The organism is Pseudomonas sp. zfem004, from assembly GCF_032621715.1.
Lineage (GTDB): Bacteria > Pseudomonadota > Gammaproteobacteria > Pseudomonadales > Pseudomonadaceae > Aquipseudomonas > Aquipseudomonas sichuanensis.
The window spans coordinates 1-55,532 of record NZ_JAVYJF010000028.1 but is presented as its reverse complement, the minus strand read 5'-3'; the positions used below and the strand labels follow the sequence as shown (position 1 = coordinate 55,532).

The following is a 55,532-nucleotide window of genomic DNA, read 5'->3' as shown; positions in this document are numbered from 1 at the left end:
CTGGTCATACTGCTGGCCCGGAATCGGCTTCAGGTTGACCTCAACCCGACGGTTCTGCGCACGGCCATTGGCATCGGCATTGCTGGCGATCGGCTGGTCAGGGCCCATGCCACGCACCGTCACCCGCGATGCATCGACACCTTGCGAGGTCAGGTAGCTGCTGACGGCCTGGGCGCGGCGCTGCGACAGGTCCATGTTGTGCTGACGGCTGCCGGTGCTGTCGGTGAAACCGACCACTTCGATGGTGTTCTGGTTGAACTGCTTGAACGAACCGGCGAGGTTGTTCAGCGGCGAGTAGAAACTTGGGGCGATGTTCGCCGAATCGGTGGCGAAGGTGATGTTGCCCGGCATGATCAGCTTGATCTGGTCACCCTGACGCTGCACTTCGACGCCCGTGTTGGCCATTTGCGCACGCAGCGCGGCCTCTTGCTTGTCGGCGTAGTAACCGTAGCCAGCGGCGGCGGCGCCCACTGCGGCGGCGCCGATCAGCGCACCCTTGCCGCGGTTGTTGTGATCGATGGCGGCACCGGCAATGGCGCCGGCCAGCGCGCCCAGGCCACCGTACTTGGCAGTTTTGCTCATCCCTGTTGAGCCTTGCGCCTGGCCTTGGTTGTCATACGGGTTGGGGCTGGCACAACCGGACATCAGGGCAGCGGCGGTAGCGACGATAATCAGACGACGCATGGTGAACATGGACAAGCTCCTACTGAAATTCAAAAGTGCAGCGGATCACTCGCGGATCTGTGCCAGCCTTGGATTGCAGCAAAGCGGAAAAATTCCATGCAACCTCAGGCACGCACGAACGGGTTTTCGCGCATTTCGTCGCCGAGTCGGGTTTCCGGGCCATGGCCAGTCACCACGATGGCATCTTCATCGAGGCGGTACAGTCGTTCCTTGATGGAACGAACGATAGTCCGCTGGTCACCACCCCACAAATCGGTGCGGCCGACACCACGGCGGAACAGGGTGTCGCCGGCAATCAGCAGTTTCTGCTCGGCGAACCAGAAGCTCATCGAGCCCGGGCTATGCCCTGGCGTGTGCAGGGCCACGCCACAACCACAGGCCAGTTCCTCGTCGTCGCTCAGCCAGCGGTCCGGTGCAGGCACGGGCGTGTAGGGCATGCCGAACATCTGGCATTGCATCTCGAGGTTGTCCCACAACGGCTGGTCATCCTTGTGCAGGTGCAAGGTGGCGCCGGTCAGTTCCTTGAGCCTGCCCGAGGCAAGGAAGTGATCGAAGTGGGCGTGGGTGTGGATGATGCTCACCAGGGTCAGGCCATGGTGCTGCAGACGGGCGAGGATCTTCTGCTCGTCACCGCCCGGGTCGACGACGATGGCCTTCTTGCTGAGCGGGTCGCCGATCAGCGTGCAGTTGCACTGCAAGGGGCCGACGGGGAAGGTTTCGCGGATGAGCGCTACGGATGGTTTTTCCATGACAGGACACTGCACACAATTAATCGAAGAGGGTTTGAACACGCGCCAGGGCGTCCAGGATCACGGCCTCGGGAACGGATTCGATGCGCTTGGCACCCCTCGCTTCGAGGTCTACCGTGCGTAGCTGATTGCACAGCATCACACCTTGCGTCTGGGTACCGGCGCCGCTCAGGGTAACTGCAAAACCTGCGTGCCGGGAGAAATCCCCACCTTGTGAAATCGGCACGATCACCGCGAGCCCTGAGGTATTGAACATGGCGGGCGTCAGCACCAGCGCAGGACGCGCAGCGCCTTGCTGTTCTATACCGACCGTGGGATCCAGGTTGATCCGGACGATATCACCCCTGTCGAACCTGGCCCGCCTCAAGCCTCACGCCCCACCGGACGCATTGCGTTCCAGTCGGCCATATCTGCGGGTTCCGGGGCTGTCAGGTCACATTGCGCCATCAACTCTTCGAGCCTGTACTCGGGCTTCGATCTGACGGGTTTGAGCACCAGAGTCTCACCGGAAGTATCCAGGCTCAGGGTCGAGCCCACGCTCAGGTGCATTTGCTTGAGAATCGTCGCAGGCAGACGAATCGCTGCGCTGTTGCCCCATTGCTGAATCTTGATCTGCATAAGTATCTCCCAAGGTAGATACATAGTAGAAACCCTCCCGACGATGGCAAGTGAAATGTAGAAACGGCGTATCTACATTGTCATCCGCTCGACGCCGATGAAAGCCCATGTGCTGCTTGAGAGACATCTCTCACATGACCTTGGGATGCAGCCTCAGCAATCAGCAATATTCAGGGCAGATACAACCTGAACAACCCGCCCCCCAGCGCCCCGCCGTTGGCGATCTCGATCCGCCCATGCACGCCATTGCGCTCATGCAGTGCGGCGATGCGCGCAGCGAAGTACAAGCCCAGCCCGGTGCTGCCGCTCTGCTGATCGATACCCTGCACGTAATCCTGCTGGCGCTCGAGCATGCGCTGTGGATAACCGGCGCCATCGTCGTTGACGCTGATCACCAGCTGCTCGCCCTCCTCCTCGATGCCGATCAGCAACGTGTGGCCGGCATAGCGGATGGCGTTGGTCAGCACGTTGGCCAGCACCGATGCCACCAGTTCACGGTCGAAGAAACCCAGCGGGCTCTCGGTGTCGATACGCCAGGTGGCGAGGATGTCGCGATGCTTGAGCACCTCCTCGTGCGCGGCCAGTTGCGACTCGATGAAGTCGTCCAGCTCATGGTAGTCCGGGCACACCGGGAGCTGGTTCACCCCAAGTTTGTACAGGCCCAGCATCTGCACCAGCATGCCGTTGAGGTGACGAAACTCGTGCTCCATCACGCCCTGCTCGGCACCGCCCTGCAGCGCCTCGGGCAAGCGCGCCAGCCACTGGTTGTGCGCCTGGATCAACGCCGACAGCGAGTTCTTCAGGTCGTGCACGGTGGAGGCGATCACCGTGGAGAAATCCAGCCCCTGGTTGTCGTGGTTCATGCGCCAAAGACCCGGATGTGCAGTTTGCGGTAGCGGTCGTAGCGGCTGTCGCTGGCAGGGATGCCGGCCACGCTGGTGAGGCAGCTGCGACACTCCTCCATCAATGCCGGTGGCGGTGTCTCGCCACCGATGCGCAGCAGCGCCTGGGCGGTGTTGAGGGCGATGCTGATGTTCTTCGGCTGCAGCGACAGCGCCTTGCGGAACATGCCCAGCGCCTCGCTGAGCTGCCCGCCCTGGTAGCTGCGCACGCCTTGACGGTTAAGGTCGACCGCTTCGGTCACAGCGCCGAGCACCACCGGGTCATCGGTAAGCTTGGCCACGCTCTGCATCACCTTGGGGTCGTCGCCGTAGGTTTCCACGCATCCTTTGAGAATCGAAGTGCCCGCCGCGTCCTGGCCCAGCTGCTGCAGTTGCTTGGCCACGGTCAGCGCCGCCTCGACCGAGAAGAACTGCTCCATCTTCTCCAGCCGTTGCATGGCCTGTTCGGTGAGCTTGGCGGCTGTTTCCGCATCGCCCGCCTGTTGCAGGCTCGCCGCCTTCATCAACCGCGCCCGCACTTGCAGGCCCTGGTCCTCGACGTTTTCCTTGGCCACTTCACTGAGCACGCTGTTGATCTCGACCCGGGTTCGCGCGTCGAGACCGTTGCCGGCATTCTTGTTCATCAATGCCTGGGCCAGCCCCAGGTTGGTTTCGGCGCTCTTGTAGCGCGAACTCTGGCCTTGGCTGACCGCATGCCGAAACGCTTTCGAAGCGCCCTCGAAGTCGGCATTGTCCAGCGCCAGCTTGCCCAGCGCCGCTTGCCGGCGCACCGCCAGTGGCGACAGGCGTACCGCTTCCTCAAGCATGTGCTGGGCACGCCGGCTCTCGCCCTGGGCCACCAGCACCTCGGCCATGCCGTCATACAGGCTGGGCATGATCGGGAAGGCTTTGAGCGCCTGTTCGTATACACCCTGCGCCTGGGCATGCTGGCCGCGCTTGTACAGCAGGCTGCCCAGCGCCGCGTAGACCCAGGGTTGCGGGCGGCTGGCGAGAATGCCTTTAAGGAACTTTTCCAGTTCGTCGAAGCGGTTGAGATCGCGCAGTGCATCGGCACGATAGCGCAGGCACAGCGGCGCAAAGCGTGGGTCCTGCTTGCACAGCTCGGCACAGGCCGTCAGCACTTCAGCCGGACGACCACGGTCAAGGGCCTGGAGAATCGGTTTGAGCAGGGTCTTGCGCTGAACCAGCTTTTCAAGGCGCTGGGCCAGGCCTACGCGGTTGAATGGCTTGGTCAGGTAAGCGTCAGGTTCGTGCTCGATGGCGCTCAGAACGATGGCCTGGCTGCTTTCAGCGGTGACCATGATGAACACGCACTCATGGCTGATCAGCTTGTCGAGAATCAGGTCTTCAAGCACCTGCTGGCCGTTCTTCTTGCCGTCGCCCAGGTGAAAGTCCTGCAACACGAAGTCATAGCGCTTTTGCCCGCACATGCGCAGCGCCTGCTCGCCACTGTCGGCGGTGTCCACGTCGCGAGCACCCAGTTCGCGCAACATGGAGCGTGTCGACGTGCGAAAGTCGGTGAAGTCGTCGACGATCAGAAAGCTTTTTTGCCCGTACTGCAGCATCAACACGACCCGTAAAAGGAAGAAGGGAAATTGGCGCGTGGCAATGCAAGACGCCGAACTGTGTATCGGCAGCTTCTGCACAAAGATGAGTGGGGAAAAAGCAGTGCGCCAGGGTAGCTAGTGGCCACCATCTTAACGACCGGCGTGCATCTGGGCCAGCCTTCAGGCCAGCATGCCCAGAGACTTGGCCCTGGCGACGGCTTGCGTGCGCCGCTCTACCCCAAGCTTGCTGTTGATATGGCTGGCGTGGGTCTTGACCGTATGCAGCGAAATGAACAGCCGCTCGCTGATCTGCTGGTTCGAGCAGCCCTGGGCAATCAGCTCCAGCACCGCGAGTTCGCGCGCACTCAAGGCTTCAGAGGCCCCATTGGCGGTGCTCAGCGCCTCGGGCAAGCGCGCAAGCAGCTCCGCCTGGGCCGGGCAGGCAGCCCTGAGCTCTAGTTGATCGCGCAACCACTGCGGATGCTCCTCGACAAGCCGCGCGAAGGCCTGCAGCGCGCCCCCTTGGGCAGCCTCCATGGCATGCGCCAGGCGCTTGCAGGCTTCGGGCTCACGGCCTTCGGCCAGCAACAGCTCGATCAGCTGGCACAACGCACTGACCACCAGTGTCATGCCGCCATTGGCCTGGCCACGCTCGACCAGTGCCTGCAAGCGCGACTCGGCCTCTCGCGGGCGCTGCAGCACACGATCGAGCAGCGCCTGTTGCAGCTCGATGTGCAAGGGTAGCAACGGGTGAAACTCTGGCGCTGCGGCGGGCTGCTTGCCGCCGTAGGTCTGGCCCAGGCGCAGCAGCCAGGATTCGGCAAGGTCGGTGCGCCCCTGGGCGATCCAGAGCTCGCACTTCACCAGCGTAATCATGGCCAGGTAGAAGATCGGCGGAACATCCCAGATGTGCATCAGCCGCTCCGCCTCGGCCAGCTCCGAGAACGCCTCGGTGAAACGCCCTTCACGCCCCTCGAGCGAAGCGATCACGCAGTGGCCGATCAGCACGCTGATATCTCGGCAGGTGCGCGCTTCGCTGAGCCCCGCACGCAAGCGTGCGCGCCCCTGGCCAGGCTGCAGGCTGGCCGCAAGCAGATAGCCTTCGTACAAGGTGAGCCGGGCCCGCACGGCATACAGCCGCTGCCCCGACAACCCTTGCAGCCGCTGCAAGCCCTGACGCACTTCATCCAGCGCACGCCGCACTTCGCCACGGGCATGCAGCACACGTGCACGGTCGTAATGCGCCAACGCCTCGAACAACGGGTTGCCGACACGCTGGGCCAACTCGAGCGCCTCGCGATTCCAGCCTCGCGCCCGCCAGAAATCACCATCGGCGATGGCCAGGTTGGACAGCGTGGACAGACACACCAGGCGTTGCCCGTAACGCTTGCGAGGCAAGCTGCGCAGTGCTTGCGTACAGTAAGCCAGGGTGCGCTCGCGATCGCCGCGGCCGCGGGCGATCACCCCGCTGAGCGCCAGCCACTGGGCCAGCATCGACTTCTGCGCCGTGGCCGACGGTGCCGGCAAGAAGCGGCTCAGATACCCTGCGAGCTCTTCGGCCGCGTCCAGCTGGCAAGCCAGCCCCAAGGCCCAGCTGTACAGCACGATCAGCCGGGGCGTGCTGATCAGCAGGCTGTCAGGCAGGTCCATTTTCCAGCGCAGCAGCATGCCGACGTTCTGCTCGGCCAGCAGTTGCTCCTCCGACAAGCTCTGCACCAGGTCCGCCGCCACGTCGAGATGCCCGGCACGCAATGCCTGCTCTACCGCCTCATCCAGCAGCCCCTGGCCCTCGAACCAACGACAGGCACGCAAGTGCAGGCTCGCCAGCGGCTCGCTGGCCTGCCGACTGCGCAGCAGGTCGGAGAACAGGTGGTGGTAACGGAACCAGCGCCCATGCTCGTCGAGCGGTACCAGAAACACCTGATGGGCCTGCAGATAGCTCAGCACCTGCGCACCGTCCTCACGCTCGCGCAACGCGTCGCACAGCTCGGCGCAAAAGCGCTCCTGGCAAGCGGTGTCGTAGAGAAATGCCTGCACCGGCGCGGGCAGCATATCGATGACTTCCTCGAGCAGGTAGTCACGGATCAAGCCTTCGCCACCGTGCAACGCCTGCGGCAAGGCATGCTCATCACCCGACTCGCTGGCCGCCAGTTGCCAGAAACGCAGCCCGGCCACCCAACCGTCACTGCGCTGGATCAGGTTATCGAGCGCCTGGCCACGCAAGCCGGTGGGTTGGCGACCAATCACCGCGAGGGCTTCATCAGGCGTCAGGCGCAAGTCCTGCTCGTTGAGTTCGACCAGTTGGCGCGACAGCCGCAAGCGCGCCAGGTGCCAGTCTGGCCGCTGCCGGCTGGTGACCAGCAGCACCAACCCGGCAGGCAGATGATTGAGGAAAAACTGCAGACAGCGATCGAGTACTGCCCCTTGGGCGAGGTGGTAGTCGTCCAGGACCAGCAACAGGGGGGTATCGGGCTGCAGATAGAGCGCAAGCTCGTCGAGCAAGCCATCGAGCCACTCTTCAAAGGCAAAGGGTTGGTGGCGCTGGCGCATTTTCAGCAGCCCCAGGGCTTGGCCTCCCAAGGCCGGGCAGAACTGCTGCAGCCCTTCAAGCAAGCGCTCGAGGAAGCGACCAGGGTCGGCGTCGCGCTGGCTCAGGCCCAGCCAGAGGCTGCGCCAATGGCCAGGCAGCTCCTGGCAGAACTCGATGGCAAGCGAACTCTTGCCGAAGCCTGCTGGCGCGTTGACCAACAGCAAGCGCCCATCCAGCCCCGCCTGCAGGCGCTGGCACAGGCGGGCTCTCGGTACGTGGGCGTCGGGCAGGGGTGGCCTGAAGAAACGCCCGTCCAGCAGGCCCAAGGCCTGGCTGGCGACTCCATGCATACGGGACAGGTCTGTCATGGCCGGCTCGTTCTGTTGGAAGACTACGGCGATATGGAATTTTGCGAGACTAGCGGCAAATGCTATGCATTTGAAGATGATGGCGGCGATTTAGCCAAAAAAGACTACGACAAAAAGAAACACTGGCGATGGCTATCATCTCGGCTGATGACACCCCATCAATCAAATCGCCTCGAAGGTGCTCGGCATCAATTACCCGTTAAAACAGAAACGCCCCGGCAAGCCGGGGCGTTCTGGGAGTTCACAAGAAGTATTTGGCAGTCAGTTCATCGCACCCCCGCCTGACGCAAGGCAGCTGGCTGGAACTCGGCCTTGCTGGCACTGAAGCCGAAGTTGTAGGCACTCTTCTCTTCGTTTTTCATGCCCAGGGCCAGGTAACGGCCAGACTGCAGGTCGTAGATGGCTTCCAGGGTGTACCACGGCACCTGCACGTTGTAGTACGGCTGGGCGTGGGCTTCGGAGATACGCCACAGTTGCCCGCGGCCGTCGTATTGGTCGATCACCGCGGCTTGCCAGGTATCCTCGTCGATGTAGAAGTCACGCTTGGCATAGATGTGGCGCTGGCCCGGCTTGAGCGTGGCGACCACATGCCATACACGGCGCAGCTCGTAACGCGACAGATCCTGGTTGATGTGCCCGGCCTTGATGATGTCGCCGTACTTGAGTTTCGGGTCATCGAGCTTGAAGGCGTTGGCCGCGATGTACATCTCCTTCTTGCCTTCGAGTTTCCAGTCGTAGCGGTCCGGGGCACCGTTGTACATGTCCAGGTTGTCGGAGGTGCGCAGGCCGTCCGCGGCAGTACCCGGGCCGTCATACGACACTTGCGGTGCCTGGCGTACCCGACGCTGGCCGGCGTTGTAGATCCACGCCTTGCGCGGTTCCTTGACCTGGTCGAGGGTTTCGTGAACCAGCAGTACGGTACCGGCCAGGCGGGCTGGCGCAGTCACTTCCTGCTTGAAATAAAACAGGATGTTGCCCGGGTTGGCGGGATCGAAGTCCTTCATCTTGTCGCGGAAGACGAACTGGTCCTGGAAGTACACCAGGCTATAGGAGCCATTCTGCTGCGGGGTGGCTTGAGTGACCAGGCGGGTCACGCTACCACCACGGTAGCGGGTGATGTGGTTCCAGATCACCTCAAGACCATCCTTGGGAATCGGGAAAGGTACGGCGGTCTGGAAGTTCTCCAGACCGTTACCGCCCGCCACCAGGGTGGTCTTGGTGGCGTTTTGCTTGATCGCCGCAAAGACGTCGTCCGGCACTGTGGAACCGCGATGAGTCTTGTACACCGGGATCTTGTAGGTGTCCGGGTAGCGCTGGAACATCGCCAGCTGGCCAGGCGAAAGCTTGGCCTTGTACTGGTCGACGTTTTGCGCGGTGATGGTGAACAGGGGCTTTTCACTGCCGTAAGGGTCGGAGAGGAAGCCCTTGCTGTCGGCGCTGCCAGCGCTCTTCGACAGAGGTTCCCACGGGCCGATCGAGCCATCGGCGTTGCCGGCTTTCTCCGCCCCCATGGGGGTCAGCGATGCGCCCAGCTTGGCCGCCTCGTCGGCGGAAACCGCAGCCATGACGCTGGTAGCCAACAGGGACAGGCCCAGTACACCGGCTTGCAGCAGACGTGTGGTCGTTTTCATTCTGTTGTCGTCCTGGATCAATGTGCTTAGAAGTTCACGCCGAAGCTGAGAGCGACGAAGTCGCGGTCATCCACGGTGGTGTACTTGCCGTCGAAGAAGTTGGTGTACGACAGGCTCGCGGTGTAGGTGTTCTGGTACTCGGCGTCCAGGCCCAGGCTGACCGCCTTGCGGCCTTCCTCGAAGGCGCCGCCAGGGCCAGGGGAGTAGCCATCGACGTCGTGGGACCAGGCCACGCTGGGGCGCAGGTTCACGCCGGCGAAGACGTTGTTGTAGTCCCAGATGGCGCGTACGCGATAACCCCAGGAGTCGGCGGTGGTATAGCCCTCGTTTTCGCAGTAGCGCGACAGGTTGTTCTTCTCGGCGCCCGCCAGGGTGCTGGCGTTCAGGCTTTGGCAACGACCGTTGGGCAGCGGCCCCGGGCCGTACACCGGGTCACGGCCATAGCGTGCCTTGGAGGTGCTTTCCAGGCCGCCCACGTGGGTCCAGCCCACCTCACCAACCATGGTCAGACGCTCTGCCCCCATCACCTGGTCGAAGAAGTGGGTGAAGGTGGTTTGCAGCTGGGTGATTTCTTTACGGCGATAACCTGGCTGATCGGTGTTGGCCGTGCCCCTCAGGACCGATGCGTTAGGGTCAAGCGGCGTCAGGCCCGAATACAGGATATCGGTGGTGTTCAACTGCACCGGCGCATTCGGCCGGTAGCTGATTTCACCGCTCCAGGCCGTGCCAGTGGGCAAGGTCGTGGAGAAGCTCAAACCGTACAGGCGAATATCCTCGGGGTACTCCACGTAGTAGCTGGAGTTGCCCGCTACATAGAGCGGCATGAGCTGCTGGAGCAAGGCCGGGTTGGTTGCAGCAGCAGGTGGAACCCCAGCGCCGATCAGAGCGCCTGCCAGGTTGGCCGGGTTATAGAAACGGGCCGCAGCGCCACGACCACTGAAGATCGGTGCACGGCTGTGATAGTTCATGAAGTAGCCGCCGAACTCGGTATTCAGCGGTTCGTACATATAGCGCAGGGCCAGACCGAACTGACCGCTGTCACGAGCATCACGGTCGGGACCGCGACGTACGATCACGCCCTCGTCAGGCGAGCCCCAGCTCACCCCTTGCGCGGTCAGCGCACGCAGTGCCGGCCCCGAGAGTGCCCCAAGGCCCCGCGCTACGTTGGAGCGTGTGGCCAGCACGGCCAGGTTGTTGTCACAACCATCGGCAATTACGTCAGGCTGAGAGAAGAACGTGCCGCAGTTGTCGACGACCGTCTGGTCCCACTCGATCTGGTAGAAGCCTTCTGCCGTCAGGTTGTCGGTCAGGCTCTGCGACACATAGAACATGTTGACGGGGATCAGGCCTTCCTTGATCTCCGCGCCTGGGCGGCGAAACGCCGAGACGTCGATGGGGTTGATGGAGTTGATACCGCCACCGATGAAGGTGCTCTCACCCCAGCTCACCACCTGCTTGCCCAGGCGTACGGTGCCCGGCAGGTCGGCGATGTTGTAGTTGTGGTAGACGAAGGCATCGAGCAGTTCCGCACCCGAGGACTTGGCGCCCTCCTTGCGGTTGGAGTCGCTGATGTCCTTGAACTCGCGGTTTTCGTCCTTGAGCTCGAAGTCGTACCAGTACTTGCCACGGACGAACACGCCGGTGTCACCGTACTTGAGTTCGAGGTCGTGGATACCTTTGAAGATCTTCGAGAAGGTCTCGCCCTTCTTGAAGTTCAGGTGACCATCGTCGGAGGTCTGCGACAACCCTCTGCCGCCGTTGTTGGCACCGATGAGGTTCTTGTTCGGATTGGCCGTAGACCAGCTGGCGCCCACGGAGAGCGACGAGTCGAACTGGCCTTCGATTTCCCCAATGTTGAAGCTGACAGCGAAAGCAGGACTTGCGAGCGTAGAAGCGAGGCTGACTGCCAGTGGCAGTTTTGCCCGGCGCCAGAACGGGTTTGCAGATGTCATCGACGCTACTCCATGTACTTTATTGTTATGGCAGTGAGTCCTTTCAAGAACGGCTCGAGCGCCTGGTAAAGCCGGCTCCTGCCCGTGGCGTCGCACATCGATGATGCGCAGCGCCCTCCCCCATTCCTGAAAAATCCCCTGGCCCGACTATAGCCAGCGGTCACAGGTGCTTGATCCCTCTAAAGTGTGATTTGCGCGCCCTGCTTGCGGCCGGCCTCGAAACAGCGGCCCCATGCGCTGGCAGTGCTCAAGCATGGCCCAATTTTTATGTTTGGCAAGGCTTAGACCGCTCTAGCATGCGGTCCGCGCCTTGAAAGGCACGGACCGCCACAGGGTCAGAGCGTGGAAAGGAAAGTGCTGTTGCTGGCCTGCCACTGCGTGATGTCCAGGCGGATGCGCTTCTTGTCGAGCTTGCCGACACTGGTCTTGGGAATTTCAGTAACAATGGCGATCTGGCTGGGGATCGCCCACTTGTTGATGTGCCCTTGCTCGACGAACGGCTTGAGGTGTTCCTTGAGGGAACGCGCGTCGATGCTTTGCCCTTCGCGCACCACCAACAGTGCGAACGGGCGCTCGCCCCATTGCGGATCGGCCACGCCGACCACCGCCACCTCGCGCACCGCAGGATGCCGGCTGACCAGGTCCTCGAGGTCGAGCGACGAGATCCATTCGCCACCGGTCTTGATCACGTCCTTGATGCGATCGCGGATATCGATGTAACCCATGCCATCGAGGGTCGCGACGTCACCGGTATGCAGCCAGCCGCCCTGCCACAGCTCCTCGCTTTTTTCCGGCTCTTTGAAGTAGCCCATGGTCAGCCACGGCGCACGCAGCACCAGCTCGCCCTGGGACTCGCCATCGGCGGGGAGGAAGTTACCGTCGCCATCGACGATCGCCGCCTCCACCAGCGGCACCGGTACCCCGGCCTTGATGCGGTAGGTGACCCGCTCATCCTCGCTGCCGGCCTGCAGCTCATCGTTCAGGTGCGCGGCGCTGATCAGCGGGCACGTCTCCGACATGCCATACGCCGCCGTGAGCTGGATGCCCCGGGCCAGGGCCGCCTCATACAGCGCCCGGTTGAGCGCGCTGCCGCCGATGATGATCTTCCAGCCGCCGAAGTCCTCACCCTGGGAGGACGGGCAGTTGAGCAGCATCTGCAGGATGGTCGGCACGCAGTGGGAGAAGGTGACCTTTTCCTCGCGCCACAGCTTGACCAGCATGTCCGGCTCATAGCGCCCGGGGTAGACCTGCTTCATGCCAAGCATGGTGGCCGCATAGGGAATACCCCAGGCGTGCACATGGAACATCGGGGTGATCGGCATGTACACATCGTTGCTGCCCAGCAGCCGCACGCTGTCGATGCTGCCGGTCACCGCGGCCTCGGCCAGGGTATGCAGCACCAGTTGGCGGTGGGTGAAGTACACGCCCTTGGGGTTACCGGTGGTGCCAGTGGTATAGAACGTGGTGGCCACCGAGTTTTCGTCGAAATCGGGGAAGTCGTAGTGCGGGCTGGCAGCCGCCAGCAGTTGCTCGTATTCGCCGTGAAGGCCGGGCAGGTCGGCGCTCTTGTCCGCCCCTTCGGTCAGCAGTACGGTGCCTTCCACGGTGGTCAACTGGCTGGCGATGCCCTGGTAAAGGCCGACGAAATCGCTGTTGACCAGCACGAAGCGGTCTTCGGCGTGGTTCATGGTGTAGAGAATCTGCTCGGGGGACAGGCGCACGTTGATGGTGTGCACCACCGCACCGATCATCGGGATGGCGAACATGCATTCCAGATAGCGATGGCTGTCCCAATCCATGACCGCCACGGTATCACCCGCCTTCACGCCAGCGGCACTCAGTACATTGGCCAGGCGCGCGATGCGCTCGCTCAGTTGCGGATAGGTGAGGCGCAGCTGATCGCGATAGACGATTTCACGGGTCTTTTCGTAGCGCACGCCCGACATCAGCAGACGCTTGATCAGCAGTGGGTATTGGTAAGCGCCCTCGGCGGGCTTGATGATGCGTGTCTGCAGCATGGGTATCCCTTTTCTGGAAAGCGGGCCGGACAATTCAGGCACTTACTGTAGAACGGTGACGCACCGGTCAAATCAGCCGAAGGAATGATTTGGCTGGCACAGGTATGAGTGGGGCCGTCGTCGTTGACGAGCGGCGCCTGCGGAACAGACACTGCGCCCAGCATCCTGAGGCCCCTTCGCGAGGCAAGCCCGCGCCCACGGATAGCCGAACACCTTTGCCCTGACCGGAGCCCCACATGCCCAGCCTACGTCGCGCCGTGTTTCTCGATCACCACTCCCTCGACCTCGGCGACCTCGACCTTTCGCCCCTGCACACCCAGTTCGACGAACTGCAACTGCATGCCGCGACCCGTCCGGACCAGGTTGCCGAACGCCTGCAGGGCGCCACCGCGGTCATCAGCAACAAGGTCATGCTCGATGCCGAGGCGCTCGCGGCCAACCCGCAGCTCAAGCTGATCCTGGTTGCCGCCACCGGCACCAACAACGTCGATCTGGCCGCCGCTCGTGCCCAGGGCATCACCGTGTGCAACTGCCAGGGCTATGGCACCCCGTCGGTGGCGCAGCACACCCTGGCCCTGTTGCTGGCGCTGGCCACGCGCCTGTGCGATTACAATCAGGCCGTGGCAGCCGGCCAGTGGGCCAAGGCCAGCCAGTTCTGCCTGCTGGACTTCCCCATCGTCGAGCTGGAGGGCAAGACCCTCGGCCTGCTCGGCCATGGCGAACTGGGTGGCGCGGTGGCGCGGCTGGCAGAGGCATTTGGCATGCGCGTGCTGACCGGGCAGATACCCGGGCGCCCTCCCCGCGCCGATCGCCTGCCGCTGGAAGAGTTGCTGCCGCAAGTCGACGCCCTCACCCTGCATTGCCCGCTCAACGAACAGACCCGCCACATGCTCGGCGCCCGCGAACTGGCGCTGCTCAAGCCGGGCGCCCTGGTGGTCAATACCGCCCGTGGCGGGTTGATCGACGAGCAGGCGCTGGCCGACACACTGCGCAGCGGCCATTTGGGCGGTGCGGCCACCGATGTGCTGAGCGTAGAGCCACCCGTCAATGGCAATCCCCTGCTGGCTGGCGACATCCCGCGCCTGATCATCACCCCGCACAGCGCCTGGGGCGCGGTGGAGTCGCGCCAGCGCATCGTCGGCCAGCTCGCCGAAAACGCCCTGGCCTACTTCGCCGGCCAGCCACGGCGAGTGGTCGGCTGATCGACTGAAGCCTCTGCTACACTGCGCCACTTTTTCAGGAGGCGTCGTCCATGGACCCGCGCAGTGAAGTGTTGCTCCGCCAGGCGGACCTGTTCCAGGGCCCGCTGTTGATCGCCGGCGCCCAGGCCGATGGCCTGCTTGGCCAACTGCCGGCGGCCCATGGCTGGACCTGGCATGCCGGCGATCAGGCGCTGCTTGAGAGCCGCTTCGCCGGGCGCAGCCACTATGGCGTCGAGGTGCCTGCGGTAGCCTTCGACAGTGCGGTACTGTTCCTGCCCAAGTCTCGCGAACTGGCCGCCTATCTGCTCAACGCGCTGGCATCACGCCTGGCCGGGCGCGTGCTCTACCTGGTAGGTGAAAAACGCGGCGGCATCGAAGGTGCGGCGAAGCAGCTGCAGGCCTTTGGCAAGCCGCGCAAGCTTGACAGCGCGCGGCACTGCCAGCTGTGGCAGGTGACCGTCGACAACGCCCCTGAAGCCAAACCACTGCATAGCCTGGCCGAACGCTTCGAACTGCCGCTCGCCGATGGCCCGCTGCAGGTCATCAGCCTGCCGGGCGTGTTCAGCCATGGCCGCCTGGACAAGGGCACGGCACTGTTGCTGGAGCACCTGGATGGCCTGGCGGGCGGCCATGTGCTGGACTTTGGTTGCGGCGCCGGGGTGCTGGGGGCAGCGGTCAAACGGCGTTACCCGCAAAGCCGGGTCACCCTGCTGGATGTGGATGCATTCGCCGTAGCCGCCAGTCGCCTGACCCTGGCGGCCAACAACCTCGAAGGCGAGGTGATCAGCGGTGACGGCATCGACGCTGCCCCTGCCGACCTGGACCTGATCCTGAGCAACCCGCCCTTCCACACGGGGGTGCATACCGATTACCAGGCCTCGGAGAACTTGCTGAAAAAATCCGGCGAACATCTTCGAAAAGGCGGCGAAATACGCCTGGTTGCCAACAGCTTCCTGCGCTATCAACCCTTGATCGAAGGCGCACTCGGCAACTGCGAGATTCGCGCCGAAGCCCAGGGCTTTCGAATCTACCGGGCAACCCGTGGCTGAAAACAGCGCTTGCCGAATGTGCGCGGTGTAGGCAGAATCCGCTCCGTCCTAGGGGAGTAGTCTCCCGCGAGCGCCCTGCTCGCCCGGTACGCGTCAACACACTTGGCCCACAGGCCATGGCGCGTACGACCCACGATCCGCGCAGACGGATCCAGGGTTTGACAAGACCTATGACACGCACACCTTACCCGGGGCGGGGAGGCTGTACGTGTCATAGCCGTGTCGACCCGCCCCCGTAGGAAACCTGATGCTGGAATCTCTGCTGGTCCCCACCGCCATCGTTGCGCTCGCCGAAATCGGTGACAAGACGCAACTGCTCGCACTCATCCTCGCGGCGCGTTTTCGCAAGCCCTGGCCGATCATCGCCGGTATTGTCGCGGCGACCCTGGCCAACCATGCCGCCGCTGGCGCCGTGGGTGCCTGGGTGAGCAGCTTCTTCACCGAGTCGGTGCTGCACTGGATTCTTGCCGCAAGCTTCACCGCCACCGCGCTGTGGACCCTGGTACCGGACAAGATGGACGATGACGAAAGCAGCAGCGCACGCCGTTTCGGGCCGTTCCTGACCACCCTGATCGCGTTCTTCCTGGCGGAGATCGGCGACAAGACCCAGGTCGCCACGGTCATGCTGGCGGCGCAGTATCCGCACCTGATCATGGTGATCATCGGTACCACCCTGGGCATGCTGATTGCCAACGTGCCGGTGGTACTGGCGGGTAACTTCGCGGCCGAGAAGCTGCCACTGACACTGATCCGGCGCCTGGCGGCGGCGGCGTTCGTGGTGCTGGCGATCGTCGCGGTGTATTCGGCGATGAAGACCAGCGGCTGGATTGGGTGAAGCAGCGGTAAGTGGCAAGCTACAAGCGGCAAGAAAGAGCAGATACGCCCTTGCTTGCCGCTTGAAGCTTGAACCTTGAAGCTGCTTTTACTTCTTGGCCGCTTGATACAGCGGCATCACCTTCGGAATCGCCGCCTGCAGCGAGGCGATCCGGCTGCTGGAGGCCGGGTGGGTGCTCATGAACTCAGGCGGCGCACCTTCGGAGGCCTTGCTCATCTTGTTCCACAGGGTGATCGCGGCGTTCGGGTCGTAACCGGCGCGGGCCGACAGTTCCAGGCCGATCAGGTCGGCCTCGTTCTCGTTGTTGCGGCTGTTGGGCAGGGTCATGGCGTAGTTCACCACGGTGTCGGCCAACGCCATGCTGTCCTGGCCAAGGCCGAGGAAGGCACCCGCGCCTTGACGGGCCATTTCCACGCCATAGGCCTTGGACATTGCTTCACGGCCGTGCTCTCGCAGGGCGTGGGCAATTTCGTGGCCCATGACCGCGGCGATCTCGGCGTCGGTGAGCTTGAGCTGATCGATCAGCCCGGTGTAGACGATGATCTTGCCGCCCGGGCCGCAGTTGGCATTGAGCTCGTCGCTCTTGATCACGTTGACTTCCCACTTCCACTGTGCGGCATCCGGCCGGAACACTGGCGCCTGGGCGATGAGGCGGTCGGCGATGGCCTGCACGCGCTTGGCGTCGGCACTGCCCTTCTCCAGCACGCCCTTGCTCGACGCTTCGCCGAGGGTCTGCTGGTACGACTGGGCATACATCTGGTTGACCTCATCGGTCGAGAGCATGCTGAACATGTACTGCTTGCGCTCGACGCCCACGGCGCCGCCGCTGGTGGTATTGACCGCCTGGCAGCCGCCCAGCAGGACGCTGGCGCTCAACATGCTGACAACGAATGACTTACGCATAAAACACTCCCTATTTACGTGCCGCGTATCCTAGGCCCAGATGCCCGCCTCGACCAGAGCCGCAGGGAAGTTTTCTTACAGACCCTCATGCTTTGGTATTAGCCCGCCGATAACCCAGGGATACGACCTCCTTGCGCGCGGAGCTTTTCATGAAGTTCAAGTCGATCCAGTTTTCCGTGGCCGCCCTGGCCGGTGCCATCGTGCTGAGCATTGTCGCGGCACTGGTGCTCTACGCCGTGTATTCCGGCCAACGCACCCAGGCGCTGGTGGAACAGCGCACACAGAAGCAGTTCGAGAGCGTGATCGAACAGCGCCTGGCTGCCCTGGCCCGCACCCAGGTCAGCGAGATCCAGCGCGGCCTCGAGGCGCCCCTGTCGATTGCCCGTAGCCTGGCCACCAGTAACGCCATGCTTGGCATGCAGGCCGCCGACGGCAGCCCGCTGATGCGGGTCGACCGTGAACACCTGATCAACCAGCTCAAGCGCACCGTAGAGGTCAACCCAACGGTACTGGGCGCGTACCTGGGCTGGGAGCCCAACGCCCTCGACCATGACGATGCCCGCTACGTCGGCAGCAAGCTGGTCGGCATCGATGGCGCCAACGGCCGCTTCCTGCCCTGGTGGTTCCGCAACGGCGACGGCAGCCTCGGCCAGGACCAACTGGCCGACGTCAATGACCGCACCGTGCTGGCCACCGGCGTGCGCGCCAGCGAGTACTACCTGTGCCCGAAAGAGTCGAAAAAAGCCTGCGTGATCGACCCGGCACCGTACAAGGTCGGCGACAAGATGGTCATGCTCGCCTCGTTCGTCGAACCGATCATGGTCAACGGCCAGTTCCAGGGCATGGCTGGTGCCGACCTATCGGTGAACTTCATCCAGGACCTGCTCAACGCCGCCGACCGCCAGCTCTACGACGGTGCCGGCGAACTGGCGCTGGTGTCGAGCAACGGCCGCCTGGTGGCCTATACCCGCGACCCGGCGAAGTTCGGCGAAAAGGCAAGCGAGGTGCTTGCCAGCGAAGAGGCGGCCACCCTGAACAGCCTGAGCGGCGAAGCGCTGCATTATGAAGTGGACGCCAGCAAGGACCGCATCGAGCTGTACCTGCCGTTCAAGGTCGCCAACACCGATGCGCGCTGGACCTTGTTGCTGGAACTGCCGTTGAGCACGGTGATGGCCGACGTCAACCAGCTGCAGCAGGATCTGGCCGAACAACGCCGCACCGACATCGCCGGCATGACCGTGGTCGGCCTGGGCATCGCCGCGCTGGGCCTGCTGGTGATCTGGTTGCTGGCCCACGGCATCGCCCGCCCACTGCGCCAGATGGTGGCCATGCTCGACGACATCGCCCAGGGCGAAGGCGACCTGACCCGCCGCCTGCAAAGCGACCGCGCCGACGAGCTGGGCGCCATCGCCAAGGGCTTCAACACCTTCCTGACCAAGCTGCAGGCCATGATCAGCCAGGTGGTCGGCTCGGTGCAGAAAGTCAGCGATTCGTCGGAGCACACCGCGGACATCGCCATCCGCACCAACCAGGGCGTGCACAAGCAGATGGTGGAGATCGACCAGGTGGCCACCGCCGTGCAGGAAATGACCGCCACCGCGCAGGACGTGGCGCGCAACGCCACCCAGGCGGCCCAGGCCGCCAGCGAGGCCGATCGTGCGGCCAACCAGGGGCTGGAGATCGTGCGTGACACCTCGCACTCGATCAGCGCACTGGCCGGCGAAATCGGCCGGGCCGTGACCGTGGTGCAGGACCTGGCCCGCGACAGCGAGAACATCAACGCCATCCTGGTGGCGATCCGCGCGATTGCCGAGCAAACCAACCTGCTGGCGCTCAACGCCGCCATCGAGGCCGCCCGCGCCGGCGAACAGGGCCGTGGCTTCGCCGTGGTCGCCGACGAAGTGCGCAACCTGGCACAGAAGACCCAGCAGGCCACGCAGGAGATCCAGCAGATGATCCAGCAGCTGCAGCAGGGCACCCGCGAGGTGGTCAAGGTGATGGAAGACAGCCAGGGCAAGACCGACGTCAGCGTGCAGCAGGCCAGCCGCGCGGCGCAATCGCTGGAGAGCATCACCCAGGCGGTGTCGGTGATCAACGACATGAACACCCAGATCGCCAGCGCCGCCGAGCAGCAGAGCGCGGTGGCCGAGGACATCAACCGCAACGTGATCAGCATCGGCCAGGTGGCCGGCGAAGTGGCCGGCGGCGCCGACGAGTCGAGCCAGGCCAGCGCCGAGCTGACCAAGCTGGCCGAGCAGCAGCGGCGCTTGATCAATCAGTTCAGGGTGTGATCCCAGGGCGCTCGGGGCTCCTGTAGGAGCTACTGTCTTGCATCAAATCTAAAATCTGGCGCAGTCCCTGTGGGAGCGGGCTTGCCCGCGAACACCGGCGCAGCCGGTGCCATCCACCGCGCCGCCGGCTTCGCGGTGGTCCGGCACTCCGGTAAACCCGCTCCCACAGGGATTACGCATCAACCAGGCTTTAGGCCGGCGTCAGGCACTCCGGCCCATCGAGCTTCGGATCATTGACGAACAGCGCCAGCGCCCGCTCGCGCAAGGCGCCGGGCGGCTTGGCGAGGATTTCATGCAAACGCGGCAACGGTGTGTCCGGGTCGAGCCATAGCGCCTGCTCGGCCTCATCCAGGATCAGTGGCCGACGCTGATTCATGGCCGCCTGGGTGATCACCGCACAACTCAGCCAGACCTGCTCCTGCACCGGATACGCCTCCCAGACCGCGGCAAAGAACAGCGCCGAACCCTCGCCCGGGGTGACCCAATAGGGGCGCTTGCGCGCCGTGCCGCGCCACTCGTAGAAGCCGTTGGCCGGCATCAGGCAGCGCCGCTGGCGGAACGCTTCACGGAACATCGGCTGCTCTGCGAGGGTCTCGGCGCGGGCCTGGGCGGGGGTACGGGAGAGGTCGGTCAACCAGGCCGGGGTGAGCCCCCAGCGGGCACTGGCCAGTTGCAGCTGGCCATCGAGCTGGCGCTGGACCAGCACTGAGGCACCGGGCGAGATGTTCCATTGAGGCTGCTGGCCCGGGGGGAACCCCGGCAGGCCGGCGAAGGCCTGGGTCCAGCGAAACAGGGCGTAGCGTCCACACATGGGCGAAATCAAAACCTAGCAGATCAGGGTTCCCGGATAACTTTCCGGCTCGTCGCCAGCAAGAGGCTGGGCCGCATTGTACGCATCGATCAGCTGCCGCGCGTAGCCGGCCTGTTCATCGGCCACTGCCAGGCCGAGCAAGCCCTGCATCGGCAGCTCTCCCACGCCGCCCATCAGGTCGCGCCCGACCAGGTGCACTTCGATACCCTCGCTGGCCAGCATGCCAACCAGCATCTGCGCCTCCAGCAGGCTTTCCGGGTCATAGATTCGCTGCATCAGTCATTCTCGCCGTAGACATCCAGCATCCACTCATCGCCATGTACCTGCAGCACGAAGCGGATAGGCTTGCAGCACACCTGGCAGTCCTCGATGTACTCCTGATCGCCGCCGGACAGGTCCACCGTCGTTTCGACTTCTTCACCACAATAGGGACAATCGTAGAGCGCAGTCTCCAGCATCGCGGCCTCCCGAGTGACTTGTGCGTATAATTGCCGGTCTGTTTACAGGGCCTGTGTGTGTCCGAGCCGTTTTTCCGACCCCGTCCCTACCTTATTACCCTAGCCGTTTCCAACAAGAGAGCATGATGGGCGAATTCGATGCCATCCGACCGTACGACGACGCTGAGGTCACTGCCGTTCTGGCACGCCTGCTCAGCGACCCGGCATTCCTCGATATCCTCACCCACTTCCGCTTCCCGCGCGCGGCGGGCGCCTTCGGCTGGCTGCTCAAGCCGCTGATCGCCCGGCGCCTGCGTAAAGAGTTCGCCGGCGTTACCTGCGTCTCGACGCTGCAGGACAAGGTCGAGTACTACGTCGACCGCACCATCGACCGCGCCACCGACGGCGTCACCTATTCCGGCGTCGAGCAGCTCAAGTCGGGCACCGCCTACCTGTTCCTGGCCAACCACCGCGACATCGTCATGGACCCGGCCTTCGTCAACTACGCGGTGTATCACGCGGGCCTGCCCACGCCGCGCATCGCCATCGGCGACAACCTGCTGCAGAAGCCGTTCGTCAGCGACATGATGCGCCTGAACAAGAGCTTCATCGTGCACCGCTCGATCAGCGGGCGTCGCGAGAAGCTGGCCGCCTACCAGCTGCTGTCGGCCTACATCAACCACTCGATCCGCAACGACGGCGCCTCGATCTGGATCGCCCAGGCCGAAGGCCGCGCCAAGGACGGTGACGACCGCACCGATTCGGCCATTCTCAAAATGTTCCACATGAGCCGCAAGGACGAGCCGTTCGGCGCGGTGATCCAGAGCCTGAACCTGATCCCGGTGTCGATCAGCTACGAATACGACCCGTGCGATCAGGCCAAGGCCCGCGAGCTTTACATCCGCGCCACCACCGGCAGCTACAAGAAGGCCCCGGGCGAGGACGACAACAGCATCGCCCAGGGCATTACCGGCTACAAAGGGCGCGTGCACATCAACTTCGCCCCGCCGGTGACCGAGTACCACGAAGACACCAAGCAGCTGGCGCAAGCCATCGACCGGCAGATTCTCGGTGGCTACCGGTTGTTCCCGGTGCACTACCTGGCCTATGCGATGTGGGCCGAGAAGGATGCGGCACTCGAGGTGCCAGCCGCGGAGAAGTTGTTCCCGGCGGACGAATTGGCCAAGGCCAAGGAAGAATGGCAGCGACGCCTGGACGCATGCCCGGTGGAACAGCAGCCGTATCTGGTGCAGCAGTATGCGACGCCGGTGCGCAACCAGTATCAAGTGAAGCGCCAGCCCCTGTCCGCCTGAAGGGTAATGCCAGTCAGTCAAGCCAATTGGGGTCGCTACGCGACCCTTCGCGGGTAAACCCGCTCCCACAGGTTTCGCGCCAGTCTGAGGCTTAGCGCAATCCTGTGGGAGCGGGTTTACCCGCGAAGGGCTGCAAAGCAGCCTCAATAAGTGCGATGAAGCGCTAACTGACTGGCATTAGCCTGAAGGGTTCAGACCCAGGTGCTGAACCACGACAGCAGCAGCGCCATGGCCAGGCAAGAGAAACCGAGGATGTAGTAGTAACGCGGCACGCGCCGGTCGAAGGCATCCACCAGCCCTTCGTCCACCGCCAGGCTTTCACGGGTCATGCTGGCGCGGCGCCGGGCACTGTGCAGCAGCAGCCCGCCAGGGCAGGTTATGAACAGGGCCAGCAGGTTGATCAGCTTGGCCGGATGGGCAGCCAGGAAGCCCCAGAGCACTTGCAACGACATCGCACGACCTCGGTATCACGACGGCAAAGCCCGGCATTCTACCCAAGCCGACCTGCCCCTCCCGCTTTTTGCGACAAAGTGTCAGTTAATTTCATCTGTCACACGCTCGTCATCAGGACAGGCCACCCTGTCGGCCTTCCACCGTACCGGAGCTTGTCATGCTGCACGCCGAAAACCAGGACCGCCTGTACCTCGTTGCCCAGAGCGATGAGCAGCAGGCGCTGATCGACAGCTTCTCGATCAATGTCCAGGACCGCCAATGGCTGGTGTATTGCGCCTTGGGCGGACACAGCCATGACGACCTGCCCGAGGTCGACATGCAGACCGGCATCAGCTTGCTGGACTTCCACGTCCTGGCGGCCTGAGACATCCCGTGGGAGCGGCTTTAGCCGCGAAGCAAGCGACGCGGTGCATGGCACCGGCTTCGCCGGTGTTAGCGGGGCAAGCCCGCTCCCACAGGGATCGCGCCAGCTTTAGCAGTTGAGCAAGACAGTTGCCCCTACAGGGCCGGCGCTCTACTCAGGCTATGCATAGCCCTGTGGGCACCGGCGAAGCCTGCGCACAAAAAAGCCCGCTGCCTGGCATCCAGGCAGCGGGCTTTTGCATTGCACCGAAGCGCTTACTCGCCCAGCACCTGCCCGATGGTCGGGTCCTTGAACAGGCGGGTCAGGGCATCGCTGAGCACATCGCTCACCAGCTTGGTGTTGGTTTCCTGGTTCGGCGCCATGCCGAAGCGCTGGTCGAGCGAAGCACCGTAGCGACCGCTGTAGCGGCGGTTGGCGTTCGACACGTCCGCGCGGAAAGTGGCGCCGATGGTGGCCTCGGTCACGTACATCTTGTCCTTGGGCGACTGATACTTCAGTTCGGCCAGGGTCACGGTCAGTTGCGGCACGTTGCCCGCGTTAGGCGTCGGGGTGAAGCCGAGCAGGCGTACCGCTGCTTCGGCCTGGGCCTGCAGCTTGGGCACGACATCATTGCCACTGACGCTGATGGTGCTGGTTTCGGGGTACATGCCCCCACGGGTGCCCAGCGATTGCGAGGCCCGGCCGTCAACCACCCTGACCACCACCGGCTGGCCATGGCCGACCGGCGCAAGTTGCTGAGTGAGCTTGGGTTGCGGGCTGAGTTGTTGCGGGCTGTGGGCACACCCGGCCAGGCTCAGGCTGGCCACCGCGAACAAACCGACCAACAGACGTTGCAACATGCGCATTTCTCCAGAAAAAGCGGCAAAGGCCCACAGTATACCCAGCCCGCCATCGGCCAGTCATCGCCCTGCCCCGCTTGTCACAATGGTTTCATGCCCTCGCCGTTATGCTTGCGCCAGCCCGACCTGACAGGACACACCGCCATGGCCTCGCTCTGGACCCTGCTTTTCAAACGTCAGCGCCACTTCACCTACGCCCGCCTCGACAGCAATGGCATCTGCCTGGGCTTCAAGCAGACGCGCCAGCCGCCAACGGCCGCCGGCTGGGTGCTGGTCAGCGAGGCGCACCTCGGTTGGCTGGGCCAACCGCTGCCCGCCAGCGCCCGAGTTTGCGCCCATGCAACGAGCCGTTGGCAGCGTCGCCCCCTCGCGGCCTGACAAACGCTGCAATAAAAACCCATAAAGACCGACCTTTCTGCCTGCGACATCGCTATAATCTGCCCCCGATTATAAGGACGTCTCCTGATCGGGCCCCGCATTCGCCGACTGACCCCGGCACCTTCTACGCTTCGCCCACAGAGAGCCTTCCACTCAGGTCTTGCATTGGCTGTCGTGCCTGCTGTTTCCGGCCTTCTGCTGCGCATGAACCTGCGGGTTGCCATCGTGCAGTCCACTTTTGAGGTTCACGTCTCCAAAAGAGCGTGAAAAAACGGTTTTTCACAACTTCACGAGAGTGTGGCGAGCAATGAACAGTCTGGCATGTGTAAAAGCAGCAGATCTTTCACAAACAGCCCTGCGCAGACGGCACAAGCGCTCATCCTGGATGGGAGCCTGAGGCCGGCCCGTAACGCATGACGGATCACTTGACCATAAGTCGAATTGCCGCACCCGTGGCAAACGGCGTTCAATACCTGAACACCCAAGACTGATTGGCGGTGTCCGCTGAAGTTGCAAGAACTGCGAAGAGTCGGACATGGCGATCCTGGCAAACCCAGGGATCCTGTGCTGTCAATTAGGTAGCTGTAGATTGTGGAGACGCGTTAAATGGCGCAGAACGAATCGGTTGATGTGGTACTGGTAGGCGCGGGCATCATGAGTGCCACCCTGGCCGTACTGCTCAAGGAGCTCGATCCGACCCTGAAGCTTGAGGTCGTAGAGGCGATGGACTCCGGAGCCGCGGAGAGTTCCAACCCCTGGAACAACGCCGGTACCGGCCATGCCGGCCTGTGCGAGCTGAATTACACCCCGCAGGCCGCCGATGGCAGCATCGACATCAAGAAAGCCGTGCACATCAACACCCAGTTCGAGGTTTCCCGCCAGTTCTGGGCCTACCTGAGCAAGAAGGGCAACTTCGGCTCGCCGCGCGCTTTCATCAACCCGGTTCCGCACCTGAGCTACGTCGAGGGTGACAAGGGTATCGACTTCCTCAAGAAGCGTTTCGAGCTGCTCAAGCAGCACCACGCCTTCTCGGAGATGGAATACACCGAAGACAAGGCCGTGATGAACGACTGGATGCCGCTGATGATGCCGGGCCGCCCGGCTGACCAGCGCATCGCCGCGACCCGCGTGGCCAAAGGCACCGACGTCAACTTCGGGGCCCTGACCAACAAGCTGCTCAAGTTGCTGGGCAACAGCCCGGACACCCAGGTCAAGTACAGCAAGAAGGTCGTCGGCCTGCGCCGTAACGGCAACGGCTGGACCGTGAGCATCAAGGACGTCAACAGCGGCGGCAGCCGTGAAGTCGACGCCCGCTTCGTCTTCCTCGGCGCCGGCGGTGCCGCACTGCCCCTGCTGCAGGCCTCCGGCATCCCGGAGAGCAAAGGCTTCGGCGGCTTCCCGGTCAGCGGCCAGTGGCTGCGTTGCGACAACCCGGAAATCGTCAAGCAGCACCAGGCCAAAGTCTACAGCCAGGCCGCGGTTGGCGCCCCGCCCATGTCGGTACCGCACCTGGATACCCGCGTGGTCGATGGCAACACCTCGCTGCTGTTCGGCCCGTACGCCGGCTTCACCACCAAGTTCCTCAAGCATGGCTCGCTGATGGACCTGCCACTGTCGGTGCGCATGGGCAACATCGGCCCGATGCTGGCCGTGGCCCGCGACAACATGGACCTGACCAAGTACCTGGTCAGCGAAGTGATGCAGTCGATGGAGCAACGCCTGGAAGCCCTGCGTCGCTTCTACCCCGAGGCGAAAGCCGAGGACTGGCGCCTGGAAGTGGCCGGCCAGCGCGTGCAGATCATCAAGAAAGACCCGAAAAAAGGCGGCGTGCTGCAGTTCGGCACCGAGCTGGTTTCGGCGGCGGACGGCAGCCTGGCTGCACTGCTCGGCGCATCGCCGGGCGCTTCGGTGACCGTGTCGATCATGCTCGAGCTGATCGAGCGCTGCTTCCCCGAGCAGGCGAAGGGTGCCTGGGCTGCCAAGCTCAAGGAAATCTTCCCGGCCCGCGAGAAGGTCCTGGCGACCGACGCTGCGCTGTACCACAAGATCAGCGCCGACAACGATGTGGCGCTGGACCTGGCACAGGACAGCCCGGCCAAGCACTACGCCTGAACCGGCTGAAACGAAAAAACGCCCCTCGGGGCGTTTTTTTGTGCCTGGATATCTATCAGCCTGTGCCGACCCTATCGCGGGGCAAGCCCGCTCCCACGATGCCTTGAGTCGGCTGCGTGGGAGCGGGCCTGCCCCGCGAGGGGGCCAGTACAGGCCAATCAATCAGCCGCGGGCGTTGTCGATGATCTCGATGTACTCAGGCGCGTTGCGCTGGTCGGCAATCACCTCGACAAAGGTCTTGCCGTGCTCGTCCTTGCCATCCAGGTCGTACCCGGCCTCGAGGAAGAAACCGACATAACGCTCGAAATCGTCGATGCGCAGGCCGCGGTAGCCTTTGATCAGCTTGTGGTGCGACGGCGAAGTGAGGCCATCGGCCGGCTCGAACTGCAGGAAGCTCTTGATGTACTCGTCGCTGATTTCGTCACCAATCACCTGTTTCTTGTCTTTACGCATCAAGGACTCCCACTGGACTGTCTAGGACATTTTCGAAGGCCGGCAGTGTACCGCCCTGTACCTGCGGGCCTCAACGCGTACGTACGGTTCCCGTGTGCAGATCGGCCCAGACATGGCCGTTGGCGTAAGTGAGGAACTGCACGTAAAGGGTCTCGTTGCGCAGCAGGTCCATGATCACCCGGTAGTCGGCCATCGGGTAATTGAGGGTCAGGGTGCGGCGCTTGTCGTCGTAAGCCGGCTTTTTCAGGCTCTTGCCGCCCTCGCCGTCGAAGTTGATCAGCACCTCGCCGATGGTCGAGCCCTTGCTCAAGGGCTTGCCTTTCAGGCGCATCTGCAACGAAGAGGTGATGGGAATGGGTTGCTGGTCGGACTGGCGCTGGGTGCCCACCACCACCGAATAGTCGGTGACTTGCAGCAGCTGCTGGCTGGTCGGTGCTTCCTGGCGCAGGGCGAGGTCGTCGGGGGGCAGGAACTGACTGTGCAACGGGGCAGCAGAAAGCGGCAGGCTCACCGCCAACAGCAGAGGGACGAACGCACGCATGTGAGGCTCCTTGGCATGAAGGGGCACTCTAGCATGGACTGTTCGGCTGTAGCGGCCTGCTCCGCGAGGCCGCCTGGGCGCTCAGTCGAACTGCGCGCGCATCCAGGCCTGGTACTCGGCCACACCGGCCTCGCCTTCACGCGGCGCCCAGTGGGCAAGCTCGCCCTCGCCCACCGGGCGGTAAGGGCCGGCCTTGCACTCGAACAGCATGCTGTCGGCCTGCAGCACCACCAACCCGTGGTAGGTGCCCGGCGCCAGATCGACACCCAGGCAGTCGCCGCCCGCCTCCATCACGCGTTTGTCGGTGACCGTACCCTGCTCGTCGAAGATCAACAGGCCGATCCGCCCTTTGAGCACGACCAACGCCTCGGCCTTGTCGGCGCTCAGGTGCCGGTGCGGCGGAATGTAGGTATCCGGCTGCAGGCCGATGGCCATGCGGTGGCAAGGCTCTTCCATGTCATGGAAGTTGTGGTGCTGGCGGCCACGCGGGTTGGCCGCCGACTGTGCTGCCAGCCCGGTGAACAACGCCTGATCGATAAACGCGGGCTGGCGCATGATTACAGGCCCTTGACGGCGAAGATGCCGTTGGCGTTGCGCCAGTAGCCTTTGTAATCCATGCCATAGCCGAAGATATAGCGGTCGACGCACGGCAGGCCGACGTAGTTGGCTTTCAGGTCCGGGCTGGCCTTGCGGTCGTGATCCTTGTCGATCAGCACGGCGGTGTGCACCGAGCGGGCGCCGGCGTGCTTGCAGAACTCGATGATGGCGCTGAGGGTGTGGCCCTCGTCGAGGATGTCGTCGACGATCAGCACGTCGCGGTCGATGAACGACACTTCGGGCTTGGCCTTCCAGAACAGCTCACCGCCGCTGGTCTGGTTGCGGTAGCGGGTGGCGTGCAGGTACGAAGCTTCCAACGGGAACTGCAGGTGGGTGAGCAGCTTGCCGGCGAAGATCAGGCCACCGTTCATCACGCAGAAAACCACCGGGTTCTTGTCGTGCAGGTCCTGGCAGATCTGTTTGCCGACCTCGGCGATGGCGGCCTCGACCTCGGCTTCGTTGTACAGGCAATCAGCCTCGTGCATCACTTGACGGATATGCTCGAGATCGGCGGACATGGCGCTCTCCAGGGGGTGCGTTTTGGAAAAGCGGGCAAAGGTACGCATCCGCTCGTCCCAGATCAAGCCTTTATGGACTAACGTGCACAATGACCGCACGACAGTCAGGACTGAATAGATTAATCTAGCGCGGTTTTTTTGCCCGCCTTCCGGAGCCCCCCCTATGCCTACTCGTGAGATCCGCCATCCGCTGATCCGCCATAAGCTCGGCCTCATGCGCCGCGCCGATATCAGCACCAAGAATTTTCGCGAACTCGCCCAGGAAGTCGGCGCGCTGTTGACCTATGAAGCCACCCAGGACCTGCCCCTCGAGACCTACGAGATCGACGGCTGGTGCGGCAAGGTGCAGGTCGAGAAAATCGCCGGCAAGAAGATCACCGTCGTGCCGATCCTGCGTGCCGGCATCGGCATGCTCGACGGCGTGCTCAGCCTGATCCCCGGCGCCAAGGTCAGTGCGGTGGGCGTTGCCCGCAACGAGGAAACCCTCGAAGCGCACACCTACCTTGAAAAGCTCGCACCAGACATCAACCAGCGCCTGGCCCTGATCATCGACCCGATGCTGGCCACCGGCGGCTCGATGGTCGCCACCATCGACCTGCTGAAGAAAGCCGGCTGCAAAGAGATCCGCGCCATGGTGCTGGTCGCGGCACCTGAAGGTATCGAAGTGGTGGAGAAAGCCCACCCGGACGTGAAGATCTACACCGCCTCGATCGACCAGCGCCTGAACGAACACGGCTACATCGTCCCAGGCCTTGGCGATGCCGGTGACAAGATCTTCGGCACCAAGCAGAAGGACGCCTGATCATGCAGGACGGCTTCAACGACCCGCTCTGGCGCCAGGTCGTCTCGGGCGCGCAGATGCTCTTCGTGGCATTCGGCGCGCTGGTGCTGATGCCGCTGATCACCGGCCTCGATCCCAACGTCGCGCTGTTCACCGCCGGCATCGGCACCTTGCTGTTCCAGCTGGTGACCGGCCGCCAGGTCCCGGTGTTCCTGGCGTCGAGCTTTGCCTTCATTACCCCGATCATCCTCGCCAAGGGCCAGTTCGGCCTGGCCGAGACCATGGGCGGCGTGATGGCTGCAGGCTTCGTCTACACCTTCATGGGCCTGATGGTGAAGGTCAAGGGCACCGGCTTCATCGACCGCATGCTGCCGCCGGTGGTCATCGGCCCGGTGATCATCTCCATCGGCCTGGCCATGGCGCCGATCGCCGCCAACATGGCCATGGGCAAGGGCGGTGATGGCGCTGCGCTGATGCCGTACAAGACCGCGATGATGATCTCCATGCCGGCGCTGCTGACCACGCTGATCGTGGCGGTGTTCGGCAAGGGCATCTTCCGCCTGGTACCGATCATTTCCGGCGTGCTGGTGGGCTTTGCCCTGTCGTTCGCCTTTGGCGTGGTCGACACCGCCAAGATCGCCGCGGCCCCTTGGCTGGAGCTGCCGAACTTCACCGCCCCGGCCTTCAACTGGCAGGCCATCCTGTTCATCGTTCCGGTCGCCCTGGCACCGGCGATCGAGCACATCGGCGGGGTGATCGCAGTCGGCAGCGTGACCGGCCGCGACTACCTGAAGAAGCCCGGCCTGCACCGCACCTTGCTGGGTGACGGTCTGGCGACCACCGCCGCCGGCCTGTTCGGTGGCCCGCCCAACACCACCTACGCCGAAGTGACCGGCGCGGTGATGCTGACCAAGAACTACAACCCGAAGATCATGACCTGGGCGGCGCTGTTCGCCATCACCCTGGCCTTCATCGGCAAGTTCGGCGCGCTGCTGCAGAGCATCCCGGTACCGGTGATGGGTGGCATCCTCTGCCTGCTGTTCGGCTCGATCGCAGCGGTGGGCATGAACACCATGATCCGCCACAAGATCGACCTGGCCGAAGCGCGCAACCTGGTGATCGTGTCGGTGACCCTGGTGTTCGGCATCGGCGGCGTGCTGATCGGCAGCGGCGACGGCCCGGACGACTGGGGCCTGAAGGGCATTGCCCTGTGCGCCATCGTGGCCATTGCCCTGAACCTGATCCTGCCGGGCAACGATGGCTGGAAACACAAGAAGCTGGATGATCAGCTGCCTTGATCCGGCGCTAGCCTGATCTGGCCTATTCGCGGGTAAACCCGCTCCCACAGGATGCTCACCGAACCTGTGGGAGCGGGTTTACCCGCGAAGAAGCTGGCCCAGGCCTCAAGCCTTCTCGCACATCCCCGCCAACACCCTCACCCACTCCGGGTGATCATTCAGGCACGGCACCAGCACCAGCTCCTTGCCGCCCGCCTCGATGAACTGCTCCTTGCCCCGATCGCCGATCTCTTCCAGCGTCTCGATGCAGTCAGCGACGAACGCCGGGCACATCACCAAAAGCTTCTGCACCCCCGCCTTGCCCAGCTCATCCAGGCGCGTTTCGGTGTAGGGCTCGATCCACTTGGCGCGCCCCAGGCGCGACTGGAACGACACCGACCACTTGCCATCCGGGATACCCATCTTCTGCGCAAAGGCCTTGGCGGTCGCCAGGCACTGGCCGCGATAGCACACCGCGCGCATCTCGGCGCTGGCACCGGCGCAGCAATCGGCAGCCTGGAAGTCATGCTTGCCGGTAGGGTCGAGCTTCTTCAGATGGCGCTCGGGCAGGCCATGGAAGCTCAGCAGCAGGTGATCGTAACCCTGCTCCAGGTGCGGCCGGGCACTGGCGACCAGCGCGTCGATGTAGTCGGGGTGGTCGTAGAACGGCTGCAGGATACGGGTCTGCAACGGCAGCTTGCGCTCGGCGATGGTCTGCCTGGCCAACTCCACCACGGTGGTCACGGTACTGTCGGCGAACTGTGGATAAAGCGGCGCCAGGGTCACTTTACGCACGCCTTGGGCAGCCAGGCGCTCGAGCACTTCGGGCAACGCCGGCTGGCCATAGCGCATGGCGATCTCGACCGGGCCATGGGGCCAATGGGCAGTCATTGCCTGTTGCAAGCGGCGGGTCAGCACCACCAACGGCGAACCTTCGTCCCACCAGATCGACGCGTAGGCATGGGCCGACTGCTCGGGGCGCTTGATCAGGATCAGCGACACCAGCAGGCGCCGCACCGGCCAGGGCAGGTCGATCACGTACGGGTCCATGAGGAACTGGTTGAGGTAACGGCGCACGTCGGCCACCGAGGTGGAGGCCGGCGAGCCCAGATTGACCAGCAGCAGAGCGTGATCGGTCATGCAGCGTCCTATGTCAGAGGCGGCTGGACAGGTTGCCCAGCGCCGATTGCAGATCGTTGAAGCGGAACGTGAAGCCTGCCGCCAGCAGCCGCACCGGGCGGGCACGCTGGCCGCCAAGCAGCAATGTGGACAATTCACCCAGCCCGGCCTTGAGCATCAATGCTGGCACTGGCAGCAACGCCGGGCGATGCAGGGCACGCCCCAGTTGCCTGGCGAACTCGCGGTTGCGCACCGGCTCCGGGGCGCAGGCATTATAAGGACCGCTGGCCTCCTTGTGCTGCAACAGAAAATCAATCAGGGCGACCTGGTCGTCTATATGCACCCACGGCATCCACTGCCGGCCATCGCCCAGCGGCCCGCCCAGCCCCAGCTTGAACGGCAGGCGCAGGCGCGACAAAAAGCCGCCATCGCTGGCCAGCACCAAGCCCGTTCGCACCAGTACCACGCGAATGCCGAGGGCCTGCGCACGCATGGCGGTCTCTTCCCAGGCGATGCACAACTGGCTGGCAAAATCCTCCCGCACCGGCGCAGACGCCTCGGTCAGCTCACGCTCGCCACCGTCGCCATACCAACCCACGGCAGAGCCGGATATCAGCACCTCGGGGCGTTGCTCGCGGCTCTCGAGCCAGGCCAGCAACTGCTCGGTGAGGGTGACCCGGCTGGCCCAGAGCAGGCTGCGTCGCCCGGCCGTCCAGGGCCGGTCGGCGATCGGCGCGCCGGCCAGGTTGATCACCGCGTCCACGGCATCATCCGCGGCAATGTCCTCCAGCCGCGCGACTCCCCGCACGTCGCTGCCGCAGCGTTTGGGCACCTGCGCGGGGGTACGGCTCCACACGGTCAGGCGGTGACCCTGACCTCGCCACAGCTGGCAAAGGTGCAGGCCGATGAGGCCGGTACCGCCGGTCAGCAATATATGCATGACTGTGTCCTCAGAGTTGGCGGCCGTGGTCTATTTTTAAGATCAAGGCACTTTTTTGACCGAACGCTCTCGGATAAACATAGGCCAAGCTGCCCTATCGAGCGGAATAACCTTATACAAACATTGCGTATTGTACAGGTTTGCCTGGCAGCGTAGGCTGCGAACAGCGAGGTTCGAAGAGGCCATCATGACAGTACCTATCGCCATCATCGGTGCCGGCATTGCCGGTTTGTCCGCCGCCCAGGCCTTGCAGAAAGCCGGGCACACCGTCCATCTGTTCGACAAAGGCCACGGCAGCGGCGGGCGCATGGCCAGCAAGCGCAGCGAGGCCGGTGCGCTCGACCTCGGCGCCCAGTACTTCACCGCCCGCGACCGGCGCTTCGTCGAGCAGGTGCAACACTGGGTAGCCAGCGGCTGGGCCGAACAGTGGAAGCCACAGCTGTACAACTACCGCGATGGCGAACTTACCCCCTCCCCTGACGAACAGACCCGCTGGGTCGGCGTACCGCGCATGAGCGCCATCACCCGCGGCTTGCTCAAGGACGTCACGGTCAACTTCGGCTGCCGCATCGCCGAGGTGTTCCGCGGCAAGCACTACTGGCACCTGCAGGACACCGATGGCTGCAGCCACGGCCCGTTCAGCCGGGTCGTCATCGCCGTGCCGGCGCCTCAGGCAACGCAACTGCTGACCGCCACACCAAAGCTTGCCGCGGTCGCCGCAGGTGTACAGATGGAGCCGACCTGGGCGATCGCCCTTGGCTTCGAAACCCCGCTCGATACCCCCATGCAAGGCTGCTTCGTGCAAGACAACCCGCTCGACTGGCTGGCACGCAACCGCAGCAAGCCCGGGCGTGACGCGCATCTCGACACCTGGGTGCTGCATGCCACCTCCAGCTGGAGCAAGCAGCATATCGACCTGGCCAAGGAAGACGTGATCGAACAGCTGTGGGGCGAATTCGCCGAGCTGGTCGGTTGCGTGGTACCTGCGCCGACCTTCGCCCTCGCCCACCGCTGGCTGTATGCCCGGCCCGCCGTGAACCATGAATGGGGCGCCCTGGCCGATGCCGACCTGGGCCTGTATGCCTGTGGCGACTGGTGCCTGTCCGGGCGTGTCGAAGGCGCATGGCTCAGCGGCCAGGAGGCGGCCCGGCGGCTGTTGGAACACCTGGAGTAGCCGAACACAAAATCTATACAAGAAATAATTCTTGTATAAGTTTTCAAATGTGCTGGAATTGCCTTGTACAAACCCTGCTGCCTGTACAAGTAATTCCGGAGCACGCCATGAAACTTCCCTCCCCGAGCGGCAAGCCACGCCTGGCCATCAGCGCCTGCCTCACCGGCCTCAACGTGCGCTATAACGCCGGGCACAAGCATTCCGACCTGTGCCATGAACTGCTCGAAGAGCACTTCGAATGGGTAACGGTGTGCCCGGAAGTCGCCATCGGCCTGGGCGTGCCCCGCGAACCGATCCGCCTGGTCGGCGACCCGGAGCACCCCGCCGTGACCGGGACCCGCGACAGCAGCACTGATTTTTCCGGCCCGCTGCGCGCCTACGGCCAACAGATGGCCAGCGAACTCGATGACATCTGCGGCTACATCTTCATGCAGAAGTCGCCCTCCTGCGGGCTTGAGCGGGTCAAGGTGTACCAGGAGAACGGCCACCCGGCCAGCCAGGGCGGGCGTGGCGCCTACGCCGCCGCCTTCTGCGCCGCCCGCCCGGACCTGCCGGTCGAAGAAGAAGGCCGCCTGCACGACCCGGTGCTGCGGGAGAACTTCATCAGCCGCGTATATGCCTACGCCGACTGGCAGCAGGTGCTGCAGGGCGGCCTCAGCCGTGGCGCGCTGATCCGCTTCCACGCACGCTACAAGTACCTGTTGATGGCCCATAACCCGCAGGCCTATCGAAGCCTGGGCAAGCTGCTCGGCAGCATGACCCGCGACCACGACCCGGAGCAGTTCGGCCCCGCTTATTTCAGCCAGCTGATGCAGGCCCTGCGCCGCTGCGCCAGCCGCGGCACCCATGGCAACGTGCTGCAGCATCTGAGCGGTTACCTGCGCAACGACCTCGACCAGGCCGACAAGGTCGAGCTGCAGCAGATCATCGGCCAGTACCAGCAAGGCGTGGTACCGCTGGTGGTGCCCTTGACCCTGCTCAAGCACCACCTGCGTTGCCACCCCGACCCCTACCTGTTGCAACAGGCCTACCTGCAACCCCACCCTGAACGCCTCGGGCTGCGCAATGCCATCTGAAGCCCTGCTGCCCATTGGTGAAGTCGCTCGGCTGACCGGCGTCAACCCGGTCACCCTGCGCGCCTGGGAGCGTCGTTACGGGTTGATCAAGCCGCAACGCACAGCCAAGGGCCATCGCCTTTATCCACAGGAGCAGGTTCAGCGCGTGCAGGCGGTGCTGCGCTGGCTCGAACGCGGCGCGGCGGTCAGCCAGGTGCGCGCCCTGCTGGACAACGCAGCGGATGCCAGCACCCCGGTCGAGGGCGAGTGGGGTGAGCGCATCGAGCAACTGATCGAGGCCATCGCCCATCTGGCGCAACGCCCACTCGACCAACTGTTGAATCAGGCCATGGCCCTGTATCCGGCCGTCACGGTGTGCGAACGCCTGCTGTTGCCGCTGCTCGACGCACTCGCCCTGCGCTGGCAAACGCACTTCGACGCCGGGTTGGAACAAGCCTTCTTCAATACCTGGCTGCGCAGCAAGCTGGGCGCCAGGGTGTACCACGACAACCATTCCCTGACGGGGGCTTGCGTACTGCTCGCACGCACCGACGACACCCCCTTCGATGCCGAATTCTGGCTCTGCGCCTGGCTGCTCAGCAGCAGTGGCCAGCCGCTGGAGATTCTCGAATGGCCCGTGGAGCCCCGCCAATTGCGCCAGGCCGTCAAGCTGCTGCAGCCACGTGCGCTGCTGCTTTACCTCGGCCGGCGCCCGGACCTCGCCGCCCTCGACCGCACTCTGCAGGACCTGAACACCGCAAAACTCCTGGGCGGCCACAGCATCAGCCTGCATCAGGCCGAACTGCACGCCCTGGGCCTGCCCGACCTGCAGCTGTTCGACAGCCCACAGGCCGCCTTGCACCGCCTTCAACACTCAACAGGCCGCTAAACCCATGCAATTGATCTGGCTGCGCAGCGACCTGCGCATCGACGACAACTCCGCTCTCTCGGCCGCCTGCCAGCGCGGCCCCACCGTGGCCCTGTGGATCGCCAGCCCCGGGCAGTGGCAAAGCCACGACGACGCCGCCTGCAAGGTCGACTTCTGGCTGCGCAACCTGCGCCGGCTGTGCCAGTCGCTGCAAGCCCTGAACATCCCCCTGCTGATCCGCCATACCGACAGCTGGGCCGAGGTGCCTGAAGCGCTGCTCGAGGTGTGCCGCCAGCACAATATCGAGGCCGTGCACTGGAACGACGAGTACGGCGTCAACGAAGCCCGCCGCGACCAGGCCACCGCACGGCTGCTGGAACAGGCCGGGATCGGCGCGTATGGCCATCTCGACCAGTTGCTGTTCAAGCCCGGCAGCGTGCTCACCCGCAGCGGCCAGTACTTCCAGGTGTTCAGCCAGTTCAAACGGGTTTGCCTGGAGCACCTGCACCGCAGCCTGCCCGCCCGCGCCCCGCGTGTTCAGCGCCAGCACGCCCTGGACATCGCCAGCGACCCCATCCCCGCGCACATCGAAGGCTTCGACGGCACATCCGCTGCCCTGCGCGAACACTGGCCGGCCGGCGAGGACGAGGCGCACCGGCGCCTGGCGCGCTTTCTCGACGAAAGTGTCGAAGACTACCCACAGCAGCGCGACCTGCCCGCCAAGGCCGGCACCAGCCAGCTTTCACCCTACCTGGCCGCCGGGGTGATCTCGCCGCGCCAGTGCCTGCATGCCGCCCTGGCCAGCAACCAGGGCGAGTTCGACAGCGGCAATGCCGGCGTGCAGACCTGGGTCAACGAACTGCTCTGGCGGGAGTTCTACAAACACATCCTGGTGGGTTATCCACAGGTGTCCCGGCACCGCGCCTTCCGCGCCCACACCGAAGCCCTGCCCTGGCGCAACGCACCTGAAGACCTGCAAGCCTGGAAAGAGGGCCGTACGGGTTTCCCGATCATCGATGCCGCCATGCGCCAGTTGCTGCACACCGGCTGGATGCACAACCGCCTGCGCATGATCGTGGCCATGTTCCTCAGCAAGAACCTGCTGATCGACTGGCGCGAGGGGGAGCGGCATTTCATGCGCCACCTGATCGACGGCGACCTGGCCGCCAACAACGGCGGCTGGCAGTGGAGTGCCTCGACGGGCACGGACGCAGTGCCATACTTTCGCATCTTCAACCCGGTCACTCAGTCGCAACGCTTCGATTCGAAGGGCGTATTCATACGTCACTGGTTGCCAGAGCTGCGGCAGATGGATGATAAATACATTCATTTGCCGGTGAAATCCGGCGATCTATTTGCTACAAATTATTACACCAGTCCGATAGTCGATCTCGAAAGCAGTCGCCAGCGTGCATTGGACGCCTTCAAGGGTTTGTCCACCTGGCAGGATCAGAGGGCAACAATTTGAGTACTACGCGCAGTTTCTGGGTAACGGGGGCGACCAACGGACTTGGTCTGGCCCTGGTGGAACGCTTGCTCGACCTGGGACAACGGGTCGCCGCCAGCAGCAGGGATTGCGATCAGCTCGAGGCGTTGAGCGAACAGGTGCTTTGCCTTCCCGGCCAGTTGCAGGAGGCAGGCCAGGCCGATACCGCCAGCCAGCAACTGCAGGCGCGATGGGCTGCGCTCGACACCTTGATCATCAACGCCGGGAGTTGCGACTACCTGCCTGACGACGTGGCGGGCGCCGACCTGTTCGAGATGATCGTCGCCAGCAACCTGCGCGCTGCCGAGCATTGCCTGGCGGCGGCACTGCCGTTGCTGGCCAAGGGTGACAAACCGCAGGTGCTGGTGATCCTGAACCGCTATTCGGCGTCGCAGCTGTTCGAGCCGAACCAACCGTCCAGCGGCCTCAACAGTTTGCCAAGGTGGCTGCGTGACCATCGCGCAACCCTGAAGCGGTTTGGCGTGGACCTGACGGTCGTCGCGCCACAGTCGTTGAAAAGCCCGGTTACCCTGGCTCAGGCCATCCCGGAGGACTGGACGCCAGAGACCGCCGCCAGCGAATTGCTGGCACGCTTGGAACAGCGCCAACCTGAGCTGGTGCTCGAAGCGCTGAGCCTTAACAGCCTTTGGCCGTTGCCAGGCTGAACAAGCTATTCCTGGCTTGAGCATGCTGGGGCTGCTGCGCAGCCCTATCGCGACACAAGGCCGCTCCTACAGGAGATCGCGTTCCCCTGTAGAAGCGGCCTTGTGTCGCGATAGGGGCGCGCAGCGGCCCCAGGACTATTAGCCGGCCCTACAACGGCATGCGGTAATGCAGGGCGTAGCTTTCCACCCCGTCGTTGGGCTGCTTGAGCCCGGCATTGGAATAGTGGGTAGCGCGAATCCCCACCTCATGCCCGCCCGCGAAGCGCAGGCCAAAGCCGATCCGGTCCTCGAACTGGAATGACGAGCCCAACTGGTTGTCTTCCAGCTCGGTGCTGGAGAACGCCGCTACCCCAATCCCCGCCTCGATGTAGGGCTTGACCGATTCGCCCGCGAACTCATAGACGAACACCGGCGCGAACGACAGGCTGTGGTTGCTGGCGGTCTTGTCACCCTGCCAATAGCTGTAGGCGCCATCCCAGTAGCCGGTCAGGCGCCCTACCCCGGTTTGCCACCAGCTGGCGTCCCAGTTCGACTGCAGACCCAGCCGATAGACCCAGGTCGAGTCCCCGGTCTGCCCCACCGAAAACGAAATGTCAGCGGCCTGCACAACCACCGCCTGCCCCAGAGAAACAGCGGCAACGGCCGCCAAGACGCACAGTTTGCGCATGCGAAACCCCTTCTTCCTGATGGTTTTAAGTGTTTGCCCGGCAGGCAGAGCGGTAGAGATCGACGGCGAAACGATAGTTCCAACGGCGATTGACGCCCTTCACACTTTTTATAAGGGGAAGCTTTGCACGCTGTCGGATTTATGCCACAGCAACGGCAGGATTTTTTTCAGGGTTTCCGGGTCGGCGCTGCTCCAGAACCGAGTCGGCTGCGCGGGGCCCTCGGCCAGCAAGCCGCGCTCCGCCAGCAGACGCTGGAGCTGGCGTGCCACGGCGGCACCGGTGTCGATGATCGCCACGTCTGCCGGGACCATCTGCGCCAGCAGCGGGCGCAGGAAGGGGTAGTGGGTGCAGCCCAGGATCAAGGTGTCGCAGCCCGCCGCGAGCAACGGCTGCACGTAGCCCGCCAGCAATTGGCGCAGGACCGGGCTGGTCAGGTCGCCGGCCTCGATGCACTCCACCAAGCCCGGGCAAGGCCGGGTGATCACCTGCACATCGCTGGCGAACCGGTCGAGCAAGGCGGCGAACTTGGCGCTCTGCAGCGTGCCGGTGGTGGCCAGCACGCCGACCACGCCAGAGCGGGTTGCGGCCGCCGCCGGCTTGACTGCCGGCTCCATGCCCACCAGCGGCCAGTCGGGGTACAGCTCGCGCAGGTCGGCGACCGCCGCCACGGTGGCGGTATTGCAGGCCAGGACCATCGCCTTGGCGCCCTGCTCGCGGAAGAACCCGGCGATATGGCGCAGGCGCTGGCGAATGTAGTCGGGGGACTTTTCGCCATAGGGGACGTGGCCGCTGTCGGCCACATACAGCAGCGATTCATTGGGCAGCAGGCGCTGGATTTCGGCGAGCACCGACAAACCGCCGACCCCCGAATCCATCACGCCTACCGGCGCCAGCCCTTCAGCCATGGCGGGTAGCGCACACGGCGCAGGCCGGGTCGCGCTTGACCCGCAGCTCGCGCATGCGGGTGCCCAGCGCATCGATCAACAGCAGGCGCCCCACCAGCGGCTCACCGAAGCCGGCCAGCAATTTCAGGGCTTCCAGTGCTTGCAGGCTACCCACCAGCCCCACCAGCGGGCCGAGCACGCCGGCTTCGCTGCAAGTGAGCTCGGCCTCGCTGCCATGGCCGTACAGGCAGTGGTAACAGGGGCTGTTGTCGCGCCGCGTATCGAACACCGACAGCTGGCCTTCGAGACGGATCGCCGCGCCGCTGACCAACGGCTTGCCGGCCGCGACACAGGCGGCATTGACCGCCTCCCGGGTGCCGAAGTTGTCGGAGCAGTCCAGCACCACGTCCACCGCCGCTACTGCAGCGGCCAGCGAGTCTTCATCCAGCGCCTGGCGATGGGCGACCAGGGTGATTTCCGGGTTGATCGCCTGCAGGCGCTTGATCGCCGAATCCACCTTGCTCATGCCGACACTGTCGCTGTCGTGGATGACCTGGCGCTGCAGGTTGGTGAGGTCGACGGTGTCGAAATCGGCCAGGTGCAACTGGCCGACGCCGGCGGCGGCCAGGTACAGCGCCACGGGCGAACCCAGGCCGCCAAGGCCGATCACCAGCGCCTTGCCGTGCTTCAGGCGCAGCTGGCCGTCGATGTCCACTTGAGGCAGCAGGATCTGCCGGCTGTAACGCAACAGTTCCAGGTCGCTCAGCATGGCAGGCGCCCCAGGCTGATGCGCTCGTGGCCACCCAGGTCGACACGGCTGGCAACCTCGATGAAGCCGCTGGCCGCCAGCAGTTCGCGCACCGCCGGGGCCTGGTCGTAGCCATGTTCGAGCAGCAGCCAGCCGCCGGGCAGCAAGTGCTGCGGCGCCTGGGCGACGATCACGCGCAGGTCGTCCAGGCCATCTTCACCGGCCACCAGGGCACTGCTGGGCTCGAAACGCACATCGCCGGCCACCAGGTGCGGGTCGGCGGCGCGAATGTAAGGGGGGTTGCTGAGGATCAGGTCGAAACGCTCGCCGGCCAGGGCATCGAACCAATGGCTGGCGCGAATCTGCACATTGCCCAGGCCCAGGCGCTGACGGTTGCGCTCGGCCAGCGCTACAGCCTCTTCGACACGATCCACCGCCGTCACCTGCCAGGCCGGGCACTCGCTGGCCAGGGCCAGGGCGATGGCGCCAGTGCCGGTGCCCAGGTCGAGCACCCGGGCAGGCGTGGCCGGCACCAGTTCGAGGGCGGCCTCCACCAGCAGCTCGGTGTCCGGGCGTGGGATCAGGGTGTGCGGCGCCACTTCCAGGTCGAGCTTCCAGAAGCCTTGCTGGCCCAGGATGTAGGCCACCGGCTCACCCGCGCGACGGCGCTCGATGAAGCCTGCGAACGCCTCGGCGGCCTCGCTGCTGACGATGCGCTCGGGCCAGGTGTGCAGGTAGCTGCGCGACTTGCCCAGGGCCGCGGCCAGGAGCAGCTCGGCGTCCAGGCGCTCGGTGGGCGACTCTGGCAACTGCGCGTTGCGCAGCAGGCTGGCAATGATGGTCATCAATCCCCCAGGGCGGCCAGCTGATCGGCCTGATACTCGGCCAGCAGCGGCTCGATCACCGCGTCCACACCGCCGGCGAGGATATCGTCGAGGGAATAGAGGGTGAGGTTGATGCGATGGTCGGTCACCCGGCCCTGTGGATAATTGTAGGTACGGATACGCTCGGACCGGTCGCCCGAACCCACCAGCAGCTTGCGCTCGCTGGCAATGGCGTTCTGCGCGGCGCTGGTCTGCATGTCGTTGAGCTTGGCTGACAGCCAGGACATCGCCCGCGCACGGTTCTTGTGCTGGGAACGCTCTTCCTGGCACTCGACCACGATGCCGGTCGGCAAGTGGGTGATACGGATCGCCGAGTCGGTCTTGTTGACGTGCTGGCCGCCGGCGCCAGAAGCGCGGTAGGTGTCCACGCGCAGGTCGGCCGGGTTGATCTCGATCGCCACCTGCTCATCGGGCTCGGGCAGCACGGCCACGGTGCAGGCCGAGGTGTGGATACGGCCTTGCGACTCGGTCTCGGGCACACGCTGCACACGGTGGGCGCCGGACTCGAACTTCAGCTTGCCGTACACACTGTCGCCTTCAACCCGGGCGATGATCTCTTTGTAGCCGCCGTGCTCGCCTTCGTTCTCGGAGAGAATCTCCAGGCGCCAGCCGCGTTTCTCGGCATAGCGCGAGTACATGCGGAACAGGTCGCCGGAGAAGATCGCCGCCTCGTCACCGCCGGTGCCGGCGCGGATTTCCAGGAACACGTTGCGCCCGTCGTTGGGGTCCTTGGGCAGCAGCATGCGCTGCAGGTTCGACTCAAGGCCCACCAGCTGCTCCTTGGCCTCGCGCACTTCCTCGACGGCCATTTCGCGCAGGTCGGGGTCGGCGTCCTTGAGCAGCGCCTGGGCGCCTTCGAGGTCATCCTGGACCTTGCGCCACTCTTGATAGGCGGCGATCACCGGCTCGACTTCGGCGTATTCGCGGGAATAGGCACGGAAGCGGGTCTGGTCGGAAATGACTTCGGCATCACCCAGCAGCGCGGTGAGTTCCTCGAAGCGGTCCTGGAGCGTGTCCAGTTTGTTCAGCAGCGACGCTTTCATTGCGGGGTTTTGTCCGTCGAGCCCTCATGGAGGGCGAAGAGTTCCTGGGCCATGGCCAGCGCATCGAGGCGGCCTTCGGCAGAGAGCTTTTTCAGTTGCACGCTGGGCGCGTGCAGGAGTTTGTTGGTCAGCCCCCGGGCCAGTTGCGCCAGTACCTCTTCGGGGTTGCCGCCGTTGGCCAGCAGGCGCTGGGCCTTTTGCAGCTCTTCGTCGCGCAGGCGCTCGCTTTGTTGGCGGTAGGCCTTGAGCACATCCACCGCGGCCAGCTCGCGCAGGCGCACCATGAAATCGTCGGCACCGGCCGACACCAGCTCTTCGGCGGCCTGGGCCGCGCCCTGACGACTTTTGAGGTTTTCGGCGACCACATCGTGCAGGTCGTCGACGGTGTAGAGGTAGACGTCATCCAGGTCGCCGACCTGCGGCTCGATGTCACGCGGTACCGCGATGTCGACCATGAAGATCGGCTTGTGCCGGCGCTGCTTCAGCGCGCTCTCCACCGCGCCCTTGCCCAGGATCGGCAACTGGCTGGCGGTGGAACTGATGACGATGTCGCTGTTGGCCAGCTCCTGCGGGATATCCGCCAGCAGCACGGCGTGGGCGCCGAACTGTTCGGCCAGCATGCTGGCGCGCTCGAGGGTGCGGTTGGCCACGACGATGCGGCGCACGCCCTGCTCGTGCAGGTGGCGGGCGACCAGGGTGATGGTTTCGCCGGCCCCGATCAGCAGCGCCTGGCTGCGCCCCAGGTCGGAGAAGATCTGCTTGGCCAGGCTGACCGCGGCAAAGGCCACCGACACCGGGTTCTCGCCGATGGCGGTGTCGGTGCGCACCTGCTTGGCGGCGCTGAAGGTGGCCTGGAACAAGCGGCCGAGCAGCGGGCCGACGGTGCCGGCCTCGCGGGCCACGGCGTAGGCCGACTTCATCTGGCCGAGGATTTGCGGCTCGCCCAGCACCAACGAGTCGAGGCCCGAAGCCACCCGCATCATGTGCCGCACCGCGTCGTGCTCTTCGTGCACATAGGCGCTGGCGCGCAGTTCATCGAGGCTCAGCTGGTGATAGTCGGCCAGCCATTGCAGCACCGCGTCGGCGCCGAGCTGGTCCTGCTCTATATAGAGTTCGCTGCGGTTGCAGGTGGACAGGATCGCCGCCTCGCGGCTGGCGGTCAGTCGGCAGAGCTGCTGCAGGGCATCCACCAGCTGCTCTGGGGTAAACGCCACGCGCTCGCGTACGTCTACCGAGGCAGTCTTATGGTTGATACCAAGTGCAAGAAAGGCCATGCAAGGTCGCTGGTTGGGACGTGAAGCCGATAATTGTCCTACTTCGCAGGTTTTAGAACAACCACCGTTCGCTATTGTGGTGATAGGCAGGCGGTAGGGATGGTGGGTATCGACAGGGTTGAAGGCGAAGGCTCCCACGCCCGGGCGACCTTTTGCGGGGTTGTGGGCGGTAAATGGGAATGGGAGGAATCAGATTAAGCACCTTTCCTGTAGTCCATTTCCCAAACATACTGCCGGGTCCTTTCAAGCCATTGCGGTGGTCTGGGTTGGCCTCTAGTCTCGGGCGGTCGCTGCGAAAACAGTGACCGGCTTTGACAGGCCGTTCAGAAAAAACCGCATGGCTTTTGCCTTTATGGCAGCTGTGTGTGGGGCACCTCGTGTGCGCCGGGTTTTTTGGTTTTTTCCTGCCGGTCTGTCAACCCATGCACAGCTGCCGCCCTCTTGTTTGACAGCAGATGGTGTCGGCCCTTTCTTCAGGAAAAATACCGATGCTAAAGATTGTCCCCGATCCACCTCATAACCATCATTCCCTTGAAGACACCCTGATCCAGGCCACGGAGTACGCCCTGTGCGCGCAGGCTGTGGCGCATCAGGCCATTTCGGTCCAGCAGTCCAAGTCGCCCGCATCGATTCTGATCATGGCATTGATGCATGAGATCGAGGCGCTGCGGGTGCTGCTTGAGTCGGCACTGATTCAGGTGCAGATGCCGGAGATGGAGCGCCGAGCGTTCCACTAGGCCGTTGGTCATGTGTCGCCTGGTCTGGCGCTATCGCGGGGCAAGCCCGCTCCCACGTCCCCAGCCCGCAGCGTTATGCCTGCGTGGGAGCGGGCTTGACCCGCGATAGGGCCAGCCTAGGCACCATCATTTCAGGGAGAGTGAGCAATGAACACAGACGACACCACGCCCCGCACCACTGCGGGCAAAACCAAGTTCTACCAAGGCGAAGGCATGACCGCCCCGCTGTTCTGTATCGAACCCGGCATCCCCTGCCAGGATGCCCGTGACCAGGCATCGGAGCTGATGGGCTGCGTGCGCGACCTGACCATCACCGGGATCATGGAAGAGAAACCCCAACTGCTTTGGGCGTCGTACTACCTGAGCGCGCTGGCTAAGGCGTTGATGGATGATGCTGAGTTGGGGATGAAGCACTGAGTATGCGTAGCCTGGGGGCGCTGCGCTGGCTCTCAGGCAATCGCATTGACCGCTAAATCTTCACCAGCCACAGCAATTCCTAGAGGCTACCTTGGAGCTGTTGAATCTGCGCCATAACGTTCCGACTGTGCCGTTCCCTCCCGGCAATAACCTTAAGGCCCGCATCGATCCCCTGCCGACCCTCACCGGTCGCAGCCTTGGATTGGTGCGCGAAGAAGTTCATGGCCTGATGTGTCGTGTACTGACGCGCGACCAAGTCGCACACTCGCCAGCAGAACTCTCCGTTCTGGTACTGGGGGTAGGTGTCGCACAGCGCACGATAGATCTGCTGCTTCTGCGTGTCGTCATAGCGGTGGAACTCCCACCCCACCTCCTCCAACAGGCGGCTCATGCCTGGCTTGTCGCACAAGGTGCTCGAAGCGAATACAGCAACTACAAAGTCGACGGCAGCCTGCGGTGTACCCGTCTCACAGGACGCATTTCCGAACGCCAGGGATAATAGGTACAGCGTTTTTCTGACCTTCGGTCCTTTTGCGGCCTGCATGGCCTCAAGGAGCTCACTGAAAGTATGTATTTCAGATTCCGTCATGAACATTCTCACTCAAGGGGTGTGGAGCAGAAAGGACACAAAAGGGAACAGATTTATTTTCCCTACTCTAGTTTTAAGCAACCCTAATTCCTATGCTCGATGCATATTATGGAGTCGCAATCAGATTATGAAAATAAATCTTTTCCCTTTAGCTGCCACTTTACTACTCCTCAACAGTAGCAACAACAGTCACGACCGAACCCTTACACAACGCAGGTTATTTATTAGCCTAAACTCCGACCTTGGCAAACTCAAGCCCACCTTACATCATCTCGAGGAGTAATATCCTCAATGCTAACAAATTCAGACTCGCAGAAAATCGCCCCTCCTTCAGAAACAATATTTATGGAAGCCACCCCAGCCGAACTTCTAATGTCTGGACAACAACTAAAGCCAATCTTGATCAAATTCGCCTCGAATTTTTTGATCCCAAAAAAACGCAACGAAACGGTCATTGAATTATAGCCCTTCCCGTCCCATTTCTCAGGATGTTTTTCAGGGCTGCCTTTAATACAAAACAGAAACCTCACCGCATACTCTTCATGAACATACACCCCCATTAGCTCGGCGCTCGTCATATCCAAAAATCCGCCAAACATATTGACAACCTTTTCCTTATTCAAGGCATGCTCAATCCACATATAAACTCCCCTTCAGTTTAACCCTCACCCTTCTTCATAGCCCCAGCATACATTCAGCCAGTAGACATGAATAAGTCACACCCAGATTGACTTTCCACTCAAATAATTTAGCCAGGTCGTTTAGACGAACCAATAAAATCATTGAAACTATCAGCCACCTTTACAAACCCTCCCACCTCATGACTCCATATCCCAACTACAGGTTCGCCACTGGAACCCAAGACTTCATAATTGAAACAGTAAAAATCACCAGTACCAAATTCCGCAAAAGGCAGTAACCCTGAAAAATCCTTTCCATCTTCGGAAAAAATTTCTAGCCACTCCGACCACGACCCGCTATAAATTTTAACTATAGACTCCCAAGTCTTGCGCGGATCTCTACTATCAAAAACTGGGAAGATGACAAGTGCACCAAGCGACCTTCCATTATTCAATAGAAGCCACTCTGTAAACGACTCAGGAAACTGCATTTTCAGTTTCTGCTCAGCATCCTTAATGGCAGCAATCGTTGTTCCAATGATGCGAGTCTTAGACATTAAAAGCTCCTATTGAGGTGCACCACACTATGGTCGGAAAAATGTGCCTGATCCTTCACAATAAAACCGACGTGGTCAGTGGCGTGTTCCGAGCGTCGCTAGGCTCATCGCTTCCAGCAGCCGCTGTGAGTCAATACCCGCATGCTGCAAGCAAGCATCTTCATAGGCAATGGCTCCGCTTTGTGCGAGACCTTCTAGATAACCGTCAACTGCTTGGAAATTTGCCTCGGGCGGCAGATCTACAGAGAAAAGCGAGAAGGCCGAGCTCACCGAGCAACGCCCACCGAGGGCTTCGATTTCCTTAATCACTTGTGCCTTAAGGTCTTTGTCCTCGACAAAGACTCTCAGCGTGGTATGGCCTCCCTGGTGCAGGACGCTAATGGCTACGGATTCCCCATCTATCTTCTCAGCCTTGACCACGTCACCCTTGCTAACGCCATATATATAAGCGGGGACGTTATCAATTTTATATTCGCCAGCCCCGACTCTTACTCCCCATATGGCCTCCGTTGATACGGGAGGGTAGTCATCTTCATCGGGAATGAGGTTAAAAACTATTTTCTCATAGGAATCCATAAAATTCTCTGCACAGTCATTGTCTAACACCAATACGACTCAACAGCTTGTTTTTTCTTTTGGGTGATTAGAGAGTCCACGATTGCCTTTCCTACACAGAGCCTGGACGCTCTCTTCCGTATCACCACCACCTTTCGAGTCCGCTCAACATGGTCGTATTGCTTTTCATTGCTAGGAGTTGTGCCACTTTTTGGACTTTCCGACAAAAAAAACACATTGAACCAATCAACAAAACACTACGAACTTCTTCCTATACTTAAAAACCTGAAGGCAAAATACTGCCAGGCTAGCAAAATCCAACCATATCAGGAGAACTGGAATGACATTATTCCCTGCACGCTAGGCCTGGAATCTAGCTGAAAATTATCCTTCAAAAAAACATAGACTACTCCGTCGGAAAAAATGCCTGACTCTTCAGCAAAGCCAACATCTATATCATCCCCATTTATCATCATTCGGCAGTTGCTACCTGATAAAGACTCCACGTCTTGCACCCAGGCAATCGCTCCGCCTGCTCGCGAAGTAAAATCCTTATCCGCTTCCGCAGCACTAGAAACTTCAAGCTCAATCTTACGAGCCGGAGAAAGATCACCATACTCATTACGAACATGACCGCAATTATCATGATATATAACTACAGACTCATTTTCACCATCAATGGTTAGCTCCTCCCAATGAAGATAAGTATCCTGTTGATCGTAAGGTGTGAACAATGATAGCCAGCCCTCCGCGTCTTCCTCGACCCAGCCTGCCGGAAAAGTCATTAAATGGAGAAGCGCCTTGCCTTTGGAGTCCTTGGGCCACGCAAAATCATTCGGCAAAGCGCAACCTCCTCCCACATGGGGATCCTGAGTACTTACAGCATCTGGCTTGAATATCAGCTTCCTCAAAATTCTCTTCTCCTATCAGTTGCAGCAACACATATTCTTCAAAAATGTATTTGACTGTGTGCGCATTCGCTAGCTTGAGCCGCGCTTACACCTGATTTTCTGAGTACTCCTTGCCAAACATCCATATACCTCTTGCTGAGCTTACCATCGGCAACAAGTTCGAATTCATTCTTGCCGTTAGTCCCTAGATGCTCCCTCGTCAATCTCTATGCACTTTGACGTTTTGGTAACTCGTGAGTGCAATTGATGGATTGCTGTCCATCCATGAACCGCCTGAACACCCCATCTGCTCAAGCGCCTTGTTTCTCACAAGCTCATGGACATCAAGCTTGTCGTCCGTGGGGATCCGCTTCCAGCGGACGGCTCAGCTCTTGGGTTTTCTGATACAGCAGGTTGCCGGCCTGGTCGAAGTCAAAGATTTCCACGCCGAGGCGACTGGTCGCCTGCAGCTAACGACCGACTGGGTCGTATTGATACTCCAACTGACCACGACAAGTGTCATGGATATTGGTGAGTTGACTGGCAGCGTCGCAACGGTACTGACGCTTGAGCAGAGTGGACTGGCCGGCATGGCTGCCCAGCAGTTGTTCCTGCAAACGCCCGACCGGATCCCAGGCCTGGGTCTGCATCAGCATGTTGTCCTGGTGGCGCACCACCTCATGCTGGTTGAGGGTCATAGCGAGCAATATAATCAACTACTCCGCCGACGCCATCATCCTCGTCAAGCCTGACAGCAGGATGAGTTTGGACAAAGCCATACAGGTGGCTCAAGACTTCAGCGAGACCTGCATGGCTTCAAGAACACTAGTGCTCCGCAGAGTAAGATCGAGCCAACTTCACTGCGAAACGACGCGCTCAAGACCATCTGAAAGCCCCACAAAGTTGCGCCGCAAACTAATCAAACCACACATCTTCATAGCCATTTCTGTCGATGATGAAATTAGCGCCTTCTGGAAGATATAAATATTTAACAACCTCCGGCAAGTCTTCTATTAGATGATGAGCATGAAGCGCTTGGTAAAAATCATCCGCATCCGAATGATTCCCGCAGTAGAAAAACCAACTCACTCCACCTTCTTTCGCATCTCGAATACGTGTGCCGTAGATCGGAGACTCACTTAGAGTATTAAACGCTACAGCCACTCGCTCTTCAGGTGCGCGCGGTGAAACACCGTACCGCTTACATGCTTCCTCTTGTTCATGACTAGGATTGCCCCTGAATTCATTTTTCATTATATAACTGCTTCATCACTTTAGAAAAAATTAAACCCTCCACCGCGCCAAATGAAATTTGCACATGCACAACATCATATAGACTCGGCCACCTGGAAAGTTTTCTCAGAGGCTTTTCCTTCGTCATGAACCTAACAAAAATCGATGGCCCGTCCTGCTTAAATATAACCTCTAGCACTTCAGCACCAACAAAAAAAAGGAACCTCATCATAAATGACTGTTAATACCTGCGAACTCACAAATCGAACGAAACTCATTATTTCCTGCTCCGACAGTTGAAGCAATAGTGATCACCTACACCATCAACAGAGCCCGCCCTAGGATTGCCTATAGACCTGACGCCATTATGAGACGACTGCTCTCCAACGCCTCCACAACTTAGAAGAGGGGATGGATTTATTTTTTACTTTAGAACAAAAAATAAATCCACCCATCTTTTCCATCAGCTTCACTTTTCTGGCAAGTTTAAAAACCCTCTAAAATACGCCACCAATTCGTTCGTTTTCCCACTCCGCATTCTTTCCAGTTCGTCAGCATATAAAAGAAAAGGCGTATCCTCACCTAGTAAGTGATCCACCCAATCTTCATCATTATTCGCACAAAAAACACAGCACCTAGCGAAAGATGACAAAGCATCATCCACTCCTTTATACGAGTGGACTTTCGACCAAAAATACTTCCTGGCCATTTCTTTCTCAGGAGTTTCAGTCGCGGGCCACTCTCTCCTTTCTGCAGAACCTAAAAGCTCGGCAAATTTTCTATTAGCCTCATTATCAAAACCAACAACCCCCGAATCCAACAAGCCTTTCAAGTAGCCTGCCAAACAGGAAGAAAGGTCATAAGTGGCAAGGCCAGAATTTAAAAAATCCTCTTCAAACCTATCAACCATCAACTGATCTACTGTTCCGAGCATGATACAGCTCCATCTCTAACACCAAGATTTTTCATCACATGGCCACAAGATTTGCAATACGGCATTGGCTTACCATCGTTGCGAATTGTTGTTGATGTGCCTCCACCTACAACTTCCCTCAACTGATCAACGCTTTCAACTTTATTCTCATGCGCCACTTTACTTAGCACATCTGCCTCTCCGCAGAACCCATGGTATGGGGATGTTTCACCCGCAGCCTCTGCCTGCTGATAGAGTTCAGCTACAACGGGATGCTGGATACCTTCCCCTCCAGCAGTAGTGCTATATCCGACCCTTGGCTCTGACAATGCTCCACCTTCTAGTTTTGTGGCAGTGCCTTTGTTATTTGGAGTAATACCTTTGACTCTAGCCAGCCCCAGAGGGTCCAACCATCCGACGGGGTTGATTGTGTATGCATAAAGGTTAGAGCCACCGGCATATTTTATTGGGTCTTGGCCAATGAAACGGCCAACCCTTGAATCATAGTATCGGTAGCGGTTGTATTGCAGCCCCGTCTCATGGTCGTGGTACTGCCCTTGAAAGCGAAGAGGGTTGCTCAGAGCGTGCTGTTTCGCCCAGTCCGAGCGCTCCTCTTTGACTTCACCCCAGGCCTTGTACTGCCCCGCCCAAGCTACATTGCCCTGATCATCGGTCAGCTCCATCGGCGTACCGAGGTGGTCGCACTGGTACCACGCAATCGCATCCAACGCCTGTGCTTTCACCTCGGTGTGCCACAGCGGATCCTGATCAAAGTCATACTCGCGCTGACTCCAGTCCGGTTGCTTGTGCAGACGGATCGGGCTCTTGCGCAGGGCCTGGGCGACCGGCACGAAGCTGCCCGGTTCGTACAGGTAATGCACGGTGCGGCCAGTGTCGCCTTCATCTCGCGGCGGTGAGCTCTCCCAGGCCAGGGTGTCGCCGTCCCAGCCGAACAGGGTGAAGCCACAGCCGAGTTCGCGTTGGCGCTTGGCCCGCTGGAGCTGGTTCCAGCCCGTGCCCGCCTCAGGGCGGTCCCAGAAGTGCGCCAACGAATGCTTGTGCAGGCGCCGGCCTAGGGCGTCGTAGCTGTAATCGACCTTGAGCTTGTCATCGTTGTAGCCCGTCAGCCGGTCGAACAGGTCCCAGGTGAAGTGGGCATGGGAACCGTTGTGCAGGCGGTGCACCAGGTTACCGCGTTCGTCGTAACGGTAATGGGTCCCGGCGTACTCGCGCAGCAGGTTGTCCATCAGTTTGTTGCGACGTGGATCGGCTTCCAGCGGCCGATTCAGTTCCTGAGTCTTCTCGTCCAGCAGGTTACCGGCTGGATCGAAGGCGAAGGTCTCCACGCCCAGGCGGCTGGTCGCTTGCAACAGACGGCCGACTGGATCGTATTGATACTCCAGCTGACCACGACGAGTGTCATGGATATTGGTCAATTGCCCCGCAGCGTCATAACGGTACTGACGCTTGAGCAACGTGGACTGGCCGTCATGGCTGCCCAGCAGCTGCTCTTGCAAACGCCCGGCCGGGTCCCAGGCCTGGGTCTGCATCAGCTTATTGCCTTGGTGCCGCACCACCTCACGATGCAGGTCATCGCGCTCGTAGGCCAGCATCTCGTGCTGGTCGAGCGTCATGCCGAGCAGGTGGCCGCTGCCGTAGGTCAGCCAGCTGACCTTGTGGCCATCCGGGCGAATCGTGCTAACCCGCCGATTGAGCGCATCGTATTCGTGCTGCCACACTGCAACCATCGGCGTGCCGGTGGCCAGGTAGTGCTGATGCTCACGAGTCAGGTTGCCCGCTTCGTCGTGGAACCATTGCAGCTTGCTGGCCGCATTGATCGCCTGGATCAACTGACCGTTGCCGTTATAGGCAAAGGTTTCGCTCTGGCTCTGATCACCCAGGCGCGCCGTACGCTCGGCCAGGCGGCCCATGCGGTCGAAACGCAGGTCGATTCGGCGCTGGCCCACTTCAGTGCTCGCCAGGCGTCCGCTGTTCGGGTCGTACTGGTAACGAGTGACCAAGCCATCGAAGCCGGTCTCCTGCAGCAGCCGGCCGACCGGGTCGTAGAGGAAGTTGGCCTTGCTCTCGTTTTCGTTTTCCAGCCCGATCAGGCGGCCGAGCTTGTCCCAGCGATAACGCAGGGTATGCTCGTTGGCATCCACGCGTTCGGCTAGCATACCGGCAGCGGTATAGGACCAAGTGGTGCAACGGTCGAGCGCGTCGACATGGGCCAACAGGCGACCCTCGGCGTCACGCTCGAAGCGCTCTTCGGTCTTGTCCGGATGAGTGACTTTGGCCAATTGGCCGGCCTTGTACTCATAGGCGGTCTTGTTGCCCGCCGCGTCGGCGAACTCGATCAGTTGGCCGGACGTGTCGTACGTCCACTGGCTGGTCTTGCCCGAGCAGTCGGTGTATTCGAGCAACTGCCCGGCGTCGTTGTAGCCAAGTTTTTTCTCGTTGCCGATGGCGTCTTTGATCGCCTTGACCAGCCCGGCCGGGGTATAGGCGAACTCGGTCTTGTTGCCCAGCGGGTCTACGGTCTCGACCAGGTTGCCGCGCTCGTCGTAGTCGCGCAGCCACTGCCCGCCCTCGGCGTCGCTGATCTTGATCAGTTGATCCTGGTCGTCGTAGGCGAAGTGCACCACGCTGTGGTCGGCACGAATGTGCTTGAGGCGGTTGCTGCGCTCATCGTAGACGTAGCGGTCCTGGCTGCCGTCGGGGTGGACGTGGCGGATGACGTTCTTGCGCACGTCACGGAACAGCCATTCGGAATTACCGTCCGGGTGCTTGATCCGGTAGGTGTAACCCTCGGCGTCGTAGTAGTGCCAGGTCTCTTGGCCGTGGGCATCGGTGACATAGGTCAGGCGGATGCGCTCGTCCCACTGCAGACGGGTCTCGTAACTGCCGTCGTCGGCCCATTCGTGGATGGCCTTGGCCTGCGGACCGCTGCCGTCCCATTCGAGGTTGATGCCGCGGTCGGTCCGGTCGGTGTAGCGGGTGATCAGGTGGTGCTGGTACTGATAGCGCCAAGCGGCGCCGTACTCGTCCTGGGCGGCGGTAAGGTCGCCCTGATCGTCGTAGTGGTAGGCGCACAGCTGGCGCAGCGGCCTGCCATCGACCACCTGCCACAGGCCCTGGAGGTGGCCGTGATCATCGAGCAGCGTGCCCAGTTGCAGGTGCACCTTGCTCGGGTCGTCGTCCTGATAGGTGTTGATGTCCGACAGCACCGGGCGGTCGTGGTGGCGGTGCTCGTAGTGCAACATCGCGCCGGCGCCACTGCGCAGCTTGATGTGAGTCAGGTAGAAGCGGTCGCCATGGCGGGCGTAGGTTTCCTGCCGTGCAAGGCCACGCAGCAGCACCAACTGCTGCTCGCTGGTACGCACCAGGGTGAAGTACTCCACCGCGTCGTGGTGCGGCTTGCCTTGCTTGGGCAGCGGGTACTCATGGCTGCGACCGTCCATGTCGTGGAACACCACGCCTTGGTCGAGCACGTCGATGCAGGTGGTGAACTCGGTGATCCAGCGGGCACCGAGAATGCCGTTATCCAGCTTGTCCAGGCGCGAGTTGTAGGTACGCGTCCAGGTGACCGGGAACGGGCCAGGCAGGCTGAAGTCGGTATGGTGCAGCGACTCGCTGCCCAGGGCGAAGTTGATGCGGTTGCAGGTACTGGTGCAGGCCTCGTTCTTCTGGTCATTGGCCGCCTTGGTGGCCGGGCCCTGGTTGGTGATCGACTCGGTACGACCCTTGGAACCCTGGTGCTTGGCTTCGGTGACTTTGTCCTGCTTGACCACCGTAGGCATAGCCTTGGGATTGCGGTGGTGCCACTTCGTACTGCTGTCATGCAGCATCACCAGCAGGCTCTTGATCGAGTCCTTGTTGTCCGCGTTGGCCAGGCTCATCAACTTGCCGCTCATCTGCGGCGCGAGCTTGCGGAACTGCTGGGTGCTCTTGAGCACGTCGTTCTGCACCGACGTGGGCACGGCGTTGCTCAGCAGTGTGTTGGCCGCGCCCTTTCCCATTGCCGAGTAGGCATTGCTCAGCGCGCCGAATGCGTTCTCGAAGGCCACCGCAGGGTCGGACTTCCAGGTATCGCTGACCTTCTGCGCCATCTGCGTGGCCTTGTCCAGGTCGCCCTTGCTGTCGAGCTTGCCGAGGACGATGGCGTCGATGGCGTCGGCCGTGTTGAGGATCAGCCTCTCGCCGGTCTTGGCAGCATCGCCGAGGATGCTGTCGAGCTGGGCCTGGGCGTCGACCAGGAAGGTGTCCAGTTCACCGAGCAGGTCGGCGTTGAGGTGGCCGACGATGATCTCGACCAGCGCGTCGCCGAGGATCTCCTTGCCCTCCTGGCGGGCCAGGGTAAGCATCGGCCGCAGGCCTTTGCGCGCGGCAGCCATGGTCGGCGGCGCGGGGATCACGCCAATCAGGTTGATGCCCAGGCTCACCCAATCCCACGGGTCGGGTTCCTTGGCACTGGCCAGATTGACGATATCGCCCACCGCATCCACCAGGGCGATGATGTTGCCAATGACTGGCAACACCTCGGCGGTGTCCTTGAGCCGTTCGAGGTTGACGTACCCGCCACTGATGTCGCGCAGCCAGGCATCGAACACGGCGGCGCCGCGGCTGACGTCGGCCATGCCGATCTGGTCGAGGGGGACGACCGCCGCCTGGGCTGGACGTGATTTTTCAGAAGTATCGGCGGTCATGACATCAATTCACTTGGCAGAAGATCGGTGACGGTGTTCAGGCTCGGGGCCTTGAAAGCGGGGAGCTTGGGCATCGCTGGCAGCTTGGGCAGGCTTGGCAGGCTGGCCATGGCGCTGGAGGCGGCCGGTAGCGCCGAGCTGGCGGTGCTGGCCAGCTGCGGCAGGCCGGCGACGCCGCCTTTCAATGCGCCCTGTACCTGTTGCGCGGTCTGCATGGCGCCCTGGCCGGTCTTGAGCAGGCTCATGCCGGTCTTGGCCGCGTCCATGCCGCTGCTGGCCAGTTGCTTGGCCTTGTCGAACAGGCCGCCTTCGCCCTTGGGCAGCGGCAGCTTCTCGACCAGCGACTCCAGCTGGCTCGACAGGCTGTTGGGGTCGGGGGGCTGTACCGGCCACTCGACCACGCCGATGTAGCTGCTCGGCGCCCAGGGCGGCGAGGGATCGCGGCCGAAGTTGACCCAGGCCGGCCCCGGCGCCGCGCCGGACACGGCCTTGAACCCCTGCCCGTCCAGCGTGCCCTTGAGCAGCGTGCCCAGGGCGTCGGTGACTTCGTAGTCGCCGGCCTTGATGCCTTTGGTGTTGGCGTACAGGTTGAACAGCTCCAGCGCGCCCTTGCCGGGCTTGGGTGGCTCGGGGAAGGTGCCGGCCATGCTCGCCGCGCCGATATGGGCGAACTGCGCGGCCTTGGCGGTGTAGTTGGCGCTGGTGACGTGGGTGATGCCGCCGGCGTTGTAGGTGGTGGCGCTGCCGCCGCCCTGCACCACCAGCTCGGTCTTGGCCTTGAGCAGGATGCGGTCGGCGTTGGCGGTGATGTCGAGCTTGGCCAGCAGGTTGATGCTGTCCTTCAGGGCGCGGATATCGATGTCGCCGGAGGCCGTGACCAGCTTCCAGCCCAGGCTCTGGACGAAGAAGCGCATGCCCTGGCTGGCGCTGGCCAGCAGGCGCTTGCCGACGGACATGCTGGTGTGGCCGGTGCTGCTCAGGGCCAGGTGGCTGCCGCTGGTGAGGTGGTTGGGGCCGGGGGTGGTCAGGGCGATACCGGCAGGGCTCGAGAGCACCAGGTGCGGTTGGGTGAATTCGGCGAATTCGTTTTTCGTCAGGTCGCCGGGGCCGCTGCCGAGGATGCCTTGGTGCTGCGTGTGCAGGTCCTTGGCCACGGTGTCCTGGTCGCCGGGTTCCTGGGCCTGCATCTGCTTGGCCAGTTCCGCGAGGCTGTCTTGCTGGTCGCTGGCGGTGGCCAGGCGTTCGGCGGTTTCGGGCAGGTCCTTGTGGTGCTTGGCTTCGTTGGCGCGAGGCTCGGTGGTCACCAGCAGGCCGCCCGCAGCGCGGATGGCGCCGTGGCGGTCGGTACGCAGTT

The 55,532-nt window shown here is 62.3% G+C and carries 56 protein-coding genes, 2 pseudogenes and 1 riboswitch (1 of these 59 running past the window's edge); of the genes and pseudogenes, 19 read left to right on the top strand and 39 right to left on the bottom strand.

Features of this window, described 5'->3' with window-relative positions; all coding sequences use genetic code 11:
* The 7 genes from RTH46_RS23380 to RTH46_RS23350 form a co-directional block, all read right to left on the bottom strand.
* Window positions 1-693: the 5' portion of an OmpA family protein gene (locus tag RTH46_RS23380; RefSeq protein ID WP_153787051.1), read on the bottom strand. 27 nt of this gene lie to the left of the window's left edge; only the first 693 of its 720 coding nucleotides appear in the window; it begins with the start codon at window positions 691-693; its stop codon lies beyond the left edge, outside the window.
* A 95-nt stretch (window positions 694-788) separates the two neighbouring features.
* Window positions 789-1,433: an MBL fold metallo-hydrolase gene (locus tag RTH46_RS23375; protein ID WP_110994809.1), complete on the bottom strand. Its 645-nt coding sequence runs from the start codon at window positions 1,431-1,433 to the stop codon at window positions 789-791.
* A 19-nt stretch (window positions 1,434-1,452) separates the two neighbouring features.
* Complete coding sequence (locus RTH46_RS23370) at window positions 1,453-1,800, bottom strand: type II toxin-antitoxin system ChpB family toxin (RefSeq protein WP_153787052.1); 348 nt, start codon at window positions 1,798-1,800, stop codon at window positions 1,453-1,455.
* Window positions 1,797-2,075 (bottom strand): AbrB/MazE/SpoVT family DNA-binding domain-containing protein, encoded by a 279-nt coding sequence (locus tag RTH46_RS23365; protein ID WP_153787053.1) that lies wholly within the window; start codon window positions 2,073-2,075, stop codon window positions 1,797-1,799. The genes RTH46_RS23370 and RTH46_RS23365 overlap by 4 nt, the downstream gene beginning before the upstream one ends.
* A 146-nt stretch (window positions 2,076-2,221) precedes the next feature.
* Window positions 2,222-2,914 (bottom strand): sensor histidine kinase, encoded by a 693-nt coding sequence (locus tag RTH46_RS23360; RefSeq protein ID WP_153787054.1) that lies wholly within the window; start codon window positions 2,912-2,914, stop codon window positions 2,222-2,224.
* Window positions 2,911-4,518: a response regulator gene (locus RTH46_RS23355; protein ID WP_316906746.1), complete on the bottom strand. Its 1,608-nt coding sequence runs from the start codon at window positions 4,516-4,518 to the stop codon at window positions 2,911-2,913. The genes RTH46_RS23360 and RTH46_RS23355 overlap by 4 nt, the downstream gene beginning before the upstream one ends.
* Window positions 4,519-4,680: 162 nt before the next feature.
* Window positions 4,681-7,398, bottom strand: a complete 2,718-nt coding sequence (locus RTH46_RS23350; protein WP_153787055.1) for a LuxR C-terminal-related transcriptional regulator — start codon at window positions 7,396-7,398, stop codon at window positions 4,681-4,683.
* Window positions 7,399-7,413: 15 nt separating this feature from the next.
* On the opposite strand from RTH46_RS23350, the gene RTH46_RS23345 reads away from it, so the two are divergent.
* A complete protein-coding gene (locus RTH46_RS23345; protein ID WP_153787056.1) occupies window positions 7,414-7,683 on the top strand; it encodes a hypothetical protein in 270 nt (89 codons plus the stop codon).
* On the opposite strand, the gene RTH46_RS23340 is transcribed toward RTH46_RS23345, so the two are convergent.
* The 3 genes from RTH46_RS23340 to RTH46_RS23330 all read right to left on the bottom strand — a co-directional run bounded on the left by RTH46_RS23340 (window position 7,665) and on the right by RTH46_RS23330 (window position 12,999).
* Window positions 7,665-9,029, bottom strand: a complete 1,365-nt coding sequence (locus RTH46_RS23340) for a DUF1329 domain-containing protein (RefSeq protein ID WP_110994805.1) — start codon at window positions 9,027-9,029, stop codon at window positions 7,665-7,667. The two genes, RTH46_RS23345 and RTH46_RS23340, sit on opposite strands and share 19 nt — an antisense overlap.
* Window positions 9,030-9,055: 26 nt before the next feature.
* Window positions 9,056-10,981, bottom strand: a complete 1,926-nt coding sequence (locus RTH46_RS23335; protein ID WP_153787057.1) for a DUF1302 domain-containing protein — start codon at window positions 10,979-10,981, stop codon at window positions 9,056-9,058.
* Window positions 10,982-11,316: 335 nt separating this feature from the next.
* Window positions 11,317-12,999 (bottom strand): fatty acid--CoA ligase, encoded by a 1,683-nt coding sequence (locus RTH46_RS23330; RefSeq protein ID WP_316906745.1) that lies wholly within the window; start codon window positions 12,997-12,999, stop codon window positions 11,317-11,319.
* Between the two features lie 236 nt (window positions 13,000-13,235).
* Here RTH46_RS23330 and RTH46_RS23325 point away from each other — a divergent pair, with 236 nt between their 5' ends.
* The 3 genes from RTH46_RS23325 to RTH46_RS23315 all read left to right on the top strand — a co-directional run bounded on the left by RTH46_RS23325 (window position 13,236) and on the right by RTH46_RS23315 (window position 16,085).
* Window positions 13,236-14,201, top strand: a complete 966-nt coding sequence (locus RTH46_RS23325; protein ID WP_316906744.1) for a 2-hydroxyacid dehydrogenase — start codon at window positions 13,236-13,238, stop codon at window positions 14,199-14,201.
* Window positions 14,202-14,251: 50 nt separating this feature from the next.
* Complete coding sequence (locus RTH46_RS23320; protein ID WP_316906743.1) at window positions 14,252-15,250, top strand: class I SAM-dependent methyltransferase; 999 nt, start codon at window positions 14,252-14,254, stop codon at window positions 15,248-15,250.
* A gap of 39 nt (window positions 15,251-15,289) precedes the next feature.
* A riboswitch (yybP-ykoY riboswitch) is annotated at window positions 15,290-15,409 on the top strand.
* A gap of 91 nt (window positions 15,410-15,500) precedes the next feature.
* The gene (locus tag RTH46_RS23315) at window positions 15,501-16,085 is read left to right on the top strand and encodes a TMEM165/GDT1 family protein (RefSeq protein ID WP_178125815.1); all 585 of its coding nucleotides are present in this window, start codon (window positions 15,501-15,503) and stop codon (window positions 16,083-16,085) included.
* An 87-nt stretch (window positions 16,086-16,172) separates the two neighbouring features.
* Here RTH46_RS23315 and RTH46_RS23310 read toward each other — a convergent pair whose 3' ends face one another.
* Window positions 16,173-16,988: a M48 family metallopeptidase gene (locus RTH46_RS23310; protein WP_316906742.1), complete on the bottom strand. Its 816-nt coding sequence runs from the start codon at window positions 16,986-16,988 to the stop codon at window positions 16,173-16,175.
* A 149-nt stretch (window positions 16,989-17,137) separates the two neighbouring features.
* On the opposite strand from RTH46_RS23310, the pseudogene RTH46_RS26435 reads away from it, so the two are divergent.
* Together RTH46_RS26435 and RTH46_RS26430 are read left to right on the top strand one after the other, a co-directional pair.
* A pseudogene (locus tag RTH46_RS26435) lies at window positions 17,138-18,424 on the top strand (HAMP domain-containing protein); the annotation flags it as partial.
* Between the two features lie 12 nt (window positions 18,425-18,436).
* Complete coding sequence (locus RTH46_RS26430; RefSeq protein ID WP_410478594.1) at window positions 18,437-19,279, top strand: methyl-accepting chemotaxis protein; 843 nt, start codon at window positions 18,437-18,439, stop codon at window positions 19,277-19,279.
* Window positions 19,280-19,469: 190 nt separating this feature from the next.
* Here RTH46_RS26430 and RTH46_RS23300 read toward each other — a convergent pair whose 3' ends face one another.
* The 3 genes from RTH46_RS23300 to RTH46_RS23290 are packed head-to-tail and all read right to left on the bottom strand — an operon-like array spanning window position 19,470 to window position 20,548.
* Entirely contained in the window at window positions 19,470-20,090 is a 621-nt protein-coding gene (locus tag RTH46_RS23300) for an SOS response-associated peptidase (protein ID WP_153788719.1), read from the bottom strand.
* 15 nt (window positions 20,091-20,105) lie between these two features.
* Window positions 20,106-20,366, bottom strand: a complete 261-nt coding sequence (locus RTH46_RS23295; protein ID WP_110994796.1) for a putative signal transducing protein — start codon at window positions 20,364-20,366, stop codon at window positions 20,106-20,108.
* Window positions 20,366-20,548, bottom strand: coding sequence for a CPXCG motif-containing cysteine-rich protein (locus RTH46_RS23290; RefSeq protein ID WP_110994795.1), 183 nt, complete (start codon window positions 20,546-20,548; stop codon window positions 20,366-20,368). Before RTH46_RS23290 ends, RTH46_RS23295 begins: the two co-directional genes overlap by 1 nt.
* A gap of 125 nt (window positions 20,549-20,673) precedes the next feature.
* Between RTH46_RS23290 and RTH46_RS23285 the strand changes: the two genes are divergently transcribed.
* Window positions 20,674-21,840 carry a 1-acyl-sn-glycerol-3-phosphate acyltransferase gene (locus RTH46_RS23285; protein WP_316906740.1) on the top strand — a complete coding sequence of 389 codons (1,167 nt, stop codon included), beginning with the start codon at window positions 20,674-20,676 and terminating at the stop codon, window positions 21,838-21,840.
* Between the two features lie 191 nt (window positions 21,841-22,031).
* Here RTH46_RS23285 and RTH46_RS23280 read toward each other — a convergent pair whose 3' ends face one another.
* Window positions 22,032-22,292 carry a hypothetical protein gene (locus tag RTH46_RS23280; RefSeq protein ID WP_110994793.1) on the bottom strand — a complete coding sequence of 87 codons (261 nt, stop codon included), beginning with the start codon at window positions 22,290-22,292 and terminating at the stop codon, window positions 22,032-22,034.
* Between the two features lie 158 nt (window positions 22,293-22,450).
* Between RTH46_RS23280 and RTH46_RS23275 the strand changes: the two genes are divergently transcribed.
* Complete coding sequence (locus tag RTH46_RS23275) at window positions 22,451-22,657, top strand: hypothetical protein (RefSeq protein ID WP_125465519.1); 207 nt, start codon at window positions 22,451-22,453, stop codon at window positions 22,655-22,657.
* Window positions 22,658-22,911: 254 nt separating this feature from the next.
* Here the strand turns inward: RTH46_RS23275 and RTH46_RS23270 are convergent, their stop codons facing one another.
* A complete protein-coding gene (locus RTH46_RS23270; RefSeq protein ID WP_110994791.1) occupies window positions 22,912-23,496 on the bottom strand; it encodes a YajG family lipoprotein in 585 nt (194 codons plus the stop codon).
* A 144-nt stretch (window positions 23,497-23,640) separates the two neighbouring features.
* Here RTH46_RS23270 and RTH46_RS23265 point away from each other — a divergent pair, with 144 nt between their 5' ends.
* Together RTH46_RS23265 and mqo are read left to right on the top strand one after the other, a co-directional pair.
* Window positions 23,641-23,874 (top strand): hypothetical protein, encoded by a 234-nt coding sequence (locus RTH46_RS23265; protein ID WP_153788721.1) that lies wholly within the window; start codon window positions 23,641-23,643, stop codon window positions 23,872-23,874.
* A 606-nt stretch (window positions 23,875-24,480) separates the two neighbouring features.
* Window positions 24,481-25,986 carry a malate dehydrogenase (quinone) gene (gene mqo, locus RTH46_RS23260; RefSeq protein ID WP_316906739.1) on the top strand — a complete coding sequence of 502 codons (1,506 nt, stop codon included), beginning with the start codon at window positions 24,481-24,483 and terminating at the stop codon, window positions 25,984-25,986.
* A 162-nt stretch (window positions 25,987-26,148) separates the two neighbouring features.
* Here the strand turns inward: mqo and RTH46_RS23255 are convergent, their stop codons facing one another.
* The 4 genes from RTH46_RS23255 to RTH46_RS23240 all read right to left on the bottom strand — a co-directional run bounded on the left by RTH46_RS23255 (window position 26,149) and on the right by RTH46_RS23240 (window position 28,095).
* The gene (locus RTH46_RS23255) at window positions 26,149-26,439 is read right to left on the bottom strand and encodes a PA4642 family protein (RefSeq protein ID WP_110994788.1); all 291 of its coding nucleotides are present in this window, start codon (window positions 26,437-26,439) and stop codon (window positions 26,149-26,151) included.
* Between the two features lie 70 nt (window positions 26,440-26,509).
* Window positions 26,510-26,980 carry a hypothetical protein gene (locus RTH46_RS23250; protein WP_153788723.1) on the bottom strand — a complete coding sequence of 157 codons (471 nt, stop codon included), beginning with the start codon at window positions 26,978-26,980 and terminating at the stop codon, window positions 26,510-26,512.
* A gap of 81 nt (window positions 26,981-27,061) precedes the next feature.
* Complete coding sequence (locus RTH46_RS23245) at window positions 27,062-27,535, bottom strand: WbuC family cupin fold metalloprotein (RefSeq protein ID WP_279845782.1); 474 nt, start codon at window positions 27,533-27,535, stop codon at window positions 27,062-27,064.
* Between the two features lie 2 nt (window positions 27,536-27,537).
* Window positions 27,538-28,095, bottom strand: a complete 558-nt coding sequence (locus tag RTH46_RS23240) for a hypoxanthine-guanine phosphoribosyltransferase (RefSeq protein WP_153788725.1) — start codon at window positions 28,093-28,095, stop codon at window positions 27,538-27,540.
* A 163-nt stretch (window positions 28,096-28,258) separates the two neighbouring features.
* Between RTH46_RS23240 and upp the strand changes: the two genes are divergently transcribed.
* Window positions 28,259-28,897 carry a uracil phosphoribosyltransferase gene (gene upp / locus RTH46_RS23235; RefSeq protein ID WP_110994785.1) on the top strand — a complete coding sequence of 213 codons (639 nt, stop codon included), beginning with the start codon at window positions 28,259-28,261 and terminating at the stop codon, window positions 28,895-28,897.
* Window positions 28,898-28,899: 2 nt separating this feature from the next.
* On the top strand, window positions 28,900-30,174 hold the full coding sequence (locus RTH46_RS23230; RefSeq protein ID WP_110994784.1) for a uracil-xanthine permease family protein: 1,275 nt from the start codon (window positions 28,900-28,902) through the stop codon (window positions 30,172-30,174).
* A gap of 105 nt (window positions 30,175-30,279) precedes the next feature.
* On the opposite strand, the gene hemH is transcribed toward RTH46_RS23230, so the two are convergent.
* Complete coding sequence (gene hemH, locus RTH46_RS23225) at window positions 30,280-31,293, bottom strand: ferrochelatase (RefSeq protein WP_316906738.1); 1,014 nt, start codon at window positions 31,291-31,293, stop codon at window positions 30,280-30,282.
* A 13-nt stretch (window positions 31,294-31,306) separates the two neighbouring features.
* Window positions 31,307-32,212 carry a TIGR01777 family oxidoreductase gene (locus RTH46_RS23220; protein ID WP_316906737.1) on the bottom strand — a complete coding sequence of 302 codons (906 nt, stop codon included), beginning with the start codon at window positions 32,210-32,212 and terminating at the stop codon, window positions 31,307-31,309.
* 187 nt (window positions 32,213-32,399) lie between these two features.
* Between RTH46_RS23220 and RTH46_RS23215 the strand changes: the two genes are divergently transcribed.
* From RTH46_RS23215 to RTH46_RS23195, 5 genes are all read left to right on the top strand, one after another.
* Entirely contained in the window at window positions 32,400-33,386 is a 987-nt protein-coding gene (locus RTH46_RS23215) for an NAD(P)/FAD-dependent oxidoreductase (RefSeq protein WP_279845779.1), read from the top strand.
* Window positions 33,387-33,493: 107 nt separating this feature from the next.
* The gene (locus RTH46_RS23210; RefSeq protein ID WP_316906736.1) at window positions 33,494-34,462 is read left to right on the top strand and encodes a YbgA family protein; all 969 of its coding nucleotides are present in this window, start codon (window positions 33,494-33,496) and stop codon (window positions 34,460-34,462) included.
* Entirely contained in the window at window positions 34,452-35,330 is an 879-nt protein-coding gene (locus RTH46_RS23205) for a MerR family transcriptional regulator (protein WP_316906735.1), read from the top strand. Before RTH46_RS23210 ends, RTH46_RS23205 begins: the two co-directional genes overlap by 11 nt.
* A gap of 4 nt (window positions 35,331-35,334) precedes the next feature.
* Complete coding sequence (gene phrB / locus RTH46_RS23200; protein ID WP_316906734.1) at window positions 35,335-36,777, top strand: deoxyribodipyrimidine photo-lyase; 1,443 nt, start codon at window positions 35,335-35,337, stop codon at window positions 36,775-36,777.
* On the top strand, window positions 36,774-37,460 hold the full coding sequence (locus tag RTH46_RS23195; protein ID WP_153788732.1) for an SDR family NAD(P)-dependent oxidoreductase: 687 nt from the start codon (window positions 36,774-36,776) through the stop codon (window positions 37,458-37,460). Before phrB ends, RTH46_RS23195 begins: the two co-directional genes overlap by 4 nt.
* Window positions 37,461-37,608: 148 nt before the next feature.
* On the opposite strand, the gene RTH46_RS23190 is transcribed toward RTH46_RS23195, so the two are convergent.
* The 6 genes from RTH46_RS23190 to hemA form a co-directional block, all read right to left on the bottom strand.
* Window positions 37,609-38,127, bottom strand: coding sequence for an acyloxyacyl hydrolase (locus tag RTH46_RS23190; protein WP_153788733.1), 519 nt, complete (start codon window positions 38,125-38,127; stop codon window positions 37,609-37,611).
* Window positions 38,128-38,235: 108 nt separating this feature from the next.
* Entirely contained in the window at window positions 38,236-39,033 is a 798-nt protein-coding gene (gene murI / locus RTH46_RS23185; protein ID WP_153788734.1) for a glutamate racemase, read from the bottom strand.
* Entirely contained in the window at window positions 39,026-39,781 is a 756-nt protein-coding gene (locus RTH46_RS23180; RefSeq protein ID WP_316906733.1) for a molybdopterin-synthase adenylyltransferase MoeB, read from the bottom strand. Before RTH46_RS23180 ends, murI begins: the two co-directional genes overlap by 8 nt.
* Window positions 39,775-40,605 carry a peptide chain release factor N(5)-glutamine methyltransferase gene (gene prmC / locus RTH46_RS23175; RefSeq protein WP_316906732.1) on the bottom strand — a complete coding sequence of 277 codons (831 nt, stop codon included), beginning with the start codon at window positions 40,603-40,605 and terminating at the stop codon, window positions 39,775-39,777. Before prmC ends, RTH46_RS23180 begins: the two co-directional genes overlap by 7 nt.
* Window positions 40,605-41,687 carry a peptide chain release factor 1 gene (gene prfA / locus RTH46_RS23170; protein WP_125860356.1) on the bottom strand — a complete coding sequence of 361 codons (1,083 nt, stop codon included), beginning with the start codon at window positions 41,685-41,687 and terminating at the stop codon, window positions 40,605-40,607. The genes prmC and prfA overlap by 1 nt, the downstream gene beginning before the upstream one ends.
* A complete protein-coding gene (gene hemA, locus RTH46_RS23165) occupies window positions 41,684-42,961 on the bottom strand; it encodes a glutamyl-tRNA reductase (RefSeq protein WP_110994771.1) in 1,278 nt (425 codons plus the stop codon). Before hemA ends, prfA begins: the two co-directional genes overlap by 4 nt.
* A gap of 488 nt (window positions 42,962-43,449) precedes the next feature.
* Between hemA and RTH46_RS23160 the strand changes: the two genes are divergently transcribed.
* Complete coding sequence (locus RTH46_RS23160) at window positions 43,450-43,698, top strand: hypothetical protein (RefSeq protein WP_153788737.1); 249 nt, start codon at window positions 43,450-43,452, stop codon at window positions 43,696-43,698.
* A gap of 147 nt (window positions 43,699-43,845) precedes the next feature.
* Window positions 43,846-44,115 (top strand): DUF3077 domain-containing protein, encoded by a 270-nt coding sequence (locus RTH46_RS23155; RefSeq protein WP_125465535.1) that lies wholly within the window; start codon window positions 43,846-43,848, stop codon window positions 44,113-44,115.
* Between the two features lie 79 nt (window positions 44,116-44,194).
* Here RTH46_RS23155 and RTH46_RS23150 read toward each other — a convergent pair whose 3' ends face one another.
* From RTH46_RS23150 to RTH46_RS23105, 11 genes and pseudogenes are all read right to left on the bottom strand, one after another.
* Window positions 44,195-44,704, bottom strand: a complete 510-nt coding sequence (locus RTH46_RS23150; RefSeq protein ID WP_316906731.1) for a hypothetical protein — start codon at window positions 44,702-44,704, stop codon at window positions 44,195-44,197.
* A gap of 251 nt (window positions 44,705-44,955) precedes the next feature.
* Window positions 44,956-45,327, bottom strand: coding sequence for an Imm50 family immunity protein (locus tag RTH46_RS23145; protein WP_316906730.1), 372 nt, complete (start codon window positions 45,325-45,327; stop codon window positions 44,956-44,958).
* 125 nt (window positions 45,328-45,452) lie between these two features.
* Window positions 45,453-45,881, bottom strand: coding sequence for an SMI1/KNR4 family protein (locus tag RTH46_RS23140; protein ID WP_316906729.1), 429 nt, complete (start codon window positions 45,879-45,881; stop codon window positions 45,453-45,455).
* 75 nt (window positions 45,882-45,956) lie between these two features.
* Window positions 45,957-46,457 (bottom strand): DUF4265 domain-containing protein, encoded by a 501-nt coding sequence (locus tag RTH46_RS23135; protein WP_316906728.1) that lies wholly within the window; start codon window positions 46,455-46,457, stop codon window positions 45,957-45,959.
* A gap of 305 nt (window positions 46,458-46,762) precedes the next feature.
* Window positions 46,763-47,347: a DUF1963 domain-containing protein gene (locus RTH46_RS23130; protein WP_316906727.1), complete on the bottom strand. Its 585-nt coding sequence runs from the start codon at window positions 47,345-47,347 to the stop codon at window positions 46,763-46,765.
* A gap of 341 nt (window positions 47,348-47,688) precedes the next feature.
* A pseudogene (locus tag RTH46_RS23125) lies at window positions 47,689-48,033 on the bottom strand (RHS repeat domain-containing protein); the annotation flags it as partial.
* A 208-nt stretch (window positions 48,034-48,241) separates the two neighbouring features.
* Window positions 48,242-48,580: a hypothetical protein gene (locus RTH46_RS23120; RefSeq protein WP_316906725.1), complete on the bottom strand. Its 339-nt coding sequence runs from the start codon at window positions 48,578-48,580 to the stop codon at window positions 48,242-48,244.
* Window positions 48,570-48,788: an Imm50 family immunity protein gene (locus RTH46_RS26425; protein WP_410478593.1), complete on the bottom strand. Its 219-nt coding sequence runs from the start codon at window positions 48,786-48,788 to the stop codon at window positions 48,570-48,572. Before RTH46_RS26425 ends, RTH46_RS23120 begins: the two co-directional genes overlap by 11 nt.
* Window positions 48,789-49,028: 240 nt before the next feature.
* Window positions 49,029-49,493, bottom strand: a complete 465-nt coding sequence (locus RTH46_RS23115) for a hypothetical protein (RefSeq protein ID WP_316906724.1) — start codon at window positions 49,491-49,493, stop codon at window positions 49,029-49,031.
* Window positions 49,478-54,178 carry an RHS repeat-associated core domain-containing protein gene (locus tag RTH46_RS23110; RefSeq protein WP_316906723.1) on the bottom strand — a complete coding sequence of 1,567 codons (4,701 nt, stop codon included), beginning with the start codon at window positions 54,176-54,178 and terminating at the stop codon, window positions 49,478-49,480. The genes RTH46_RS23115 and RTH46_RS23110 overlap by 16 nt, the downstream gene beginning before the upstream one ends.
* Window positions 54,175-55,532 (bottom strand): DUF2345 domain-containing protein (locus RTH46_RS23105; protein ID WP_316906722.1); only part of this gene is annotated, 1,358 nt, incomplete at its 5' end. The genes RTH46_RS23110 and RTH46_RS23105, both read right to left, overlap by 4 nt.

Coding starts and splice junctions, on each gene's coding strand:
- RTH46_RS23375 (WP_110994809.1), bottom strand. CDS start 1,433: ATGGAAAAACCATCCGTAGCGCTCATCCGCGAAACCTTCCCCGTCGGC.
- RTH46_RS23365 (WP_153787053.1), bottom strand. CDS start 2,075: ATGTATCTACCTTGGGAGATACTTATGCAGATCAAGATTCAGCAATGG.
- RTH46_RS23360 (WP_153787054.1), bottom strand. CDS start 2,914: ATGAACCACGACAACCAGGGGCTGGATTTCTCCACGGTGATCGCCTCC.
- RTH46_RS23355 (WP_316906746.1), bottom strand. CDS start 4,518: ATGCTGCAGTACGGGCAAAAAAGCTTTCTGATCGTCGACGACTTCACC.
- RTH46_RS23350 (WP_153787055.1), bottom strand. CDS start 7,398: ATGACAGACCTGTCCCGTATGCATGGAGTCGCCAGCCAGGCCTTGGGC.
- RTH46_RS23340 (WP_110994805.1), bottom strand. CDS start 9,029: ATGAAAACGACCACACGTCTGCTGCAAGCCGGTGTACTGGGCCTGTCC.
- RTH46_RS23335 (WP_153787057.1), bottom strand. CDS start 10,981: ATGACATCTGCAAACCCGTTCTGGCGCCGGGCAAAACTGCCACTGGCA.
- RTH46_RS23330 (WP_316906745.1), bottom strand. CDS start 12,999: ATGCTGCAGACACGCATCATCAAGCCCGCCGAGGGCGCTTACCAATAC.
- RTH46_RS23325 (WP_316906744.1), top strand. CDS start 13,236: ATGCCCAGCCTACGTCGCGCCGTGTTTCTCGATCACCACTCCCTCGAC.
- RTH46_RS23320 (WP_316906743.1), top strand. CDS start 14,252: ATGGACCCGCGCAGTGAAGTGTTGCTCCGCCAGGCGGACCTGTTCCAG.
- RTH46_RS23310 (WP_316906742.1), bottom strand. CDS start 16,988: ATGCGTAAGTCATTCGTTGTCAGCATGTTGAGCGCCAGCGTCCTGCTG.
- RTH46_RS26430 (WP_410478594.1), top strand. CDS start 18,437: ATGATCAGCCAGGTGGTCGGCTCGGTGCAGAAAGTCAGCGATTCGTCG.
- RTH46_RS23300 (WP_153788719.1), bottom strand. CDS start 20,090: ATGTGTGGACGCTACGCCCTGTTTCGCTGGACCCAGGCCTTCGCCGGC.
- RTH46_RS23295 (WP_110994796.1), bottom strand. CDS start 20,366: ATGCAGCGAATCTATGACCCGGAAAGCCTGCTGGAGGCGCAGATGCTG.
- RTH46_RS23290 (WP_110994795.1), bottom strand. CDS start 20,548: ATGCTGGAGACTGCGCTCTACGATTGTCCCTATTGTGGTGAAGAAGTC.
- RTH46_RS23285 (WP_316906740.1), top strand. CDS start 20,674: ATGGGCGAATTCGATGCCATCCGACCGTACGACGACGCTGAGGTCACT.
- RTH46_RS23280 (WP_110994793.1), bottom strand. CDS start 22,292: ATGTCGTTGCAAGTGCTCTGGGGCTTCCTGGCTGCCCATCCGGCCAAG.
- RTH46_RS23275 (WP_125465519.1), top strand. CDS start 22,451: ATGCTGCACGCCGAAAACCAGGACCGCCTGTACCTCGTTGCCCAGAGC.
- RTH46_RS23270 (WP_110994791.1), bottom strand. CDS start 23,496: ATGTTGCAACGTCTGTTGGTCGGTTTGTTCGCGGTGGCCAGCCTGAGC.
- RTH46_RS23265 (WP_153788721.1), top strand. CDS start 23,641: ATGGCCTCGCTCTGGACCCTGCTTTTCAAACGTCAGCGCCACTTCACC.
- mqo (WP_316906739.1), top strand. CDS start 24,481: ATGGCGCAGAACGAATCGGTTGATGTGGTACTGGTAGGCGCGGGCATC.
- RTH46_RS23255 (WP_110994788.1), bottom strand. CDS start 26,439: ATGCGTAAAGACAAGAAACAGGTGATTGGTGACGAAATCAGCGACGAG.
- RTH46_RS23250 (WP_153788723.1), bottom strand. CDS start 26,980: ATGCGTGCGTTCGTCCCTCTGCTGTTGGCGGTGAGCCTGCCGCTTTCT.
- RTH46_RS23245 (WP_279845782.1), bottom strand. CDS start 27,535: ATGCGCCAGCCCGCGTTTATCGATCAGGCGTTGTTCACCGGGCTGGCA.
- RTH46_RS23240 (WP_153788725.1), bottom strand. CDS start 28,095: ATGTCCGCCGATCTCGAGCATATCCGTCAAGTGATGCACGAGGCTGAT.
- upp (WP_110994785.1), top strand. CDS start 28,259: ATGCCTACTCGTGAGATCCGCCATCCGCTGATCCGCCATAAGCTCGGC.
- RTH46_RS23230 (WP_110994784.1), top strand. CDS start 28,900: ATGCAGGACGGCTTCAACGACCCGCTCTGGCGCCAGGTCGTCTCGGGC.
- hemH (WP_316906738.1), bottom strand. CDS start 31,293: ATGACCGATCACGCTCTGCTGCTGGTCAATCTGGGCTCGCCGGCCTCC.
- RTH46_RS23220 (WP_316906737.1), bottom strand. CDS start 32,212: ATGCATATATTGCTGACCGGCGGTACCGGCCTCATCGGCCTGCACCTT.
- RTH46_RS23215 (WP_279845779.1), top strand. CDS start 32,400: ATGACAGTACCTATCGCCATCATCGGTGCCGGCATTGCCGGTTTGTCC.
- RTH46_RS23210 (WP_316906736.1), top strand. CDS start 33,494: ATGAAACTTCCCTCCCCGAGCGGCAAGCCACGCCTGGCCATCAGCGCC.
- RTH46_RS23205 (WP_316906735.1), top strand. CDS start 34,452: ATGCCATCTGAAGCCCTGCTGCCCATTGGTGAAGTCGCTCGGCTGACC.
- phrB (WP_316906734.1), top strand. CDS start 35,335: ATGCAATTGATCTGGCTGCGCAGCGACCTGCGCATCGACGACAACTCC.
- RTH46_RS23190 (WP_153788733.1), bottom strand. CDS start 38,127: ATGCGCAAACTGTGCGTCTTGGCGGCCGTTGCCGCTGTTTCTCTGGGG.
- murI (WP_153788734.1), bottom strand. CDS start 39,033: ATGGCTGAAGGGCTGGCGCCGGTAGGCGTGATGGATTCGGGGGTCGGC.
- RTH46_RS23180 (WP_316906733.1), bottom strand. CDS start 39,781: ATGCTGAGCGACCTGGAACTGTTGCGTTACAGCCGGCAGATCCTGCTG.
- prmC (WP_316906732.1), bottom strand. CDS start 40,605: ATGACCATCATTGCCAGCCTGCTGCGCAACGCGCAGTTGCCAGAGTCG.
- prfA (WP_125860356.1), bottom strand. CDS start 41,687: ATGAAAGCGTCGCTGCTGAACAAACTGGACACGCTCCAGGACCGCTTC.
- hemA (WP_110994771.1), bottom strand. CDS start 42,961: ATGGCCTTTCTTGCACTTGGTATCAACCATAAGACTGCCTCGGTAGAC.
- RTH46_RS23160 (WP_153788737.1), top strand. CDS start 43,450: ATGCTAAAGATTGTCCCCGATCCACCTCATAACCATCATTCCCTTGAA.
- RTH46_RS23155 (WP_125465535.1), top strand. CDS start 43,846: ATGAACACAGACGACACCACGCCCCGCACCACTGCGGGCAAAACCAAG.
- RTH46_RS23150 (WP_316906731.1), bottom strand. CDS start 44,704: ATGACGGAATCTGAAATACATACTTTCAGTGAGCTCCTTGAGGCCATG.
- RTH46_RS23140 (WP_316906729.1), bottom strand. CDS start 45,881: ATGTCTAAGACTCGCATCATTGGAACAACGATTGCTGCCATTAAGGAT.
- RTH46_RS23135 (WP_316906728.1), bottom strand. CDS start 46,457: ATGGATTCCTATGAGAAAATAGTTTTTAACCTCATTCCCGATGAAGAT.
- RTH46_RS23120 (WP_316906725.1), bottom strand. CDS start 48,580: ATGAAAAATGAATTCAGGGGCAATCCTAGTCATGAACAAGAGGAAGCA.
- RTH46_RS26425 (WP_410478593.1), bottom strand. CDS start 48,788: ATGAGGTTCCTTTTTTTTGTTGGTGCTGAAGTGCTAGAGGTTATATTT.
- RTH46_RS23115 (WP_316906724.1), bottom strand. CDS start 49,493: ATGCTCGGAACAGTAGATCAGTTGATGGTTGATAGGTTTGAAGAGGAT.
- RTH46_RS23110 (WP_316906723.1), bottom strand. CDS start 54,178: ATGACCGCCGATACTTCTGAAAAATCACGTCCAGCCCAGGCGGCGGTC.